The 56,483-nt window shown below is 68.7% G+C and carries 56 protein-coding genes (1 of these 56 running past the window's edge); 24 read left to right on the forward strand and 32 right to left on the reverse strand.

What is annotated here, in order from left to right:
* Positions 1–68: 68 nt before the first annotated feature.
* Entirely contained in the window at positions 69–611 is a 543-nt protein-coding gene (locus tag ACWDNU_RS22470; protein WP_449670339.1) for an N-acetyltransferase family protein, read from the reverse strand.
* A 41-nt stretch (positions 612–652) separates the two neighbouring features.
* On the reverse strand, positions 653–2,215 hold the full coding sequence (locus tag ACWDNU_RS22475) for a deoxyguanosinetriphosphate triphosphohydrolase family protein (protein WP_449670340.1): 1,563 nt from the start codon (positions 2,213–2,215) through the stop codon (positions 653–655).
* 38 nt (positions 2,216–2,253) lie between these two features.
* On the opposite strand from ACWDNU_RS22475, the gene ACWDNU_RS22480 reads away from it, so the two are divergent.
* Together ACWDNU_RS22480 and ACWDNU_RS22485 are read left to right on the forward strand one after the other, a co-directional pair.
* The gene (locus ACWDNU_RS22480; protein ID WP_449670341.1) at positions 2,254–3,360 is read left to right on the forward strand and encodes a lycopene cyclase family protein; all 1,107 of its coding nucleotides are present in this window, start codon (positions 2,254–2,256) and stop codon (positions 3,358–3,360) included.
* 144 nt (positions 3,361–3,504) lie between these two features.
* Positions 3,505–5,184 carry an EAL domain-containing protein gene (locus ACWDNU_RS22485; RefSeq protein ID WP_449670342.1) on the forward strand — a complete coding sequence of 560 codons (1,680 nt, stop codon included), beginning with the start codon at positions 3,505–3,507 and terminating at the stop codon, positions 5,182–5,184.
* Here the strand turns inward: ACWDNU_RS22485 and ACWDNU_RS22490 are convergent.
* Positions 5,168–5,815 (reverse strand): response regulator, encoded by a 648-nt coding sequence (locus tag ACWDNU_RS22490; RefSeq protein ID WP_370938707.1) that lies wholly within the window; start codon positions 5,813–5,815, stop codon positions 5,168–5,170. The two genes, ACWDNU_RS22485 and ACWDNU_RS22490, sit on opposite strands and share 17 nt — an antisense overlap.
* On the reverse strand, positions 5,812–7,011 hold the full coding sequence (locus ACWDNU_RS22495; RefSeq protein WP_449670343.1) for a sensor histidine kinase: 1,200 nt from the start codon (positions 7,009–7,011) through the stop codon (positions 5,812–5,814). Before ACWDNU_RS22495 ends, ACWDNU_RS22490 begins: the two co-directional genes overlap by 4 nt.
* 83 nt (positions 7,012–7,094) lie before the next feature.
* On the opposite strand from ACWDNU_RS22495, the gene ACWDNU_RS22500 reads away from it, so the two are divergent.
* Positions 7,095–7,820 carry a class I SAM-dependent methyltransferase gene (locus tag ACWDNU_RS22500; protein WP_449670344.1) on the forward strand — a complete coding sequence of 242 codons (726 nt, stop codon included), beginning with the start codon at positions 7,095–7,097 and terminating at the stop codon, positions 7,818–7,820.
* A 141-nt stretch (positions 7,821–7,961) separates the two neighbouring features.
* On the opposite strand, the gene ACWDNU_RS22505 is transcribed toward ACWDNU_RS22500, so the two are convergent.
* Positions 7,962–8,504, reverse strand: coding sequence for a snapalysin family zinc-dependent metalloprotease (locus ACWDNU_RS22505; protein ID WP_370938710.1), 543 nt, complete (start codon positions 8,502–8,504; stop codon positions 7,962–7,964).
* Between the two features lie 171 nt (positions 8,505–8,675).
* On the opposite strand from ACWDNU_RS22505, the gene ACWDNU_RS22510 reads away from it, so the two are divergent.
* Entirely contained in the window at positions 8,676–10,607 is a 1,932-nt protein-coding gene (locus tag ACWDNU_RS22510; RefSeq protein WP_449670345.1) for an AarF/UbiB family protein, read from the forward strand.
* Here the strand turns inward: ACWDNU_RS22510 and lepB (ACWDNU_RS22515) are convergent.
* The 14 genes from lepB (ACWDNU_RS22515) to ACWDNU_RS22580 form a co-directional block, all read right to left on the reverse strand.
* The gene (gene lepB, locus ACWDNU_RS22515) at positions 10,522–11,292 is read right to left on the reverse strand and encodes a signal peptidase I (RefSeq protein ID WP_449670346.1); all 771 of its coding nucleotides are present in this window, start codon (positions 11,290–11,292) and stop codon (positions 10,522–10,524) included. The two genes, ACWDNU_RS22510 and lepB (ACWDNU_RS22515), sit on opposite strands and share 86 nt — an antisense overlap.
* A gap of 31 nt (positions 11,293–11,323) precedes the next feature.
* Positions 11,324–12,199, reverse strand: coding sequence for a signal peptidase I (gene lepB / locus ACWDNU_RS22520; protein WP_449670347.1), 876 nt, complete (start codon positions 12,197–12,199; stop codon positions 11,324–11,326).
* A 29-nt stretch (positions 12,200–12,228) separates the two neighbouring features.
* Complete coding sequence (locus tag ACWDNU_RS22525; protein ID WP_449670348.1) at positions 12,229–12,654, reverse strand: hypothetical protein; 426 nt, start codon at positions 12,652–12,654, stop codon at positions 12,229–12,231.
* A 127-nt stretch (positions 12,655–12,781) separates the two neighbouring features.
* Entirely contained in the window at positions 12,782–13,180 is a 399-nt protein-coding gene (locus tag ACWDNU_RS22530) for a metal-sulfur cluster assembly factor (protein WP_037814682.1), read from the reverse strand.
* Positions 13,177–13,626, reverse strand: coding sequence for a Fe-S cluster assembly sulfur transfer protein SufU (gene sufU / locus ACWDNU_RS22535; RefSeq protein ID WP_037814681.1), 450 nt, complete (start codon positions 13,624–13,626; stop codon positions 13,177–13,179). The genes ACWDNU_RS22530 and sufU overlap by 4 nt, the downstream gene beginning before the upstream one ends.
* Positions 13,623–14,924, reverse strand: coding sequence for a cysteine desulfurase (locus ACWDNU_RS22540; protein WP_449670349.1), 1,302 nt, complete (start codon positions 14,922–14,924; stop codon positions 13,623–13,625). The genes sufU and ACWDNU_RS22540 overlap by 4 nt, the downstream gene beginning before the upstream one ends.
* Before the next feature lie 50 nt (positions 14,925–14,974).
* A complete protein-coding gene (sufC, locus tag ACWDNU_RS22545) occupies positions 14,975–15,745 on the reverse strand; it encodes a Fe-S cluster assembly ATPase SufC (RefSeq protein WP_370938716.1) in 771 nt (256 codons plus the stop codon).
* Between the two features lie 38 nt (positions 15,746–15,783).
* Positions 15,784–16,956 (reverse strand): Fe-S cluster assembly protein SufD, encoded by a 1,173-nt coding sequence (gene sufD, locus ACWDNU_RS22550; RefSeq protein ID WP_449670350.1) that lies wholly within the window; start codon positions 16,954–16,956, stop codon positions 15,784–15,786.
* Positions 16,957–18,405 (reverse strand): Fe-S cluster assembly protein SufB, encoded by a 1,449-nt coding sequence (gene sufB, locus ACWDNU_RS22555; protein WP_370938718.1) that lies wholly within the window; start codon positions 18,403–18,405, stop codon positions 16,957–16,959. It abuts the gene before it with no gap.
* Positions 18,402–19,253 (reverse strand): helix-turn-helix transcriptional regulator, encoded by an 852-nt coding sequence (locus ACWDNU_RS22560; RefSeq protein WP_449670351.1) that lies wholly within the window; start codon positions 19,251–19,253, stop codon positions 18,402–18,404. The genes sufB and ACWDNU_RS22560 overlap by 4 nt, the downstream gene beginning before the upstream one ends.
* A 226-nt stretch (positions 19,254–19,479) precedes the next feature.
* Positions 19,480–20,394: a haloalkane dehalogenase gene (locus tag ACWDNU_RS22565; protein ID WP_449670352.1), complete on the reverse strand. Its 915-nt coding sequence runs from the start codon at positions 20,392–20,394 to the stop codon at positions 19,480–19,482.
* A 37-nt stretch (positions 20,395–20,431) separates the two neighbouring features.
* Entirely contained in the window at positions 20,432–20,884 is a 453-nt protein-coding gene (locus ACWDNU_RS22570) for a DUF350 domain-containing protein (protein ID WP_182893653.1), read from the reverse strand.
* Between the two features lie 54 nt (positions 20,885–20,938).
* Positions 20,939–22,105, reverse strand: coding sequence for a glutathionylspermidine synthase family protein (locus ACWDNU_RS22575; RefSeq protein WP_344281853.1), 1,167 nt, complete (start codon positions 22,103–22,105; stop codon positions 20,939–20,941).
* Positions 22,106–22,726, reverse strand: a complete 621-nt coding sequence (locus tag ACWDNU_RS22580; RefSeq protein WP_449670353.1) for a hypothetical protein — start codon at positions 22,724–22,726, stop codon at positions 22,106–22,108.
* Between the two features lie 97 nt (positions 22,727–22,823).
* Here ACWDNU_RS22580 and ACWDNU_RS22585 point away from each other — a divergent pair, with 97 nt between their 5' ends.
* The 4 genes from ACWDNU_RS22585 to ACWDNU_RS22600 all read left to right on the forward strand — a co-directional run bounded on the left by ACWDNU_RS22585 (position 22,824) and on the right by ACWDNU_RS22600 (position 26,069).
* The gene (locus ACWDNU_RS22585; RefSeq protein ID WP_370932606.1) at positions 22,824–23,804 is read left to right on the forward strand and encodes a septum formation family protein; all 981 of its coding nucleotides are present in this window, start codon (positions 22,824–22,826) and stop codon (positions 23,802–23,804) included.
* Positions 23,805–23,807: 3 nt separating this feature from the next.
* On the forward strand, positions 23,808–24,158 hold the full coding sequence (locus ACWDNU_RS22590; protein WP_344281862.1) for a metallopeptidase family protein: 351 nt from the start codon (positions 23,808–23,810) through the stop codon (positions 24,156–24,158).
* A gap of 153 nt (positions 24,159–24,311) precedes the next feature.
* Positions 24,312–25,553, forward strand: a complete 1,242-nt coding sequence (locus ACWDNU_RS22595) for an MFS transporter (RefSeq protein WP_449670354.1) — start codon at positions 24,312–24,314, stop codon at positions 25,551–25,553.
* A 57-nt stretch (positions 25,554–25,610) separates the two neighbouring features.
* The gene (locus ACWDNU_RS22600) at positions 25,611–26,069 is read left to right on the forward strand and encodes a hypothetical protein (RefSeq protein ID WP_370932608.1); all 459 of its coding nucleotides are present in this window, start codon (positions 25,611–25,613) and stop codon (positions 26,067–26,069) included.
* A 21-nt stretch (positions 26,070–26,090) separates the two neighbouring features.
* Here ACWDNU_RS22600 and ACWDNU_RS22605 read toward each other — a convergent pair whose 3' ends face one another.
* The 3 genes from ACWDNU_RS22605 to pheA form a co-directional block, all read right to left on the reverse strand.
* Entirely contained in the window at positions 26,091–26,756 is a 666-nt protein-coding gene (locus tag ACWDNU_RS22605) for a DUF4232 domain-containing protein (protein ID WP_370932609.1), read from the reverse strand.
* Positions 26,757–26,907: 151 nt separating this feature from the next.
* The gene (locus ACWDNU_RS22610; protein ID WP_370932610.1) at positions 26,908–27,525 is read right to left on the reverse strand and encodes a histidine phosphatase family protein; all 618 of its coding nucleotides are present in this window, start codon (positions 27,523–27,525) and stop codon (positions 26,908–26,910) included.
* Positions 27,522–28,427: a prephenate dehydratase gene (gene pheA / locus ACWDNU_RS22615; protein WP_449670355.1), complete on the reverse strand. Its 906-nt coding sequence runs from the start codon at positions 28,425–28,427 to the stop codon at positions 27,522–27,524. Before pheA ends, ACWDNU_RS22610 begins: the two co-directional genes overlap by 4 nt.
* Positions 28,428–28,525: 98 nt before the next feature.
* On the opposite strand from pheA, the gene ACWDNU_RS22620 reads away from it, so the two are divergent.
* The 4 genes from ACWDNU_RS22620 to ACWDNU_RS22635 all read left to right on the forward strand — a co-directional run bounded on the left by ACWDNU_RS22620 (position 28,526) and on the right by ACWDNU_RS22635 (position 32,116).
* Positions 28,526–29,149 carry a macro domain-containing protein gene (locus ACWDNU_RS22620; RefSeq protein ID WP_370932612.1) on the forward strand — a complete coding sequence of 208 codons (624 nt, stop codon included), beginning with the start codon at positions 28,526–28,528 and terminating at the stop codon, positions 29,147–29,149.
* A gap of 133 nt (positions 29,150–29,282) precedes the next feature.
* Positions 29,283–30,218 (forward strand): type I pantothenate kinase, encoded by a 936-nt coding sequence (gene coaA, locus ACWDNU_RS22625; RefSeq protein ID WP_370932613.1) that lies wholly within the window; start codon positions 29,283–29,285, stop codon positions 30,216–30,218.
* A 163-nt stretch (positions 30,219–30,381) separates the two neighbouring features.
* The gene (locus ACWDNU_RS22630) at positions 30,382–30,531 is read left to right on the forward strand and encodes a hypothetical protein (RefSeq protein ID WP_182893641.1); all 150 of its coding nucleotides are present in this window, start codon (positions 30,382–30,384) and stop codon (positions 30,529–30,531) included.
* Between the two features lie 34 nt (positions 30,532–30,565).
* Positions 30,566–32,116, forward strand: coding sequence for a hypothetical protein (locus ACWDNU_RS22635; RefSeq protein WP_449670356.1), 1,551 nt, complete (start codon positions 30,566–30,568; stop codon positions 32,114–32,116).
* On the opposite strand, the gene ACWDNU_RS22640 is transcribed toward ACWDNU_RS22635, so the two are convergent.
* Positions 32,113–33,111 (reverse strand): hypothetical protein, encoded by a 999-nt coding sequence (locus ACWDNU_RS22640; RefSeq protein ID WP_449670357.1) that lies wholly within the window; start codon positions 33,109–33,111, stop codon positions 32,113–32,115. The genes ACWDNU_RS22635 and ACWDNU_RS22640 overlap by 4 nt on opposite strands.
* Before the next feature lie 108 nt (positions 33,112–33,219).
* Between ACWDNU_RS22640 and ACWDNU_RS22645 the strand changes: the two genes are divergently transcribed.
* From ACWDNU_RS22645 to ACWDNU_RS22670, 6 genes are all read left to right on the forward strand, one after another.
* Positions 33,220–33,540, forward strand: a complete 321-nt coding sequence (locus ACWDNU_RS22645) for a nucleotide pyrophosphohydrolase (protein WP_449670358.1) — start codon at positions 33,220–33,222, stop codon at positions 33,538–33,540.
* Between the two features lie 62 nt (positions 33,541–33,602).
* Positions 33,603–34,271 (forward strand): Crp/Fnr family transcriptional regulator, encoded by a 669-nt coding sequence (locus tag ACWDNU_RS22650; RefSeq protein WP_449670359.1) that lies wholly within the window; start codon positions 33,603–33,605, stop codon positions 34,269–34,271.
* A gap of 103 nt (positions 34,272–34,374) precedes the next feature.
* The gene (locus ACWDNU_RS22655) at positions 34,375–35,133 is read left to right on the forward strand and encodes a hypothetical protein (RefSeq protein ID WP_449670360.1); all 759 of its coding nucleotides are present in this window, start codon (positions 34,375–34,377) and stop codon (positions 35,131–35,133) included.
* Positions 35,130–37,148 (forward strand): hypothetical protein, encoded by a 2,019-nt coding sequence (locus tag ACWDNU_RS22660; protein ID WP_449670361.1) that lies wholly within the window; start codon positions 35,130–35,132, stop codon positions 37,146–37,148. The genes ACWDNU_RS22655 and ACWDNU_RS22660 overlap by 4 nt, the downstream gene beginning before the upstream one ends.
* A gap of 1 nt (position 37,149) precedes the next feature.
* Complete coding sequence (locus ACWDNU_RS22665; RefSeq protein ID WP_449670362.1) at positions 37,150–38,130, forward strand: hypothetical protein; 981 nt, start codon at positions 37,150–37,152, stop codon at positions 38,128–38,130.
* Between the two features lie 72 nt (positions 38,131–38,202).
* On the forward strand, positions 38,203–38,829 hold the full coding sequence (locus ACWDNU_RS22670) for a response regulator (protein WP_009085782.1): 627 nt from the start codon (positions 38,203–38,205) through the stop codon (positions 38,827–38,829).
* A 1-nt stretch (position 38,830) separates the two neighbouring features.
* Here ACWDNU_RS22670 and ACWDNU_RS22675 read toward each other — a convergent pair whose 3' ends face one another.
* Positions 38,831–39,787: a helix-turn-helix transcriptional regulator gene (locus ACWDNU_RS22675; protein WP_449670363.1), complete on the reverse strand. Its 957-nt coding sequence runs from the start codon at positions 39,785–39,787 to the stop codon at positions 38,831–38,833.
* Positions 39,788–39,846: 59 nt separating this feature from the next.
* On the opposite strand from ACWDNU_RS22675, the gene ACWDNU_RS22680 reads away from it, so the two are divergent.
* Complete coding sequence (locus tag ACWDNU_RS22680) at positions 39,847–40,986, forward strand: epoxide hydrolase family protein (RefSeq protein WP_370932620.1); 1,140 nt, start codon at positions 39,847–39,849, stop codon at positions 40,984–40,986.
* Between the two features lie 1,029 nt (positions 40,987–42,015).
* Here ACWDNU_RS22680 and ACWDNU_RS22685 read toward each other — a convergent pair.
* The 5 genes from ACWDNU_RS22685 to cutA form a co-directional block, all read right to left on the reverse strand.
* On the reverse strand, positions 42,016–43,197 hold the full coding sequence (locus tag ACWDNU_RS22685; protein ID WP_449670364.1) for a GAF domain-containing protein: 1,182 nt from the start codon (positions 43,195–43,197) through the stop codon (positions 42,016–42,018).
* Positions 43,198–43,267: 70 nt separating this feature from the next.
* Complete coding sequence (gene cydD / locus ACWDNU_RS22690; RefSeq protein WP_449670365.1) at positions 43,268–46,579, reverse strand: thiol reductant ABC exporter subunit CydD; 3,312 nt, start codon at positions 46,577–46,579, stop codon at positions 43,268–43,270.
* 50 nt (positions 46,580–46,629) lie between these two features.
* Entirely contained in the window at positions 46,630–47,631 is a 1,002-nt protein-coding gene (cydB, locus tag ACWDNU_RS22695; RefSeq protein WP_449670366.1) for a cytochrome d ubiquinol oxidase subunit II, read from the reverse strand.
* A gap of 258 nt (positions 47,632–47,889) precedes the next feature.
* Complete coding sequence (locus tag ACWDNU_RS22700; protein ID WP_370932624.1) at positions 47,890–49,395, reverse strand: cytochrome ubiquinol oxidase subunit I; 1,506 nt, start codon at positions 49,393–49,395, stop codon at positions 47,890–47,892.
* Between the two features lie 132 nt (positions 49,396–49,527).
* Positions 49,528–49,848: a divalent-cation tolerance protein CutA gene (gene cutA, locus ACWDNU_RS22705; RefSeq protein ID WP_370932625.1), complete on the reverse strand. Its 321-nt coding sequence runs from the start codon at positions 49,846–49,848 to the stop codon at positions 49,528–49,530.
* A 173-nt stretch (positions 49,849–50,021) separates the two neighbouring features.
* On the opposite strand from cutA, the gene ACWDNU_RS22710 reads away from it, so the two are divergent.
* Complete coding sequence (locus tag ACWDNU_RS22710; protein ID WP_370932626.1) at positions 50,022–50,621, forward strand: TMEM165/GDT1 family protein; 600 nt, start codon at positions 50,022–50,024, stop codon at positions 50,619–50,621.
* Positions 50,622–50,728: 107 nt separating this feature from the next.
* Complete coding sequence (locus ACWDNU_RS22715) at positions 50,729–51,397, forward strand: DUF998 domain-containing protein (RefSeq protein WP_370932627.1); 669 nt, start codon at positions 50,729–50,731, stop codon at positions 51,395–51,397.
* On the opposite strand, the gene ACWDNU_RS22720 is transcribed toward ACWDNU_RS22715, so the two are convergent.
* Together ACWDNU_RS22720 and ACWDNU_RS22725 are read right to left on the reverse strand one after the other, a co-directional pair.
* Positions 51,394–52,029 (reverse strand): IclR family transcriptional regulator domain-containing protein, encoded by a 636-nt coding sequence (locus tag ACWDNU_RS22720; protein WP_449670367.1) that lies wholly within the window; start codon positions 52,027–52,029, stop codon positions 51,394–51,396. The two genes, ACWDNU_RS22715 and ACWDNU_RS22720, sit on opposite strands and share 4 nt — an antisense overlap.
* A complete protein-coding gene (locus tag ACWDNU_RS22725; RefSeq protein ID WP_370940606.1) occupies positions 52,026–52,880 on the reverse strand; it encodes a hypothetical protein in 855 nt (284 codons plus the stop codon). Before ACWDNU_RS22725 ends, ACWDNU_RS22720 begins: the two co-directional genes overlap by 4 nt.
* 241 nt (positions 52,881–53,121) lie before the next feature.
* Here ACWDNU_RS22725 and ACWDNU_RS22730 point away from each other — a divergent pair, with 241 nt between their 5' ends.
* Complete coding sequence (locus ACWDNU_RS22730; protein WP_370932629.1) at positions 53,122–53,922, forward strand: DUF2470 domain-containing protein; 801 nt, start codon at positions 53,122–53,124, stop codon at positions 53,920–53,922.
* Between the two features lie 4 nt (positions 53,923–53,926).
* On the opposite strand, the gene ACWDNU_RS22735 is transcribed toward ACWDNU_RS22730, so the two are convergent.
* Complete coding sequence (locus ACWDNU_RS22735) at positions 53,927–54,394, reverse strand: PPOX class F420-dependent oxidoreductase (RefSeq protein WP_344281945.1); 468 nt, start codon at positions 54,392–54,394, stop codon at positions 53,927–53,929.
* A gap of 22 nt (positions 54,395–54,416) precedes the next feature.
* Here ACWDNU_RS22735 and ACWDNU_RS22740 point away from each other — a divergent pair, with 22 nt between their 5' ends.
* Together ACWDNU_RS22740 and ACWDNU_RS22745 are read left to right on the forward strand one after the other, a co-directional pair.
* Positions 54,417–55,250 carry a CPBP family intramembrane glutamic endopeptidase gene (locus tag ACWDNU_RS22740; protein ID WP_449670368.1) on the forward strand — a complete coding sequence of 278 codons (834 nt, stop codon included), beginning with the start codon at positions 54,417–54,419 and terminating at the stop codon, positions 55,248–55,250.
* A 60-nt stretch (positions 55,251–55,310) separates the two neighbouring features.
* Positions 55,311–56,483: the 5' portion of an arginine deiminase gene (locus ACWDNU_RS22745; RefSeq protein ID WP_370940607.1), read on the forward strand. 24 nt of this gene lie beyond the right edge of the window; only the first 1,173 of its 1,197 coding nucleotides appear in the window; its start codon is at positions 55,311–55,313; its stop codon lies off the right edge, out of view.

Here is a 56,483-nt window from a genome sequence, read left to right on the forward strand (position 1 = left end):
TACGTGAGGGGAACCCTGAGGGAATCAGATTCCCTCAGGGTTCCCCTCACGTACGGCGCTGAAGTCCTTTATGGACACTCAACCGCGGGAGCCGCGCCCGCCTTGCTCCTGCTGCCCGCGCACAACTCCAGCCACATGATGCGCAACCCGACCCGCCCCTCCACCGGATGCTGAAACGCTCCCGGCGCGACCCCCAACGTCACAAACCCCAAACTCTCGTACAACCGAATCGCGTGCACATTAGTCTCCACCACCGCATTGAACTGAACCGCCGCGAACCCGGCCCGCCGCGCCCACGTGATCAGGTCGACCACCAAAGCCCGCCCCACGCCGGAGCCGCGCGCATCCCGGGACACCATCAAGCTCCCCGAAGCGACATGGCTGCCCGGGCCTGGCCGGTTCGCGTACATGTTCGCCGTGCCCAGCACCCGATTCCCGTCCACAGCGACCACCACCCGTGCCGGGGCGGGCACCAGCCACCGTTGACGGGCGTCCGGTTCGCTCATCGCCGGGTCGTAGGGAAAGGTCTGCTGCTCGGTCACTACATCCCGGATGATCGGCCAAATCCCCGGCCAATCGTCGGCACCAGCGTCCCGGATCGCAAAAGGCATCTGCCTACCGTGCTCATCAGACACCCGTAACCGCAACCTATTTACAGCACAAAGGAATCCGACCAAGGCTGACTCGACCGCCCCGACAGCGCGTCCAGCAGCGTCACTGCCTGCTTGTCCGTCAGCGAAGCCACGAAGTCCACCACCGCCCGGCCGCGAGCCAGCCCGCGCACCGCGTCCGCGCCTTCGATTCGCTCGCCGGTCGCGCCGACGAGCAGTTCCGGTGCGGTTCGGGCCAAGTCCGAGTATTCGCCGTGGGCCAGTTCCAGCAGGTCGTGCAGCCGACGGGGCAACCGGGAGGCCTCGTCGCGGTCCAGGAGCCAGGCGTCCAGCGCGTCCACCAACGTCGTGACCAGGCTGGCCTGGCCGCGCTGGTGCAGGGCGAGATCTGGGCGCAGCAACACAAATCGCCGGTGGACGAACTTCAGGACCTGCACCTCGTGCCACTGCGCGGGCCGCAGCGAGACATGCCCGGACCGCGTCGGGGGCGACGACAGGACGAAAACTCCGTCCACCAGCCGCGCCATCCAGTTCGCCGAGAACGCGGCGGTCGCTTGTTCGGCTTCGGTCGAGCCGTCGAACCCGTCGGCGAGCAGGCCGTCGACCAGTTCGCGTTGGACTCGCGCGACGGCCGCGGCGAAGGCGTCGTCGTCTACGATCCAGCTGTCTTTCAGGTGCATTCGGCGGCGCATCCGCTCCAGGGAACGGCCTGGGCGGCGGATTTCCGCGGTCAGCCGGGCATCGTCCAAAGAGGCCAGCTCGACGGCGTGCGCCAGCCACTCCCCCAGTTCCGCAGCGACGGGCGCGTGCTGCAGGACGCCGATGCGGTGGAAATCCTGCAGGTCGTGGATCGCGTACGCGATGTCGTCGGCAGTGTCCATAACGGACGCTTCCACCGTCTGCTGCCACGGCTCGATCCGCCCGGCGAACGGGGCGCGCGCCTGCTCGAAGTCGTCCAATTCCGTGACATAGGCGGAAAACTTGCTCGCGCCGGTGCCGGGCGCATCGTCGGGTTCGGCAGCACCGCGAGGCTGCGACGGCATTTCGGTCGGATGCGGAAGCGGGTAATGCAGCCGGGCCCACGGGTACTTCAGGACCGCGGCGCGGACGGCGGTCGTCAGGTCCAAGCCGATGGCGGACGGGCCGCGCACGTCCGTCGTCGTGATGATGCGGAACGACTGCGCGTTGCCCTCGAAACCGTCGGCGAGGCCGAACCGGTGCCGCGCGATCCGGTCCAGGGTCTGCTCGCCGAGATGCCCGAACGGCGGGTGCCCGAGGTCGTGCGCGAGCGCGGCGGCCTCGCACGCGTCCGGGTCGCAGCCGCCGAGTTTCGCGGCCAGTTCGGCCGACTCGCTCGACCCGGTGATCCGCTCCGCGATCCCGCGCGCGACCTGCGCGACCTTCAGGCTGTGCGTCAGCCGGTTGTGCAGCAGCCCGGCCCCGCCGGCGCTGACCACCTGGGTGACCCCGCCGAGCCGCGCGAAGAACGGCGACGCGGTGATCCGGTCGCGGTCGACGCGGAACGGGCTGGTCGCCAGATCGGTGAACCCGCCTGCCCCGTTCGCCGGGTCGCGGCGCGCTGCCCTCGGATCGGTCTCGTCCATGTGTCCCACCGTATCCGCCCGTCCGGCAGGATTGCGGGATGACCGACGTGCTGGTGGCGGGCGGCGGCCCGGCCGGACGGGCGCTGGCGGCCGCGTGCGCCCGGCGCGGGCTGGAAACGGCCGTGCTCGACCCGGATCCGCACCGAAAGTGGCCGAACACTTACGGACTGTGGGCGGACGAAGTGCCTGAGCTGCCGGGCAAAGCCGTCGCGGCGGCTCCGGCGGCGACGCTCGCGTTCGGCACCCGCGAGCACCGCGTCGATCGCGCGTACTGGGTGCTCGACAACGCCGGTCTGCGCGAGTGGCTCACTGAGCCGAAGGTCCAGGTCATCCCTGGCAAGGTGACCAGTGCGGAACATGGTCCGCACGGTTCGACGGTCCTGCTCGCGGACGGTCGACGGATGGCGGCGGCGGTGTTCGTCGACGCGTCCGGCGCGCCCAAGCTGCGTGCCCCGCGCGCCGAGCAGACCGCGTACGGGCTCGTGCTGCCCGCAGACCAAGCCGAGCGACTGGTTCCGGCCGACACCGCGGTGTTCATGGACTGGCGCGACGGCACGGACAGCTTCCGTTACCTGCTGCCTCTCGGCGACGGCTCCGTACTGGTCGAGGAGACGTCCCTGGCCCGCAAGCCCGGGCTCCCGGTGCCCGAACTGGCCCAGCGGCTGCACACCCGGCTCAAAGCGGAGGGAATCCGTCCCGCAGGGCGGGTCGAGCGGGTGCGGATCGTGCTCGACGTCCCGCTGCCGAAGCGCGGCCAGGCGGTGCCGTTCGGGGTCGCGGGCGGGCTTGTGCACCCGGCGACCGGCTACAGCCTCGCGACCGCGTTGCAGCTCGCGCCTCGCGTCGCGGATGCTCTCGCGGACTCGTTCGACGCGGGTCCAGCGGCAGCGGCTCGCGCGGCCCGGAAGGCATTGTGGCCGGCCGATGCGCGCGCGGTGCATGCCTTGCGCCGCCACGGACTCCGTGCATTGTGCGGAATGTCACCTGCCCAGTCGGCGCAATTTTTCGACCTGTTCTTCGATCTTCCGGTCCCGGCGCAGCGCGCGTTCGCCTCGGGCCGCGCCGACCTTCCCGGCACCGCCGCGACCATGGCAAACCTGTTCCGCACGGCCCCGGCCGGGATCCGCCGGAGGTTGCTCGGCTGACGCGGCGCCGGGAATTTTCCCGCTCCCGATCGAGGGAACGCGAAAGCATTTTGTTAGTCCGATCCGGTGGCCAAAGTGCCGCGCTGGTGAACATCAGCTGACAACGGTTTCGCAGCCCCCTTCGGCGATGCCAGTATCGCCTCCGTGACGACGCTGCGAGCGGTCCGATTCGCCTTCCAGCCGATGTACAGCCTGCACACCGGCGGGGTCGTCGCGTACGAAGCGCTGGCCCGGCCGGGCCGGGGCACGGCGCACGAACTGCTCGCCGAGGCCCGCCGCGCGGGCAAGCTCACCGAGGTCGACCTCGGGCTGGCCGCCGCGGCGGTGCGCCAGGAAGCCGAGCGGCCCAGCGCGCTCCCGCTCCATCTCAACCTTTCCGCGCGCACGCTCGCGTCGCCGATGGAGGCGTTCGACGAGCTGATCGCCGAGCTCGGCGCGGCCGGACGGCGCACCCGCGACGTGGTGCTCGAGGTCGGGCCGCCGTTCACGCACCTGCCCACCGGCCGCCTGCTCGACGGCATGCGCGCGCTCACCGAACAGGGCTTCCGGCTCGCGCTCGACGGGCTCGGCCGCGGCGACCTGCCGCTGGCGCTGCTCGCGCAGTCCCCGGTGGACCTGGTGAAACTCGACCGCAGCGTGCTCCGCGGCCTGCCCGGCGATCCGGCGTCGACGGCGGTGGTCGAGGCGCTGCTGCACTTCACGACGCGCACGAACATCCGGCTGGTCGCGACCGGGATCGAGACCGAGTCGCAGCTCGACGCGGCGCAGCACCTCGGCGTCCGGATCGCGCAGGGCAACCTGCTGGCACCGCCCGCCGCGCACCGGTCCGCGCCCGCCACCGGTGCGGTCGTCCCGGAGGACCGGCGCTCGCCAGCGCCGCCGCAGGCCCCGCGCGTCGGCGATTTCCTGCGCCCGGCCACCACGCTGCCGGTCGACGCCACCTGCGACGACGTCCGCGAGGTGCTCGCCGCCGCGGACGCGCCGAGCGGCGTGGTCGGCGTCGATGCGGACAACCGTCCACAGTGGTCAGTCGACCGGACGCGCTTCCTCGTGACCATCACCGGTCCGTACGGACATGCGTTGCACGCGAAGCGTTCTGCGGCAAGGCTTGCGGACAAACCGCACCTGATCGAGGCGGGCGCGAGCGCGCTGGAGTTCCTGGAACTGGTCACCGACGCCGACTGGGGCCGCACCGGCGACGACGTCGTGGTGGTCGACGCGGCCGGGCATTGTCTCGGCGTGGTGCTGGTGACCGAGGTCGTGCGCGGCGTCGCGGAGGCGAAGGTCGAGGAGGCGGTGACGCTCAGCCCGCTCACCCGACTGCCAGGCAGCGAGGCGGCGGCACGCGACGTCGAACGCCGGATCGCGAGCGGCGAACAGTTCGTGGCAGCCTGGCTGGACGTCGACGCCTTCAAGTCCGTCAACGACAATGCCGGTTTCGCCGCAGGTGACGACCTGATCCGCGCCCTGGGTGAGACCCTCACCGACCTCGCCGGACGGCTGCCGCGGATGCGCGTGAGCCACGTCGGCGGGGACGATTTCCTGATCGTGTGCGATGTGGACGAGATCGGCACGGTCGCCGCGGCTTTGCTGGACACGCACTGGTCCGCCGAGGGCATGCCGGTCACGGTGTCGCTGGCCACGCTCGTGTGCGGGAGCGGCACCATTCCGTCCTATCGGGACGCTTCCCGGCTCCTCGCGCCCCTCAAGAAACGCGCCAAAGCCGTTCCCGGATCCAGCTGGGTCCTCAGCCGCCCCGGCAGCGACCGCGTCGAGGTGCTGCGCGGCATCGGCCGGGACGTCGCCATCAGCCGGTCGGCGTGACGAAGCCCGATTCGTAAGCCCGGATCACCGCCTGCGTCCGGTCGCGTGCGCCCAGCTTCGACAGCACGTTCCCGACGTGCGTTTTCACCGTCTGCAGCCCCAGGAACAGCTCCGCGGCAATCTCCCCATTGGACAGTCCGGCCGCCATCAGCCGCAACACGTCGCGCTCGCGTTCGGTCAGGAAATCCAAAGGCACCACCGAAAGCGCCGGAGCACGGCGTGCGGCCATCCCCCGGATCGCGGCCGGGAACAGCAGCGAATCCCCTGCCAGCACCGTCCGGATCCCGGCGACGATTTCCTCCGGACGAGCGCGTTTCAGCAGGAATCCGCTGGCCCCGGCGAGCAGCGCGTCGTACACGTAGTCGTCGTTTTCGAAGGTGGTCACCACGATCACCTTCGGCGGTTCGTCCATAGTGGACAGAAGGTGCTCGGTCGCGCGGATTCCGTCCACCGCGGGCATCCGCACGTCCATCAGAACGACGTCCGGCCGCAGCTGCGCGACCAGCCCGGGCACTTCGGCGCCGTCGGAGGCCTCGCCGACCACGGTCAGGTCCGGTTCGCTGTCCACGATCGCGCGCAGCCCGGCCCGGATCAGCCGTTCGTCGTCCACCAGCAGGACTCGCACACTCACCGGTTCCCCCACGGCACCGTCACCACGACCTCCCAGTTTTCGCCGACCGGTCCCGCCGACAGCTTGCCACCCACCAGTTCCGCCCGTTCCGCCATGCCCCGCAGACCGCGTCCGCCGCGGGCGCGCGACGGGCGGGCCGAGCCGAGCGGGTTCGCGACCGCGGCCCGCAACTGCCCGTCCGCGACCGCCAGCGCGACGGTGACCGGCACCTTTCCGGCGTACCGCACCGCGTTGGTGAGGCATTCCTGCAGGATCCGGTACACCTCGCGGGAAACCACCGCTGGCACTGCGCCAATATCGCCCCGCACCTCGTAGCGGCAATCCGTGCCGGACTGCTGCGTCACGGTGATCAGCGCGGGCAGGTTGGCGAGACCCGCGTGCGGCGTACGGTCGCGGGCTTCGTCGCGGAGCAGGCCGAGCACGTGGTCGAGGTCGTCGAGCGCGGTGCGGGCCGATTCCTCGATCGCAGTGAGCGCTTCCTCGGTGAAGCCGGGATCGGTATGCAACGTCCGCCGCGCGGCACCGGCTTGCAACGTGACCACGGAAAGCGCGTGGCCAACGGAATCGTGGAGTTCGCGCGCGAGCCGGGTGCGTTCCGCGAGCAGATCGGTGCGGCGTTCGAGCTGCGCGATGCGTTCGGCGGCGGACCAGCCGAGCAACCGGGCCGCCGCGCGGCGCAGCAGTCCGCCGACGCCCCACACGACGTAGACCAGCACGACGAACGCCGCCACGAACGCCGCGGGCAGCCACGCCGAAGCCCAGCCGCGCGGAACCGTCAGCCGGAAATCCGGCGTGTCGACAAGCCGACCGGTGAAGACCGCGTTGATCGCGAACCCGAACCCGGCCGGCACCGCGAGCGTCGCGAGTCCGATAACCAGCCCGGACCCGACGTGCAGCACGAACATCACCGCGCACCGCAGCCGTCCGCGTCCGGGCGCGGGCTGGGCGAGCAGTTCCCGCACCGCTGCCGCCTCCAGCACTCGCACCGCGGGCAGGAACGCGGTGGCGGCCAGCACGGCGACCGTCACGACGAATCCGGCCAGGCTCGCCCATCCCACCGTCGTGGCGAACGGCATCAGCGACGGCATCGCGATCATCGCGAGAAGCAGGTACGGCACGCTGAGCGCCGCGCCGAGGATCAAGTACACCCACCGGCGATAGGTGACCCCGCTGACCAGCGGACGGAAGAAACGCACCCGCCAATCCTGACAGGCGGCCGCGGCGGGCGCCTCCCTCCAAGGCGGGACCCCGCTGCCGATTTTCTGGCACTGTGGATCGCATGCCTCCGGAAGAAAGCACCGTGGTCAACGATTACGACCTGCTGGCCGAGAGCTACACCGCCATGTCGGACACCGAAATTCAGAACGCCTACTACGAGCGGCCCGCCGTGCTCGCGCTGGCCGGGGACGTAGCCGGGCGGCGGATTCTCGACGCCGGCTGCGGTGCCGGGCCGCTGACTGTCGCGCTGCGCGAACGCGGCGCGGAGGTGTCCGGATTCGACCTGAGCAGCGGCATGCTCGAGATCGCCCGCCAGCGACTCGGCCCCGATGTGGACCTGCGCGTCGCCGATGTCGCCGAGCCGCTCCCCTACGCGGACAACGCGTTCGACGACGTCGTCGCCTCGCTGGTGCTGCATTACCTGGAGGATTGGGGCCCGACGCTCGGCGAGTTCCACCGCATCCTCAAGCCCGGCGGACGGCTGATCGTGGTGGTCGACCACCCCTTCGCGATCCATATGCTGCAGCGGGAAGCCGGGCAGAAGACGGATTATTCGGCGACTTACGAGTGGACTGAAGACTGGGAGGTCGACGGCCGTACGACGCCGATGAGCTTCTGGAACCGTCCGCTGCACGCGATGACCGACGCGTTCACCGCGGCCGGGTTCCGGATCTCGGTGATCAGCGAGCCGAAACCGGTGCCGGAGGCGGAAAAACTGTTCCCGGAGGACTACCGGATGCTGTGCGTCAGCCCGAGTTTTCTGTTCTTCGTGCTGCACGCGGAGTAGGGGGTCGTGAGTGCTGCGGCCGGTTCTAACCGGCAGCAGCACTCACGAGGTCCGGCGAGGACTTCCCAGCGCGGGCCCGAGTTCGCGGGGGTGTCGTGAGTGTTTATGCCGGTTCTAACCGGCATAAACACTCACGAGTCCTCAGTAGACAGTCGTCGTGACCCGAGTCCCCGCCGCCCGGACCCCGTTGGCCCACAACTGCTGCACCTTCGCCGATTCCTGCGCGTCCGGCTTCGCGTTCGTGCAGGAAGTGCCCGGCCCGTGCCCCGACATCAGCTCCGTGCACGGCCCCTCGTAGTGGTCCGGCAGGCCGAGGTTGTGGCCGAGTTCGTGCGCGGCGATGCGGGTCGGGTCGTAGCCCTCGGCGACCTGGCTCGTGTCCAGGTAGACGTCGCCGTTGCCGTGCCCGTCGGTTTGCGTGTACGAACCTCCGCTGTTGACCTCGTGGATCTTCACCGTCGCCTTGCCCTCGTCCTTCACCAGCTGGACGTCGCTCACCGCGGCGTTCCAGTTCGCCGCGCCCTGGTCGATCTGGGCGACGTAGTCGGGCGCGCCCGCCGAGCTGTAGTAGACGGTGGTCGCCGCGGCGGCGGACGCGGCGGGTGCGGTCGCCAGGCCGAAACCCAGCGGAGCGGCGGTCGCCACGGCCAGTGCGGCGATCCGCCGGAACCCTCGTGCGTGCATCGTGTCCTCCGTACGTCATCGAGAAAGCAAGCAACCCTTGTCCGCTCGACGACGTTAGAAGTTCACCACCGGGGCGACTACGTCCGAAAGTAGGACGCTCCCCCGCGAGAGGGAGGTCCGTCCCGCCCCGGCTGGATCCGCCGACACCGTCGCGATGGTGTGCTTTTCGGCATGCAAACGCTGCTGCTCGGCCTCCTGGCCTACGTCGTCGTGCTGTGGCCGCTCGTCGCCGCGGCCCGCAAAGTGCTCGGCGTGCGCGTCGGTCTCGTCCGGGCGCTCGGCGCGGCGCTCGCGGGCTGGCTCGTCGCGGGCACCGTCATCCGGCTGTTCCCGCTCGCCGTGCTGACCAACGCCGGGGTCGCGATCGGACTGCTGATCCCGCTGGCAGGCAGCGCGCTCGCGGTGACCCTGTTAGTCCTTTTTGCCGCCGAACTCGCGGTCCCGTCCGGTGGGCCGGGCTTGTTCGCCCGGATGCGATCGCTGCGATCCCGCGCGGCCCGCGCCCGTCGCTACTCGCGGATCATGCGCATCGCGATCCGCCACGGTCTCGGTTCGTTCCTCACCGGCCGCCGCACCGCGGGCCCCGACGGCTCCGCGAAACTCGCGCGGTCGCTTCGGCTGGCGCTCGAAGAAGCGGGCGTGACGTTCGTGAAGCTCGGCCAGTTGCTCTCGACCCGCGCGGATCTCCTGCCGCCGGTGTACATCCGCGAACTCAGCCGGCTGCACGATCAGGTCCCGCCCGCGCCCGAAGACGAGGTGCGCGCGTTGCTGCGCGAGGAAATCGACCTCACCGCCTTCGCCCACATCGACGACGAACCCCTTGCCGCGGCGTCGATCGCGCAGGTTTACGGCGCTCGGCTGCGGTCCGGTACCGAGGTCGTCGTGAAGGTGCAGCGGCCCGGGATCCGCGAGCAGGTGGAACGCGACATCGACATCGTCCGCCGCCTCGCCGCCGTGCTGTACGAACGCGCCGGCTGGGCGCGCTCGCTCGGTGTGCTGGAACTGGCCGACGGATTCGCCGAATCCCTTGAGGACGAACTCGATTTCCGCACCGAAGCCTCGAACATCGACGCCATCGCCGCGCATCCGGCCCCCGGCGTCACGCTGCCAACTGTCCACAAAGCACTGTCCACAGAGCGCGTTCTGGTGATGCGACGGCTCGACGGCAAACCGCTCGCCACCGGTTCCGCACATTCCCGCGAGGAACTCGCCCGCACCTTCCTGCGCGGCCTGCTCGACCAGGTTCTGCTCGGCGGGGTGTTCCACGCGGATCCGCACCCCGGCAACGTTTTGCTGCTTGAAGACGGCACCCTCGGCCTGCTCGACTTCGGCTCCGTCGGCCGCCTCGACACCGGCCTGCGCGCCGACCTGCAAGCCCTGCTGCCCGCCATCGACCGAGGCGACCCGGCCGGGGTCCGCGACGGGCTGCTGGAGATCGTCGACCGTCCGGACGACCTCGACGAGCAACGCCTGGAACGCGCGCTGGGAGCCCTGCTCGCCCGGCACTTCGGGCCCGGCCGGAGCGCCGGCCTCGACCTGTTCACCGGACTGTTCCGCGTCATCGCCGAATTCCGGCTGGCCGTACCGCCGCCGATCGCCGCCGTGTTCCGCGCGTTGGCGACAATGGAAGGCACCCTCGCGACGCTGGCCCCGGATTTCGACCTGGTCGCCGAATCCCGCGCGTTCGCCACCGAACGCATCGGCCTGCGCCCGGAAACCCTGCACCGCACCGTCACCGACGAATTCACCGCCCTGCTGCCGGTGCTCCGCCGCCTGCCCCGCCGCGTCGACCGGATCGGCGCGGCACTGGAAGAAGGCAGGCTGTCGGTGAACATGCGGCTGTTCTCCGACGAACGCGACCGCGACCTGGTGACCGGCCTCGTGCACGAGGTGCTGCTGGCGCTGGTCGGCATCGCGACCGGGCTGATGGCCGTGCTGCTGCTGGCAAGTTCGAGCGGCCCGCAGCTGGTGCCCGGGCTGACGCTGAACCACGTGTTCGGCTACAACCTGCTGATGATCAGCGCACTGGCGGGGCTGCGGCTGCTTTTCGTCGTCTTCCGGCGCTCCGGACGACAGTCACGAGCAGCCCGACGAACCCGATGAGGAATACGCCCGCCCCGGCACCGGCGGTAATCCGGCTGGTGATGGGGCCGCGATCCGGCTCGGTCGTACCGGGCAGTCCGGCGTCGGTGAACGCGGTGGTCGCCGGGAATTCCTTGACCCAGAACAGGGTTCCGGTCGCCGCGACAACTCCGTGCACTTGGGACAGCGGCACCGCTCCGGCACCGGGATTGTTGGCGCGCCACCGGGAGTCGTCCGCGATGTCCCGCTGGTCCCCCGCCAGGAACACCGTGCCCTGCGGCACTTTCGCGTAAAAGGTCGTCTGCTCGCCGACCGCGTAAGGTTCGACGATCGACTTGCCGTTCACCTTGATCCGGCGATCGTAGTCGCAGCACTCGACCACATCGCCGCCGACCGCGATCACGCGTTGCAGGAACATCCCGCGCCGCCCGTCGCCGAACGCGCTCGCGTTGAACACGACGACGTCGCCGCGGTGGATCTCCTGGCCTTCGCGCAGCCCGAAGACGATCCGCTCGCCCGCGGCGACGGTGTGTGCCATCCCGCCGCCGGACGCGGTCAGCGAGCGGTAGCTGAACACCTTGAGGAGCCCGGTCGCCGCCAAGACCGCGCCCGCGACCGTGAGCACGACGAAGATCGCGAGCAACCAGGGAAACCGGCGCGGCGCACGCGCGGCCGGAGGCGGAACAGCAGGAAAGCCTTCTGTCACGAGACGATCATCGGAACAATCCCGACAGTCGTTACCCCGCCGGAAGCCACCCCGGCCCAGCAGCCTCCCGGCGCCGTTTCCGGCTCCGGCGCACGCCCGTCACCACCGCGCCCAGGAATCCGGTCAAGAACGCCCCCGCGCCCGATCCGACGAACACCCGCCCCAGGAACGGCCCTTGATCCGCCTCGGGTGCGCCAGACAATCCCGCGGCGGTGAACGCCGTCGTCGGCGGCAGCGTGCGCACCCACCACCGGTTGGCCCCAGTGGCGACGACTACCCCGTACACCTCGGACACCGGCACCGAGCCGCTCATTCCGGTGGCCTCCTCGTTCCGGGAGTCCCAGCTGACATCGCGCCGATCACCGGCCAGGAAGACCGCGTCCTTCGGGACGAGCGCGCGGAACACGGGTCCGTCGCCGTTCGCGTAGGGCTCGTCGACAGACTTGCCGTTCACCACGATCCGGCGCTTCTCGTCGCAGCAGCGCACGTCGTCGCCGCCCACGCCGATCACCCGGCCCAGCAACAGGTAAGCCCGGTTGCCCTGGTGCGCGGGCATGCGCGCCAGCACGACGTCGCCGCGGTGGTAGACCTGCCTGTCCCGCTTGCCGAGCACGAGCGCCGTCCCGGCGGGCACGGCGGGCGCCATCGCGTTCGTCGGCATTCTCGCCAAGCGATAGCTGAACACCGTCACCAGCCCGTACCCGCATCCCGCCACCCCGGCCAGCGCGAGCACTACGAACAGCGCCAGCACGGCCGAGAACCGGCGAGGGGCGCGGGAAACCGGCGGCGGGGCCGGAAAACCGTCGATCACCTCGCGAGGATCGGCGAGCGCCGCGGATCCGTTACGCGGCCCCGGATCCTCCGGGCGGATTGTGCCGCTCTGTCCATAATGGACGGCCAAACTCATCCGCCGCCGTATAGGTCGTTATACGGCGGTCACCCCCTGAGGATCGAATTGAGCGGCCGCCCGACGTCTCCGTACGCGGGCATCAGGCCGGGACTCACCGTGAACGCGACCGTCCCGGCCAGCGCCACCACCACCGTGAGCCCGCCCAGCAGCGCACCTGTGCGGGCCAGGTCGCCGCCCGGCCGTTTCGCTCCGCCGAGCCGCCCCAGCACCACCGCCAGCACCCCGGCCAGCAGCGCCGCGAACCACAGCGCGCCCAGCACCAGGACGAACACCTCGCCCACGAGCGGGTAGACACCGCTCACGAGGAGCCGGGGCCGGACCAGCAGCCAGGCCAGCCAGGTGAGCACCGCGAGCGTGAGGCTCACCGCGGCCACGGACACCGCTCCCACGGCCAGGCCGCGGCTGGGTCTTTCTTCTGCTTCGGACACGGATTCGGAGTCAGGTTCGGTCATTGATCAGTAATAGCACCCGGCCCCGACAGAATCCGGCGTTCCGCCCGGCAGCGCCCGAACGCACCAATCCGGGATACGCCGAAGGCCGCCCCCGGAGAACCGGGAGCGGCCTTCGAAAAAGCGAACCTCAGACCGTGAAACCGAGCGCCCGCAACTGCTCGCGGCCGTCGTCGGTGATCTTCTCCGGGCCCCACGGCGGCATCCAGACCCAGTTGATCCGGAAGTCGTTCACGAGACCGCCGGACGTCAGCGCCGCCGACGTCTGGTCCTCGATCACGTCGGTCAGCGGGCAGGCCGCCGACGTGAGCGTCATGTCGATCGTCGCGGTGTTGTCGGTCTCGACCCGGATGTCGTACACCAGGCCGAGGTCCACGACGTTGATCCCGAGTTCGGGGTCGACGACGTCGCGCATCGCTTCCTCGACGTCCTCGATCTTGGCGATGTCGGCGGGGACGGCGGCGGACTGCTCGGGCAGGTCCGCGGCGGTGCGCCCCTCGCGCGGGTCGGTGGCCGTCTCTTCGCTCATGCCTTCTCAGCTCCTGTGGTGGTGCTGGACACCGCGTCCTTGAACGCCATCCAGCCGAGCAGGGCGCACTTCACGCGCGCCGGGTACTTCGCGACGCCGGCGAACGCGACGCCGTCCTCCAGTACGTCCTCGTCCGGTTCGACCTTGCCCTTGCCCTGCATCAGTTCCACGAACGCGTCCATGGTCGTGAACGCCTCGTCGACCGTGTGCCCGACGACCAGGTCGGTCAGCACCGACGCGGAAGCCTGGCTGATCGAGCAGCCCTGCCCGTCGTAGGACACGTCCTCGACTTTGCCGTCGCTGACCTTCACCCGCAAGGTGATCTCGTCGCCGCAGGTCGGGTTGACCTGGAACGACTCCGCGTCGAACGGATCGCGCAGGCCGCGCCCGTGCGGGTTCTTGTAGTGGTCCAGGATGATCTCCTGGTACATGCTCTCCAGGTTCACTGGTCCACCCCGAAGAACTTCTGCGCCTCGCGGATCCCGGCGACCAGAGCGTCCACTTCGGACAGCGTGTTGTACAGGTAGAAGCTCGCCCGCACGGTCGCGGGCACCGAACAAGCCCGGTGCAGCGGCCACGCGCAGTGGTGTCCCACCCGCACGGCGATGCCGAGGCTGTCGAGCACCTGCCCGGCGTCGTGCGGGTGCACGCCGTCGATCACGAACGCGACAGTCGCGCCGCGGTCCTCCAGATCGGTCGGCCCGACGATGCGCACGCCCGGGATCGCGCTGATGCCCGCGATCGCGGCCGCGGCCAGCTCGTGCTCGTGCGCCGCGATCCGGTCCATCCCGATGGCGGACAGGTAGTCCACCGCCGCGCCGAGGCCGATCGCCTGCGACGTCATCGGCACCCCGGCCTCGAACCGCTGCGGCGGCGCGGCGAACGTGGTGCGCTCCATGGTGACCAGCTCGATCATCGAGCCGCCGGTGAGGAACGGCGGCATCGCTTCGAGCAGTTCGGTCCGGCCGTACAGCACGCCGATCCCCGACGGAGCCAGCATCTTGTGCCCGGAGAACACCGCGAAGTCGACGTCGAGAGAGTGGAAATCGACCGCGAAGTGCGGCACCGACTGGCAGGCGTCGAGGACGGTCAGCGCGCCGACCTCCTTCGCCTTGGCCACCAGCTTGGCCACCGGGTTGACCGTGCCGAGCACGTTGGACTGGTGCGCGAACGCGACCACCTTGGTGCGCGGCGTGATCACACTGTCCATATCGGACAGGTCGAGGCGGCCTTCGGCGGTGACCTTGAACCACTTCAGCGTCGCCCCGGTGCGCTGGCACAACTGCTGCCACGGCACCAGGTTCGCGTGGTGCTCCATCTCGGTGATGACGATTTCGTCGCCTTCGCCGATCCGGAACCGTTCGGACTCCGGACCGGCCGTGGCGGCGTTGCTCATCGCGTACGCCACGAGGTTGATGCCCTCGGTCGCGTTCTTGGTGAACACCAGCTCTTCCGGGTCCGCGCCGACGAATTCCGCGGTCTTGGCGCGCGCGGATTCGTAGGCGTCGGTGGCCTCTTCGGACAGCTGGTGGGCACCGCGGTGCACGGCCGAGTTCGACGTGAACACGTACCGCCGTTCCGCGTCGAGCACCTGCACCGGCCGTTGCGAGGTCGCTCCGGAGTCCAGGTACACCAAGGGTTTCCCGTCGCGCACGGTGCGCGTCAGGATCGGGAAGTCGGCACGCAGTGCCGCCACGTCAAGGGGAACAGAGTTGGTCGGGCTGTTCGAAGCCGTGGTGGTCATCGAGCCAACTCCTCTCTCTCGGTGTCGTCGGGAACGGGGCGCGGGGAACGTCAGGCCTTGGCCGGCTCGGGAGAGCCGACGTACTTGACGTAGCCGTTCTCCTCCAGCTCGTCGGCCAGTTCGCGGCCGCCGGACTCGACGATCTTGCCGTCGGCGAAGACGTGCACGAAGTCCGGAGTGATGTGCCGCAGGATGCGGGTGTAGTGCGTGATCAGCATGACGCCGACCTCGTTGCCCGCCTTGTACTCGTTGACGCCCTCGGACACGACGCGCAGCGCGTCGACGTCCAGGCCGGAGTCGGTCTCGTCGAGGATGGCGAACTTCGGCTTGAGCAGCGCCAGCTGCAGGATCTCGTGGCGCTTCTTCTCGCCGCCGGAGAAGCCCTCGTTCACCGAACGCTCGGCGAACTCCTGGGAGATGCCGAGCTTGCCCATCTCCTCCTTGACCTCCTTGACCCAGTGGCGAAGCTTGGGGGCCTCGCCGCGGACCGAGGTGGCCGCGGTGCGCAGGAAGTTCGACATCGAGACGCCGGGCACCTCGACCGGGTACTGCATGGCGAGGAAGAGGCCGGCGCGGGCGCGCTCGTCGACGCTCATCTCGAGCACGTTCTCGCCGTCCAGCAGCACCTCGCCGGAGGTCACCTCGTACTTCGGGTGGCCGGCGATCGCGTAGGACAGGGTGGACTTGCCGGAGCCGTTCGGGCCCATGATCGCGTGCGTCTCGCCGGACCGGATGGTCAGGTTGACGCCCTTGAGGATCTCCTTGGCGCCCTCGTCGGTGGTCACCGACGCGTGCAGGTCCTTGATTTCCAGGGTAGCCATCTGCTGTTTCCTAAAGAGTCTGAAGTGGACGGACGGGCTCAGGCGCCAACGGCTTCGAGTTCGGCCTCGATCGCGGCTTCGAGGCGCTCGCGCACCTCGGGCACGCCGATGCGGACCAGGATCTCGTGGAAGAACCCGCGCACGACCAGCCGCCGCGCGGCCTCCTCGCCGATCCCGCGCGACTGGAGGTAGAACAACTGCTCGTCGTCGAACCTTCCCGTGGCGCTCGCGTGGCCCGCGCCCTCGATCTCGCCGGTCTCGATCTCGAGGTTCGGCACCGAGTCGGCGCGCGCGCCGGGGGTGAGCACGAGGTTGCGGTTCAGCTCGTAGGTGTCGGTGGCCTCGGCGGCCGCCCGGATCAGCACGTCGCCGATCCACACCGCGTGCGCGCCTTCGCCCTGCAGCGCGCCCTTGTACATCACGCGCGACTTGCAGTTGGGCACCGCGTGGTCCACGAACAGCCGGTGCTCCTGGTGCTGGCCGGCGTCGGAGAAGTAGACGCCCAGCATGTCCACGTCGCCGCCGCGGTCGGCGAAGGTCGCCGTCGGCGAGATGCGGACCAGGTCGCCGCCAAGGGTGACGACGGTGTGGTTCAGCGTCGCGTCGCGGCCCAGGCGCAGGTGCTGCTCGGACACGTGCACCGCGTCGTCGGCCCAGTCCTGGACGCTGACCACGGTGATCTTGGCCGAGTCGCCGATGACGAACTCGACGTTGTCCGCGTAGGTGCCGGAGCCGACGTGGTCGAGCACGATCACCGCGTTGGCGAACGCCTCGGCGCGCACCTGCAGGTGGCCGTAGGCGACCTTGCCCTCGCCGGGACCGTGGACGCGCAGCACCGACGGCTTCGACGCCTCGGTCTCCTTCGGCACGGTGACGATCGTGGCCTTGGCGAAGGACGAGTACGCCTGCGCCGCGATGCGGTCGCTCGGCACGCCCGCTTCGCCGAGGCGCGCGTCGTCGCGGCCGACGGTCTCGATCTTCAGCTCGGGCGCGGCCTCGGTCTCCAGCGTGATCTCGCCGGAGGCGACGGCGGAACCGTCGTGCAGGCCGCGCAGGCGCTTCATCGGAGTGAAGCGCCAGTTCTCCTCACGACCGCCGGGGACCTCGAAGGCCTCGACGTCGTAAGAAGTGAAGCGCTCCGCGCGGGAGGCCGCCGGAACGACGGCCCCCTCGCGGATGGCTTCGGAAACGTTGTTCTCTGCCACGGACATTTAGCCGACGGACCCTTCCATCTGCAGCTCGATCAGGCGGTTCAGCTCGAGCGCGTACTCCATCGGCAGCTCGCGCGCGATGGGCTCGACGAACCCGCGCACGATCATCGCCATCGCCTCGGCCTCGTCGAGGCCGCGCGACATCAGGTAGAACAGCTGCTCTTCGCTGACCTTGGACACGGTGGCCTCGTGGCCCATGGACACCTCGTCGTTGCGGATGTCCACGTACGGGTACGTGTCCGACCGGGAGATGGTGTCCACCAGCAGGGCGTCGCAGACCACGCTGGAGCGCGAGTGGTGCGCCCGCTTCGCGACCTTGACCAGGCCGCGGTAGGAGGTCCGGCCGCCGCCGCGCGCGACCGACTTCGACACGATGGTCGAGGACGTGTGCGGCGCGAGGTGCTCCATCTTGGCCCCGGCGTCCTGGTGCTGGCCCTCGCCCGCGAACGCGACCGAGAGGACCTCGCCCTTGGCGTGCTCGCCCATGAGGAAGACCGACGGGTACTTCATGGTCACCTTGGAGCCGATGTTGCCGTCGACCCACTCCATGGTCGCGCCCTCTTCGCACTTGGCGCGCTTGGTGACCAGGTTGTAGACGTTGTTCGACCAGTTCTGGATCGTCGTGTAGCGGCAGCGGGCGCCCTTCTTCACGATGATCTCGACGACCGCGGAGTGCAGCGAGTCCGACTGGTAGATCGGCGCGGTGCAGCCCTCGACGTAGTGGACGTAGGCGTCCTCGTCGACGATGATCAGCGTCCGCTCGAACTGGCCCATGTTCTCGGTGTTGATCCGGAAGTAGGCCTGCAGCGGGATGTCGACGTGCACGCCCTTCGGCACGTAGATGAACGAGCCGCCGGACCACACCGCGGTGTTCAGCGCGGAGAACTTGTTGTCGCCCGCGGGGATCACGGAGCCGAAGTACTCCTGGAAGATCTCCGGGTGCTCCTTGAGCGCGGTGTCGGTGTCCAGGAAGAGGACGCCCTGCTCCTCCAGGTCCTCGCGGATCTGGTGGTAGACGACCTCGGACTCGTACTGCGCGGCGACGCCGGCCACGAGGCGCTGCTTCTCCGCCTCGGGGATGCCCAGCTTGTCGTAGGTGTTCTTGATGTCCTCGGGCAGGTCTTCCCAGCTGGCCGCCTGCTTCTCGGTGGACCGCACGAAGTACTTGATGTTGTCGAAGTCGATCCCCGAGAGGTCGGCGCCCCAGTTCGGCATCGGCTTGAGGTCGAACAGCTTGAGCGCCTTCAATCGGGCGTCGCGCATCCACTCGGGCTCGGACTTCTTCGCGGAGATGTCGAGAACGACATCCTCGTTCAGGCCGCGGCGGGCGCTGGCGCCAGCCTCGTCGGAGTCCGCCCAGCCGAAGGCGTAGTTGCCAAGGGACGCGATGGTCTCTTCCTGGCTCAACGGCTCGGTGGTGGGAGTGCGCTGCTCGGCAGCGGCAGTCATGCGGGTTTCCCTCCATTCGGGATCCGTGGTGCGTGCCCTTCGGGCGGCGCGGCCGCGTCTCCGGGCGTCGTGCGGTCCGGCTCGGGATGGGCCGGGATACCCGCCGGTCCGGCGGGTACGTGTGTGGTGCACGCGTTGTCTCCGCGCGCGATGGTCGCCAGCCGCTGGACGTGGGTGCCCAGCAGCTTCGCGAACGCTTCCGTTTCGGCCTCGCACAGCTGCGGGAATTCCGCGGCCACGTGCGCGACCGGGCAGTGGTGCTGGCACAGCTGGGCGCCGACGTTCGCGGCTTGGGCTCCCGCGCCCACCTGGCGGGTCGAGGCAGCGTAGCCTTCCCTGCTCAGCGCGGCGGCGAGGGCCTCGGCGCGCTCGACCGGATCAGCCGATCCAGTGATCGCCTGCCGGTGCGGCCCGACGAGCCCTTCGACCCGGCGCTCGGCGAACGCGCGCACCGCGTCCGGTCCGGCGTGCTCGGCGAGGAAGCGGATGGCCGAGACCGCGAGGTCGTCGTAGGCGTGCCCGAACCGGGCCCGGCCCGGTTCGGTGAGCAGGAACAGCTTGGCCGGGCGGCCGCGTCCGCGCGGGCCCTTGCGCGGGGCGTCGCGAGTCTCGGCCTCGCCGTCGGCCTGCAGCGCGTCGAGGTGGCGGCGGATCGCCGTCGGGCTGATGCCGAGCTGCTCCGCGACCACCACGGCGGTCATCGGGCCCTGCTCCAGCAGCAGCCGGGCGACCTCGTGCCGGGTGCGACCCTCGGCAACGTTCACCGCGCTGACCTGCACGGGAACGCCGACGGCCGCGGCGCGCGGCTGGTCGCCGCGCCCCTCGCCAGTGCTCCCGGTCTTTTTCACAACACAAGTGTGTCTTATTTCCGGCCAGCGGGCAAAGGCGGGGTGTCGGGCAGTGACCCGACTCACCTCCGGGCGCGCCTCGCCGCAGCAGCGCCCGGCCCCAGGTCCGTGAGGGGAACCCTGAGGGAATCAGATTCCCTCAGGGTTCCCCTCACGAACCTTGGCATCGCACCCCGAGAACCCCCGGCGCGCTACTGCGAAACCTCAGCAGGCGAGCGAGGCGAGGTCAGCGGCGGACGAAGCGGGCCACGTGCTCGGCGAGCGCCTCCCCCGCGTCCTCCTGCAAAAAGTGCCCAGCGCCCGCGATCGTCGGGTGGTCCAAACCAGCCGCCCCGCGCATCGACCGCTGCAAAATCGGCCCCATCGCCCCAGTAATCGGATCCCCGTCCGAAAACGCGCACAAGAACGGCACATCCAGCTCAGTCAACGTCGTCCAAGCCGCTCGATTGGCCTCGGACGCAGGATCATCCGGCCGAGTAGGCACCAACCCAGGCATCGCCCGAGGCCCGGCCTTGTACATCTCATTGGGGAACGGCGCGTCGTAAGCCGCCCGAATCTCTTCCGACAGCGGCGTCTTGCAGCCAGCCTGCACACACCGTCCGACGTCGAGAATCTGCGCGCCCTCCACTGCCTCCCGGAACTTGTGCCACACCGGCGGCATGTCCACATCCCCAGTCGGCAGCCCGGTATTGGCCGCCACCACCCCGGCGAACCGCCCGGGGTTCTCGGCCACCAGCCGCAGCCCGATCAACCCGCCCCAGTCCTGCCCCACGACCGTGACGCCGTTCAGGCCCAGGACGTCGAACGAGAACCGGCGCATCCACTCCACGTGCCGCGCATAGGTGTGGTCGACGATCTCCGCGGGCTTGTCCGACCGCCCGAACCCGACGAGGTCCGGCGCGATCGCCCGCAGCCCGGCGTCGGCGAGCACCGGGAGCATCTTCCGGTAGAGGAACGACCAGCTCGGCTCGCCGTGGAGCAGCAGAACCGGCGGCCCGTCGGCGGGTCCCGCCTCGACGTAGCCGACTCTGATCAGGCCGCCGTCCGGGTCGGACAGGTCGGTGTACTGAGGTTCGAACGCGAAGTCGGGCAGATCCGCAAACCGGTCTTCCGGCGTCCTGAGCAATCGCACGGTTCCCACGTTAGTGGGAACGGGACCGCGCGGCAGTGCGCGAACGCTACGAAATCGCTACCGCGACGACCAGCCCGAGCCCGAGGTGCGCCGCCGCGACGACCACGCTCGCCGGCGCGAACTTCTCGCTCTGGATCGTGGATCCGACATCGATCCGGGTCGCCCACTCCAGCAGCCGCACCGCCAGCACCTGCACGATGACCCCGATCAGGCCGTAGACCAGCGACGTGATCAGCCCGGCGGTCAGATCGCTCGCGGAGCTGTAGATCGCCACGACCACGATGAACGCCATCGACAGCAGTCCGGACGCGGTCACGATCACCGCGTTCGGCAGCCCTCGGGTGACCAGCTTCGACAGCTTGCCCGGCGTGGTGAAGTCGATCGCGTAGAAGCCGGCGAACATCAGCAGCAGGCCGACGATGCCGTACAGCAGGATCGCGCCGATGCCACGCACGAGGTCGGAGCCGAACGTTGCGGGCAGCGCGAGCGTCGAGGTCACGGGATCTCCCTGGATGGCCGAGTCAGCCGATCAAATCGGACATCCAGGGTTTTATCACGACTCCGGAATCCGGTGCGGGACAAACGCCGCACCGTCGTCGGTGACGAGTCCGCTGGTCTCGCGGATCCCGAGCCCCGCCGACTGGTCGCCGACGATCCACGCGCCGAGCGCGGGCCGGTACCCGTCGAACTCCGGCAGCGGGTCGAACGCCTGGTAGACGTAACCCTCCGCGCCGTAGACGCCGTCCGTCTGCGTCTCGTACCCGGTGGCCACGATCTGCACGTTCGCGCCCTCGCGGCCGAGCTTCGGCTTGCGCACGTACTCGGTGAGCAGGCCGGGGTCGTCAGCGAACGCGGGCAGCAGGTTCGGGTGCCCGGGGTAGTTCTCCCACAGCACCGCGAGCAGCGTCTTGTTCGACAGCAGCATCTTCCACAGCGGTTCGACCCACAGCGTGCGCGGCATGGTCTCCACCGCGAACTTGCCGAACTCCTCGTCGACCACCCACTCCCACGGGTACAGCTTCACCACCGTGGACATCTGCGCCTCGGCGAGGTCGACGAACCGCTTGAGCACCGGGTCCCAGCCGATCTCCTCGATCGCGAGCCCGACCGTGTCGAGCCCGGCCTCGGCGGCGGTCTCCTGCAGGTACGCCGTGGTCACGTGGTCCTCGCCGCTCGGATCGGCCGCGGACCAGGTGAAGTGCAGTTCGTTCGACGGCAGCTTGCCGCCGAGTTCCTCCCAGCGCTCCACCAGCTTCTCGTGGATGGAGTTCCACTGGTCGTCTTCCGGGAAGACGTCGGTCTTCCAGTGCCACTGCAGCAGCGACGCCTCCAGCAGCGTGGTCGGCGTGTCCGCGTTGTACTCCAGCAGCTTGGCCGGCGATTTGCCGTCGTAGCGCAGGTCGAAGCGGCCGTAGACGTGCGGGTCCTGGCGCTTCCACGACTCCGCGATGTGCGGCCACACCCACTCCGGGATGCCGAAGCGCTGGTACTGCTCGGTGGTCACGACGTTGTCGACGGCCTCGAGGCACATCGAGTGCAGCAATTCGACGTCCGCCTCGAGCGAGAGCACCTCGTCCATGTCGAAGACGTAGTGCACCGACTCGTCCCAGTACGGACGCGGCTTGCCGGTGCCGTCGCGCGCCGGGGTGCCGTAGACCAGGCCCTGCTCTTCGACGATCCGCTGCCAGTCGCGGCGCGGTTCCCGCCGGTCCCGATACACCTACGAGCCTCCGCTCTTGCCGGTCCCGCCGGTGCCTCCGGAGGTGCCGCTCTTGCCGCTGATGCCGAACCCGCCGCGCTGGACGCTGGTGCCCGACTTGGTCGTGACGTTGGTGTTGCCCGACGGCGCGGTGTAGCTGCCGCCGGAGACGTGCTGGCCGATGCTCCCGGTGCCGCCGTAGTTGTAGCGGTACTGGGTGAACCCGCCGCCGGGAAGCGGGATGAACCAGAACCCGCCGCTGTAGTGCCCGTGGTTGGCGACCGCGTAATCCTCAGAGCAGTACTTGTCGTCCTGGATGACCCCGTCGGACGAGACGCAGGACGCGGTGACCTCGGCGGGCTTCGCGATCGTGTAGAACGTCGCGACCAGCCCGACGAGACCGACAGTGACCCCGCTGCCGATCAGGATCTTGCGTTTGGTGGCCGCTTTCGCGTCCGCCGCTTCCCGCGCCGCGAGGGCTTCCTGCCGTTCGCGTTCCTGGTCGGCGATGGCCTGTTTGCGGGCCCGTTGTTCGGCCACCGAGGGCTGCCGCGGCTGCGTGCTCGCGTCCTGAAAACGCATCGAGCCCGGCTTCTTCTGCTCCTCGGTCGGCTGCGCGCCGCTGTTGTCGTCTTGCGTCATGTGCGCTCCGTAATCCCCCAGCACTGCAAACCCCGCTTACCACCCTAATCGACCCAGCACACGCGCGGTTCATGCGGCGCGGGCATCATAGGTATCGATGTCTCAACGCTCGGAGCGGTTCCCTTCGCGTATGCAGACCCTGACCACCCGCGTGGTGATGGCCGGGGTGTTCTTCGGCGCGGTCATCGCGCTGGCCTTGAGCGTCGCCTTCTCCTGGACCGACACGCTCGCGGGCGGCGCGGGCGGCGGGGAAGGCAAGCTCAGCGAGGCCGCCCAGCAGGCGTTTCACTCGCCACCGGGCACCTGCCTGACCTGGAACGCGAAAGACGCCTCGGACGCGCACGCGGTGCCGTGCACCCAGTCGCACCTGTTCGAGGTCACCACCGTGGTCGACATCGGCGCGAAGTTCCCGCAGCAGGCTCCGTTCCCGAGTCTCGACCAGTGGCAGGACATCGCCCAGCAGCAGTGCAACAGCGACGTGCGGCCGTACCTCGGCCACCCGCTCGACCCGTACGGCAAGCTCACCACCAACCTGCTGCGGCCCACGTCGGCGCAGTGGTCCGGCGGCGACCGCCAGTTGCGCTGCGGCCTGCAGTTCGCCGGTCCGGGCGGCGGCCTGCAGCCCACCACGGGCGCGGCGAAGACCCAGGACCAGTCGATGGTGTGGGCCCCGGGCACCTGCCTCGCGCTGGTCGGCAAGGGCGTCGGCGATCCGGTCGACTGCAGCAAGCCGCACTCCTACGAAATGATCGCGACCCTCGACCTGGCCTCGCACTTCAAGGACGGCTACCCGAAGCTGGACGACCAGAAGTCCTGGCTCGACACCGAGTGCAACAAGGCGGCCAAGGACTACACCGGCAGCTCCGACCTCTCCTCGAAGAAGCTCACGCTGGGCTGGGACTCGCGCGAGCAGGAGAGCTGGGACGCCGGGTCCACCAAGGTCAACTGCAAGGTCGCGGCCACGCTGCAGGACGGCAGCGGATTCCAGGCGGTCACCGGCAGCGTGAAGAGCGGGGCCTCCGGGTCGTCCAGCCAGCAGCAGAGCCCGCCGCCGAGTTCCGGTTCCGGCGGGAACTGAGCAGTGCCCGTCGAGATGAGCCAGGCCCGGTTCGAGGAACTCGTGGCCGACGCGCTCGACCAGGTGCCCGCGGAGTTCGCCGCGGCGATGGACAACGTCGTGGTGCTGGTCGAGGAGTTCAACGAGGAAGCGCCGGACATCCTCGGGCTCTACCACGGCATCGCGCTCACCGAGCGCACCAGCCACTACAGCGGCGCGCTGCCGGACCGGATCTCGATCTACCGGGAGCCGATCCTCGACATCTGCGACACCGAGGACGACGTCGTCGAGGAAGTGCTGATCACCGTCATGCACGAACTCGGCCACCACTTCGGCATCGACGACGAGCGGCTGCACGAACTCGGCTGGGGCTGATTCCGGCGGAACCCCGTCAGCCCGTTGCTCTTCCCTGATCAACAACGCAGCGCCACCACGGAAAACACCGAAGGTCACCAAAGCGTCACGGAACGCGGCTGATCTCTTTAGACTGTCCTGATCAGGCAGTTTCCAGTTTTCGTGAGGTGGTTTGTGTCGCATCGGACGACGGACGGCCGGCTGCGCTGGCTGCTCGCTTCGAGCGGCACGTCGAACCTCGCCGACGGCATCGCCAAGGTCGCTTTCCCGCTCCTGGCCACCACGCTGACCCGCGACCCGGTCGAGATCGCCGCGCTGTCGGCGGTGCAGTTCCTGCCGTGGCTGCTGTTCGCCATTCCGGCGGGAACCCTCGTCGACCGGATCGACCGCAAGAAGGCGATGATCGCCGCGAACGCGATGCGCGCGGTCGTGGTCGCCGCGGTCACCGCGCTGCTCGCGTTCGCCGCGATGGAGATCTGGACGATTTACGTCGCGTCGCTGCTCGTGGGCATCGCCGAAACGGTCGCGGAGAGCGCGGCGAACGTGCTGCCGCCCTCGCTGGTCGAGGCGGACCGGCTGGAGAGCGCCAACAGCAAGCTGCAGGCCTGCGAGATCGTCGGCCAGACGTTCCTCGGCGGCCCGGTCGGCAGCGCCACTTTCGCGATGTTCGCGGTCTTCCCGTTCCTGCTCTCGTCCGTCGGGTTCGCGGTCGGTGCCGCGGTGCTGCTGGGCATGGCGGGCAGCTACCGGCCGAGGCAGGAGACCAAGTCGCACATCCGGGCGGATTTCGCGGACGGTTTCCGCTGGCTAAGGCGGCATTCGCTGTTGCTGCGGCTGCTCGCGATCGCCGGTCTGCTCAGCCTGATCAGCGAACTGGCCCAGGCGCAGCTGGTGCTGTACGCGCTGGAAGACCTGCATTTGTCCGACGCCACCTTCGGTGCTTTCGCCTTCGTCGGAGGTGCCGGTGGCCTGCTCGGAGCCGGGCTGACGCCGCGACTGGTCCGGCGCATTGGACGGCGAACGGTCCTGGTCGGCGGGGTGTTGTTCTGCGCACTCGGCTTCGGCGGCATGGGCCTGGTGCGTCAGCCGGTGGTGTCCGCGGTGCTGTTCGGCGTCTTCGCGGCGGCGGTGGTGGCGGTGAACGTGGTGCTCGCGACCGCGCGCCACACGCTCGTGCCGGGCGAACTCCTCGGCCGTGTGCTCGGCGTCTGGCGGACGGTCGTCTGGGGCGCGATTCCGCTCGGCGCGCTGCTCGGCGGATGGCTCACCAAGCTGCTCGGTTCGGCTGGCGACACCTTCACCGCTTCCGGCGTCCTGCTGCTGTTCGTGACCGCTTATGCACTGTTCGCGCTGCGCGGCCGCCCGCTCGATGACAAAACGGCCTCGACCGGGGACGGAGCCCGTTCGCAGCAGTGATCCGGCGCGGTTTTGGTGCTGAAATAGCACCTCACCCCGGCCGCCCGGAGGTACGTGATGACTGCGCTCGACACTCCGCCGCTGCCGGACGACGACCGCGACACCGACGTTGAGCCACCGCCTCCTGCCGCCCGCCGCCCGCTCGTCCTCGCCGCCGTCGCCGGGTTCGTGCTCGGCACCTGCGTGGTCGGGCTGCTGTGGGGACTGTCCGGCCAGCGCGCCGGAGCGAATGTCGACGCGGCGGCCGCGTGTGCCGCGTTCGCGCGCGCCGGGCACATCCCGGACACCACCGGGGGCGCCGACGCGGTGCAGTTCACCCGGATGTCCGACGATTCGGTGCACCGCGTGACCGGCGCGATGGAGCTGGCCAAGGCGGCGGCGACCTTCGACGGCAATTACCAGCCGCTGGCCAAAAGCCTCGAAGCGGTGAACAAGATGGTGCTCAGCAGCCGATTCGACAACCGCGACGGGCAAGCCGCCGTCGTCCAGGCGGAACAACTCTGCGCGCGGGGCTGACCCCCACGCGCAGAGCTTTGGTCAGGCCTTGTGCACGGTTTTCACGCCGAGCTGCTTGCCCGGGATGTTCGTGCCCGCGCAGCCGAGGCCGTCGAGCGGCACGAACTTCGACGCCGTCTCCTGCGGCAGGTACACGCGAAGGCCCTTGACCTGGGTCGGCTTGCAGACCGCCGGGTCGAAGTTGCGCACCTGCGCGAACTGCACGTCGGCCGCGGCGGACTGGCCGGGAGCCAGCTTCACCGGCGCGCCCTTGGCGCCGTCGCGATCGGCGGCCGGGCCGATCTGCGCCCCGTTTTCGCCGCCGACGTAGGAAACGCCGGGGAAGCCCTGGATAGTGCACGGTTTGCCGCTGGTGTTCTTGATCAGCAGCGACCGATACTCCGAACCCGCGCCGGCGTCGCCGCCGCCGAGCGACAGGGAAACGTCGCCCGCCTTGCACAGGCCGTTGTCGGCGGGCGGCTTTTCGACCGGTCCCGAGCCGCCGCTGGGCGCGGACGACGCGGAAGAAGGAGCGGACGACGCGGCGGACGAAGCCGACGACATCGGACTGCTCGACGGGGTGTCCGAACTCGCCGGGCCGCTCGCGGCGGGAGCGCCCTGGCCGCACGCGGAAAGCAGCAGCGCCCCCGACGCGCCCACTGCGGACAGGAAGACCAGGGAAAACCACGGTTTCTTCGTGTTTGCCATCTCACTCGCCTCGCTGTGCTGGTGAACGCCGAACTGGGTGGAACCTTCATCCGGAGGACGTGCCAGGTCCGGACGGGGTTGCTCCGCATCCGGTGAGTTCCCCACCGGCCCCGGCTTCACTCAGCGTTTCCCCGCACGAGTGATCAACCGCTCACGAAAGGCGGGTGTCGACCCAGCGGACGCACTCCCATCCGTGGTCGCGGGCTTCCAGCTCGACGAACTTCGTGTTCGGGATCAGCGCCTCGTTCGCCAGTTCGGCGGGCACGTTGGCGGCCAGCCATTCCCCGGCGAGCCGGATCGCGCCGCCGTGGCTGACCAGCACGACTACTCCGTCCGGCGAAGTTTCCTCGTGCTTGGCCCGCAGCTCGTTGGCCGCGCCGAGCATCCGGTCCCGCACCTGCGTGCCGGTCTCGCCGCCGGGGATCGAGACGTCCAGGTCGCCTTCCGTCCAGGCCTTAACCACGCGCAGGTAGACGCCGATCGAGTCCAGGTCGGTGTTGCCTTCGAGATCACCGGCGTCGACCTCCTTGACGCCCTCGATCACCTGCACGTCGAACCCGAACGCCTCGGCCAGCGGCGCTGCGGTCTGCTGCGCCCGAACCGCTTCCGACGCGTACACCGCGACGATCGGCTCGGATTTCAGCTGCTCAGCGAGCGCCGCGGCCTGCTCCCGGCCGAGTTCGGTGAGCGGCGGACCGGGCAACGCGGTGTCCAGCGCGCGGCGGACGTTGCCCTCGGTCTGTCCGTGCCGGACCAGCAGCAACCTCATGCGCCTTCTCCCTTCAAAACCGCGTCGACCCACGCCTGCGCGTCGAGGAAATCCTGGTTCCCCGCGCCGTCCTCAATCGTGGCCGCGACCTCGTCCGCACGCGGGTACGAACCGAGAAAGCGCAGGTGAGAGCGGCGGCGCAGGGCGGCCATCGCGTCGATGATCCGCGGTTCGGCGACGTGGCCCTCGAAGTCGATGAAGAACCGGTACTCGCCGAAGTTGTTGCGGGTCGGCCGGGCGTCGATCCGGGTCAGGTTGATCCCGCGGCCGGCCAGTTCGACCAGCAGATCGGACAGCGTCCCGGTGCGGTTGACCGCGGCCGCGACGATCGACGTGCGGTCGGCTCCGGTCGGCGCGGGCAGTTCGCCGGGACGACGCACCATCAGGAACCGGGTCTGCGCGTCGCGGACGTCGGCGACGCCGGTCGCCAGCTCCTCCAGCGGGTAGTGCTCGATCGCGACCGGCGCGGACACCGCCGCGTCGAAATCGCCCTCGACCACGCCGACGGCCGCCGCCGCGGTGGACGACGAGGCGACCGGGGTGACGTCCGGCAGGTTCTCCTCCAGCCACTCGCGCACCTGCGCGAGCGCGTGCGGATGGCTCGCGACGGTGCGGATTTCGCCGCCGCCTGGCCGTTTGAGCACGCTGAAGTGGATGGGCAGGATCGTCTCGGCCGTGGCGACGAGCGGATCCCCGTCGCTGAGCCCGTCGAGCGTCGCGGGGACCACGCCCTCGACGGAGTTCTCGATCGGCACGCACGCGGCGTCCGCGGCGCCGTCGCGGACAGCCTGCAGCGCCAGCCGGACGGTCTCGTAGGGGGTCAGGTCCTCGCCCGGCGCGAGCGCGCGGGCGGCCTGCTCGGTGAACGTGCCCTGAGGGCCGAAATACGCGATCCGCAACACGGGAGTCAGGCTAGCGACCGCGCGCGTGGCGCTTTTCACTCGGACAGCCGGTGGTTAAACCGGTTACGCCGGGTGGCGTTTTTTGCCATGCTTGCACGGTGACCGCCGACTCAGGCACACACGCCGGGCACGGGGAAGCCGTTTCGCCGGGTTCTCCCCGAACGCCGGAATTGGTGCTGTGCGCCGTCGATGAACCGCTGGCCGCGGCGTGGACCTCCGCCGCGGCGGACGTCGTCGGCTCCGTCCGGGTGCACCGCGGTTCGGTGCTCGATATAGCCGCGCAGGCGGTGGTCAGCCCGGCCAATTCCTACGGCTGGATGCGCGGCGGGATCGACGCGGTCTACGCACGGGCGTTCCCCGGCATCGAGCAGAGCGTGCGCAGCGCGGTTTTGGCTTCTTACGGCGGTGAGCTGCCGATCGGCGAGTCCGTGATCGTCCCGACCGGCGAGTCCGAACCGGCTTGGCTGATCAGTGCGCCGACCATGCGCGAGCCCGGCGAACGACTGCCCGCGGACACCGTCCACCCGTATCTCGCGGCGCGCGCGGTGTTCCTGCAGTGGCAGCGCGGACAGCTGGATTCCGGCTCGGTCGCCTCCGCGGTCCGAACGATCGCGATGCCCGGTCTCGGCACTGGCGTCGGCGGCGTGGCGCCGGCCACGTGCGCCCGTCAGGTCGCCGCGGCGTGGCAAGAAGTTTTCGGGACCAACGGTCACCTTCGGTAAGCGAATATCTCTCGGTTCAGGGGTGCGTGCATCACATCACAGCGCGTTCACGCGCGGTAAGCCCTACCGTTGATACGGCGTTACGGAAGTAGCGCAGACGGAGCCAGCGCAGGCGACGGCCGAGGAGTGTGCGATGCCCACACGGGTCCGTGAACTCAGCCCTTATGTAGAGCTGCATCGGGAACAGTGGCGGGAGCTGCGCAGCTCCACTCCGCTGCCGCTGACCGCGGACGAGCTGGTCCGGCTCCGCGGGCTCGGGGAACAAATCGATCTCGCCGAGGTCGCCGACGTGTACCTGCCGCTTTCGCGGCTGATCAACCTCCAGGTGAAGGCCCGGCAACAGCTGTACGAGGCCACCACGACGTTCCTCGGCGAGGACTGTCGCAACACCAAAGCCCCGTTCGTGATCGGCGTCGCGGGCAGTGTCGCGGTCGGCAAGTCGACCACCGCCCGGATCCTGCGCACCCTGCTCGCCCGCTGGCCCGACCACCCGCGCGTCGACCTCGTGACGACCGACGGGTTCCTCTACTCGCGCGACGAGCTGACCCGGCGCGGAATCATGCACCGCAAGGGTTTCCCGGAAAGCTACGACCGGCGCGCGCTGCTGCGGTTCGTCACCGAGGTGAAGTCCGGAGCCGAGCGGGTGTCCGCGCCGGTGTACTCGCACCTCGCCTACGACATCCTCCCAGACCAGGAGCAGGTCGTGGAGCGGCCGGACATCCTGATCATCGAGGGATTGAACGTCCTGCAGCCCGGCCCGAGCCTCACCGTTTCGGATCTGTTCGACTTTTCGATTTACGTCGACGCGCACATCGACGACATCGAGCACTGGTATGTCGAGCGATTCCTGAAGCTGCGGCACACCGCGTTCGCCGACCCGGCGTCGCACTTCCACCACTTCGCCGGCTTGGACGACGACGAGGCCCGCGAAGAAGCGCGGCACCTCTGGCGCACCATCAACGAGCCGAACCTGATGGAGAACATCAAGCCGACCCGGCCGCGCGCGACGCTCGTGCTCCGCAAGGACGCCGACCACGCCATCAACCGTGTTCGACTGCGGAAACTCTGACCGTCACCCACACGCCTCTCAGTGGTCTCTTTCTTCCCGACAGCCGGGTAATTGACCGATCGGCCAGCGTCTTCGTAACCACTTGGCCGATACCAGCTGCCCGGTCGGCAAGCGACCCTGAAAGCAGCAGGACGAGAGCACTTGACCTGCGAAGGAGGCCACGATGTTGACTATCGTCCTGACCTGGGTTGGCGCGGTATTGGGATTGACGCTGCTGGTCGCGATGGCCGCGGGGGCGTTCGTCGTCGACTTCGACGACGCGCTGCGCGAACGGCGCGTCAAGGCACGCAGCACGGCGGAGCCGACCAGCTGAGGCCTGAGCTTTCGGTCCAGGCAAGATGTGCGGCATGAGTCCGGTGAGCCGCGCGCGCAAGAAGAGTTCCCTACCCACCGCCCCCAGCGTCAACGGTCTGTTCAAGGACGTGCTGCGGGACTTCTCCGCGGTCGCGGCCGAGCCCGGTCCGTTCGACATCGACCTGCTCGGTTCCGAGGTCGTCGGGCAGTGGCGGGACGTCGTCGTGGAGGACGAACCGGAAAGCCAGCTCGGACTCGAGCTGATCGCGTTCGCACAGCGCAAGATCACGCCTGGCGCGGCAGCGCTGCTGGCCGCGCTGAAGGTGCTGGCCGAGTCCGAAGAGGAGCGTGCGGCGGCGGCCGAGGCGCTCGGTGTCGTGCTCGGCCGCGGCATCCCGGAGCCGGAGTGGGCCGCCGAGGTCGGGCAGGTCAGCGTCGGCGAATGCTGGCGCACCGGGGACGTTTACGGCGACGAGTCGTCGCTGCTGTGCGTCTTCTCCCGAGGCGACCATTCGCTCGGCCTGCTCGCGCTGCTGGACTTCACCGAGGGCGGCCGGGTGCGCGACCTGGTGGTCATCGAGGAGCCGCACGAGGTGCTCGCCGAAATGCGCTCGCAGGTCGAGGAAGACGGCGAACTGGTCGTACTGGAAAAGATCGAACCCGCCGACGCGCACCGGCTGCTGGTGTCCGGAATCGCCGCCACGGACGCCCTGGACGAGCCGGACGTCGGCGAGGACTACACCCGGTTCCACGCCATCGCGCTGACCTGGGCGCGTTCGCTGCCGGAGCCTTCGGAGGTTCCGCCGGTGGCCGAGTGGAGCGCCGAACAGCGCGAGGGCGCCGTCACTCAGTTCCTCGCCGACACGAACCTGCCGGACGCCGACGCCGCCCGCGAAATCGCCGACCTGCTGGTAGACCACGGCTGCCGCACCGAACCGGCGAACCCGCTGCGCGTCGGCCCGGAAAAGCTGGCGCGCTTTCTGGAATCCTTGCTGGACGGCGAATACGAGCTGGAAGACGAGGACGCCGTCGCGCCGGTCGTGCTTTCTTGGGCAGGCTGGGCCGCCGCTCGCGCCGGGCTGTCCGAGGTCGCCACCGCGGCGTTGCTGGAAGAAGTCACCGAATACCTCGGCGAGTACCTCTCGGACGATGACGAAGACGACTTCAGCGATTACCTCGACGGCACCGAGTCCGCCGAGGAAGCCCTCGAAGTGGTGGCACGCCGCCGTTTCGCGGTGCCCGAACTGTCCACAGTGATCGGTGACGAAGAACTGACCGATTTGGACCCAGGCGACCCGGAACAGCGCCGCCTGCTGGTGATCGGTGCCCACCCGGAGTATCACGAGTCCCTGGCCGCGGAAGAATTCGACGGCGCCGACGGTCTGCGTCTCGCCCTTGAGACGTCCATTGTGGACCAGCTGTGGGACGACGAACCCGCCGAAGTCTGGACCGCGGCGCAGAATCTGCTGCAGCAGGACCTTTCCCGGGGCGAGGTCCTCGACCGCTTGGTGACTGTCCTAGAAGGACAGTTGACCGAAACCGAGGAAGAAGACCAGCTGGACTACGACCTCGACGCCTACCGCGCCGCCCTGGCCGAGATCTAGCCCTTCGGAAGCGCGATCCGGGCCGCCCGGATCTCCGCGAGCAACCGGGTCTTGCGGCGGTGGACGTTCACCAGCTCGGCGACGTAGCCGGTGAACTCCTCCGCCGTGCCCGCTTGTTTGTGCAGGGTGCGCAGTTTTTTGAGGCACTGCGCTGCTTCCTGGTACGCGGCTGCTTCTTTTTGCGCGATCAGGTGCTCGATTCGCTCGCGGTACTCGGGGATGGAGTCTTCTTTTTGCTGCGGTGCGTCTTTCCGCTGCTTCTCCGCCGGTGGCTTCTCTGCCTGTAGCCGCGCCTCCGCCCGCTGCGGCTTCTCGACCTGCTGAGGCTTCTCGGTCCGCTGCGGTTTTTCCGCCGGTAGCTTCTCCGCCCGCAGTCGCGCCTCCGCCCGCTGCGGTTTCTCCGCCAGTCGCCGCGTCCCTGCCCGCTGCGGAGTCAGCACCCGCGCCGCGTAAGCGATCGCCTCGCTGTGCCGCCCAGCCGCCCGCAACACCCGGACAATCTTGAGACTGACGTCCACCCGAGGCGGCTTGGCCGCGAGAATGGCGACCAGCCCGTCCACGTCCCCACTGGCCTCCGCGATCTCCTCCTGCAGCCGCTGCGCGATCTCGACCTTTTCGGGCTGCCTGACGCGCAATACTTCGTCCACAATGGACTTCATCCGCGCGAGCCCGGCGCCCCCGAGTGCGGCCGCGAAATCAGCCACCGCGACCGCCCGCCCGCTGAACGCCGCTTCGAGCACCCAGTCCGCGAGCTGCCCCGGCTCCGGCGGCCGAGCCGCACAAGCCCGCGCGTACAAGGCGACCGCCTGGTCAAGCCGCTCCTCAAGGTCCGCCGCGAGGTCGCCGTGCTGCTCGAGCATGCCCACGATGTCGTCCACCGCCCGCCGAGCGAGCGGCGCGAGATCAGCGCGGCTGCCGGAGTCGAGCAGCCGCCGCACAGTATCGAGAACCGCACCGATTTTGGCGGTGTACTCGACCGGGTCGGGGACGCTCACGCGAACAGTCTGCCGTATGGCCCGTAACCGGCGTGTGGGCCAACGGCGTACTCTTTTCGGCCCAACCCGTACACCCCAGGTGAGCACTGCGCGTGATAGTCAGGTCCAGTGACCCTAGAAGACCTGACCCAGCGCCTCCGCGACTTCGCCGCCGCCCGGGACTGGGAACCGTTCCACACCCCGAAAAACCTGACGATGGCCCTGTCCGGCGAAGCAGGCGAGCTGATCGCCCTGTTCCAGTGGCTGACCCCGGAGGAAGCCGCGAACTGGCGCGCGGACCCGACCCGGGAGTTCAACGTCCAAGACGAAATCGCCGACGTAATGCTGTACCTGGTCCGGCTCGCGGATGTGCTGGGAATCGACCTGCTGGAAGCGGCGAACGCGAAGGTGGACCGGAATGAGAAGAGGTTCCCTCCGCTAGCCCGGTGAAACCGGATCAATCGCCGACTCGGCCGCTTCCCTGGCCGTATCGGGTGAGAGACACTGAGCCCGTGGATAGTGCGCCGCCGGCGTTCTCGACCTGGATGGAGCAGGCCGCGCTCGACGAGCTGAGGAGCCAGGGAGTACGCCGTCCTTTCCGGACCGGTGCCCGGCTCTTCCGGCAAGACGATCCGCACGGAAGCGTGTTTCTCATCGAATCCGGCCTGGTCACGGTCTCCGTGGCGGACGTCGACGGGACCGAGCTGATCGTCGGCATCTACGGCCGCGGCGAACTCATGTGCGAAGTCAGCGCGGTGGAGAAAAGCCCGCGGTCGGCTTCTGGCGTCGGCAGACGGCCAGGCTTCGTCACCGAGATCCCCGGAGCCGCATTTCGTGCGTTTACTGTCCGCCACCCGCAGGCGATGCGGTACTTGCTGACTGCGGTCCGGTTGCGGCTCCAGCGGGCCGAACAGGCCCGGCTGACCCAGCTCTCGGTTGACGTGGTGGGCAGAGTCGCGCAAACCCTGCTCTCGTGGGCGGACTCGTTCGGCCGCACCGGCCCGAGCCACATCACCATCACCGGGTTCTCCCGGCGCGAACTTGCCCAGACTGTCGGCGCGTCACCCAAGTCCGTCGACGCGGCGCTCGCCCGGTTGACCTCCGACGGCGTCGTCCGCACTGGACGGCTGCTGTTCGTCCTGCGTGATCTGCCTCGCTTACGGGCGCTTGGCGAGCGGTGACGAATAGCACGATTCCGATCCATTGTCTACCCACGAGACGGTAGTCGACGGGCAAGGTCGTATCGAAGACTCTCCGCACCGGATCACGGGAAGGGGAGAAAACATGCCGATGCCCAGCTCGAAAGCGCTGTTCGGTTACGACATCGTCGACTCGTCCAAGGTCGACGACGATCAGCTCGACGACCTCCGACGCGAAGCGAAAGAATTCGTCGAGGCGGCATTGACGGAGTCCGGCGCCGACCTGACCGCACGCGCCAACTACTCCTACACCGGAGACGGCTCCCTGTCGGCTTTTCCAGAGCAGGACCTGCCCGCGCTGGTCGACGCCGCGTACTTGCTCCAGCCGAAGCTGTACCAGCACAACCGCCGGCACCGCCCGGCGATTCGGCTGCGGCTGGCGGTGCATACCGCCCCAGTCGTCGTGACGGAGGGCGAGCGCTACCAACGGCCGACGATCAACCTCTCCCGGCTCCTGGCCGCGAAAGCGTTCGACGAACTGGTGGAGGACCTTGAAACCCGCCGCGAGGTGCCGGTGGCGCTAGTGGTTTCGGACCAGGCTTATCGGGCCGCGGTGAAAGGCAGGCACACCGAACGCCTGCGCCCGGACCAGTTCGCACCCTTGCGCCTCGGCCACAAGGAGTTCGGAGAACAGGGCTGGGTCTGGGCGCCCGGCCTCGATCCGGACGCGTTGCCCGACCCCGCGAAATCCAGCCGGCCCTCCACGCCAAGCGCCACGCGGAACCCTGGTGGCAACGGGCCGGCACCGCAGTTCCACACCGAAAACGTGTACGGGGTCAGCCTGCAAGGGTCGAACTACGGGCCGATCGAGTCGACCATCCACGTTCCTGGCGGGCCGCGGTGACTACGGCAACCGAAGCGCCCGCAGTCGAAGGCCCGGCAGACAAATCGCCGGAGACCGAAGTTCCGGCCGCCGAGGACCAGGAGCTCCCCCAAGAGCGAGGTGGACCACAGACCGTCACCGGGGCGAACTTCAAGGGCGACCACAACGGGAATTTGGTCCAGATCTTCAATCCGGAGGAGCCGCGACGCACCAAGTCCAACCTCGTCGAAGGGCCGGTGCCGGAGGAGCGAATCACCCAAGCTGCCAAAGCTTTCTGCTTCCCAGCCCGCTTCGCCGAAGCAGCAGCCGTCCTCCGGAAGCGGCATCTCGTCGTATTGTCCGGGCATTCCTGCGGGCGAACTCACGCAGGGATCCGTCTGCTCATCGATCTCAACCTCGAGTCGCTGCACCACCTCGACCCGACGCGTCCCGCGAAAGATCTCCTGGCGCATCAAGCGAACACGACCGGCTACTTGTGGGCGAATCACGACGCCAACGACTGGTCACCGGAAGACTGCGAGCGCACGCTGGACCAACTGTCGGAGCGTCTTCGATCGCAAGACTCGTATCTGGTGCTGACCTTCCTGGGAAATCCGGATCTAGGCAACGTCACCAAATACGTCGCCGAGTTGGCCGCACCCCCTGCGGTCGCCGTCGTCCAGGCACATCTGACCGCGCGCGGTATCTCGAACGACCGCCGGACCGAACTGCTCAGCGAGATCGACCTCGAAACCGTCTCCCCCGTGCATCGCGGACCACGCCATGCGGCGGAAGTGGCTCGACTGTTGGCCGCGGTCGAAGCGGGAGAGCATTCGCTGGCCGATGTGAAAGCCACGTTGACCAGACGTGCCGACGAGGACATCCAGGCATGGTTCGGAGAGCACCCCGACGTAAGCAGCAGAGCTCTCGCCATCACCGTTTCCTTGCTCGAAGGATGCCCTTATTACAAGATCGCCTCGGCTGCGGAGAAACTCGAAAAAGTACTGGCCAATCCGGAGAACGGGGAAATCTGGCCCTACCAGCCGCCCGATCTCCTCGAACGGAGCAGAAGCGACCGGCTGAACTCTGTCCACGCACACATCGCGTGCCCGGCCTCCAGTTCGTCTTCGAACCTCGCACTAGGGCCGGTCCGGTTCAGCCGGCCCGGTTGGGGGCCACTGCTGCTGAGCTACGTGTGGACCGAGTTCGAACGGGTCCGGCCCGTCATTCAAGAATGGCTGTGCACGCTCACCGATGAACTGGCCAGCGCTTCGCCGGCGCAACAAAGCGCACTGACCCGGTTCGGCACCACACTGGCCTCCGCTGCGGAACCCAACCCGATGCGATGGGTTTTTCCTTGGCTGGGCCCGAGCAAGCCCGCTCACAGTCAGACCATGGCCGCGACGGTACTGGGCTCGCTTTGCGCCAACCCAGGCTACGTCCAGCAGATCAAGGACGTCTTGCGGCATTGGAGCCAGCCGAACGCGCCAGCCTGCTATCGCCATGCGGTTGCCATCGCCTGCGGAGTCGAATTCGGAAAGGCTCATCCCGAATTCGCTATGACACAACTGGGACGGCTCACCAAGAACTGCGACGACAGCCTCCGGCGCTTGATCCCGAGGGCAGTGCAGGCGCTGCTGGCCGAGCCCAATAATCGAAGCCTGGTCCTGAGCACCGCGGCGATGTGGCTGCTTACCGGAGGAGCACAAGCCCAGACCATGGCTTATCGGTGCGCGATCAAGGCCCTTTTCGTCGCCGGATCGGAGAAACCGCTCACTGAGCGCGACAAGCCTGCGGTCCGACTGGTCGGTTCCGCGCTACTGACGAGCCTGAAGTATCGACCGCTGATGATGCGGTGGCTGGCTAACCAGGCCGCTTGGGCGACCATCTCCGCCAGCGAAGCCGCGAAGAGCAGATACCTGCTGCACACTCTCCTCACCGGCGACTCCGATTTTGTCCGGAGATTTGGATACGACCTCCGAAAATATCTTGCCGCCCGCGGCGAAAACTCTCAAGTACTCGCCCGTCAACTCGATCTGATTGTGAAGGAAATATGAGATGGAGAACGAATCGCCCTACCAGTCCTGGCACGGGGTACGCCGGCTTCCTCGTCCCTTCACCGCCATCCTGCGCCACCAATCGCGCAAGCAGCACGACCGCGTCCTGGTCGCCCGCTGCGACGACGGGATGTGGGCCAGCACAAATCTGCATCTTGGCGCCACGACCGGTGTGCACAAGCTCGGGCTGAGCATGGCGAAGCACGTGAAGGACCTCTACGAGGTCGACATCTCGCCGACCAGCATGACCTTCACGAGCGTGTTCGAAACAGCGAACGAAGGCGGCATCGTCGAGGCGACTATTTCGGTGATCTGGCAGGTCACCGATCCAGTCGCACTGATCTACCGCCCGAAGTTCGATCACCTCGACGCCATCCGCAGCAGTGTTGAGGACCGGCTGCGCCCAGTCGTGCACCGCACCGCGCTGGACGAGGTCGAAAACCTCACGGACGTCGCCGACCGGTTGCTCGCTCCGATGATCCCGGTCAGCGAAGGCCCCATCTCGTGGGGCAAGGCCGACACGCTCTTCCGCCTCAACGGTGCCGGTTCGCTGCACCGGCACGCGCTCGAGACGATCCGGCGGGCTCGCATAGTCGACCGTGAGCAACGCGAAATGGACCGTGAGCGCATCAGCTTTTTCAGCGAAGTGATCGACTCCGGCAAAGTGAGCCTGCTCGCCATGATGCTGAGCCAGGACAAAGTGGAGGTGAAAGCGGTCCTCGATTACATCCACACCTACGACATCCCGATCGGCCGGAATTTGCTCGACAGCGACGACCCTTTCCGCAACGCGGTGGGACGGCTGATGAGCGAGGCCGACGACTTCGACCGCCAGGAGATGCGACTGGCGCTCCTCGAGTCGGTGAGCTCACGGGGTCGGGACAGCGAACTGGCCAAGCTGCGCGCAACGCTGGACGAGACGCTGGCGGGAGAACGTCGGAACGGCTCACGCCCGCGCTCCAACGGCTCAAGTCCTGGGTGAGGCGTCGTTGCGCGCTGGTGTCGTGCGGCACCACCGGCAGACGAACCGCCCCACGGCCCGTAACCTGGACATATGCCGATTCAGGTGCTGCTGGTAGACGACCACGAACTCGTCCGGCGGGGCCTGCGCGACCTGCTCAGCGACGAGGCCGACCTGGAGGTGGTCGCCGAGGCCGGGAGCGTCGAGGAGGCGCTCGCGGTGGCCATGCACGTCGAGCCGGATGTCGCGGTCGTGGATGTGCGTCTTGGTGACGGCGACGGCATCACGCTCTGCCGCGAGCTGCGGTCCAAGCCGAATCCGCCGGCCTGTCTCATGCTCACCGCGTTCGACGACGAGGAGGCCATGGTCGGCGCGATCATGGCGGGCGCTTCGGGGTATCTGCTCAAGCAGGTTCGCGGCCAGGACGTGGTGAACGCGGTCCGCGAGGTCGCCGCCGGGCGGTCGTTGCTCGACCCGGTCAGCACCGCCCGCGTGCTCGACAAGCTGCGCCATCCGCCGACCGACGAGCTGGCCGCTCTCACTGATCGCGAGCGCGACGTGCTGGAGCTGATCGGGCAGGGGCTGTCGAACCGCGAGATCGCCGAACGTCTTTTCCTCGCCGAGAAAACGGTGAAGAACTACGTGACGTCCGTGCTTGCGAAGCTCGGCATGCAGCGCCGCACCCAAGCAGCGGCGTGGATTGCCCGGCGCGGCAAGTGAATCAGCTTCCCGCGACGGCGCGGCCGTAGCGTTCGGACAGCAACTGCAGCAACGGGACCAGCTCCGGCGGCGACTCGACGGTGAAGTCCATCATCAGCATTCCGATGTAGACAGCTACGGTGTCCAAACTGTCCGCACCGGTGACGAGCACGCAACGGTTCTCGTCAATGGGTTCGACGACGCCGACCGTCGGGTTGATCCGCGACAGCACCTTCTCCGCAGGAGCGTCGATGCGCAGGCGCGCGTGCACGAGCCAGCCGCTCGCCGCGATCGTGCGCATCGCGAAAGCGGTGTAATCCCCGCCAGGCAAGGGATTCGGCTCGAACCGGCGGCGGGTCGGCATCCGCGGCTCCATCAGGTCGATGCGGTAGGTCGCCCAGCTGCCGTCCTGCGGATCGCGGGCGACCAAGTACCAGCGCCGTTGCCAGCTGAGCAACCGGTACGGCTCGACCAGCCGCAGCTCGTCCGCGTAGTCGAAGCGGAGCCATTCGACGTGCCGGATCGCCCGCGCGACCTCCTGCAGCACGGCACCGTCGACCTCCGGATCGGGCGCGTCGGTGCCCGTGTTCTCCGGACCGCGGTCGATCGTCGACCGCAGCGCGTCGACCGTCGGGCGCAGCCGCATTGGCAGAACCTGCTCAAGCTTCGCGAGCGCCCGCGTGCCAGCCTCGTCGATCCCGGAGATGCCCGCCGCGGCTCTCAGCCCGACCGTGACCGCCACCGCCTCCTCGTCGTCGAGCAGGAGCGGAGGCAGCTTTCCGCCAGAGCCGAGCCGGTAGCCGCCGACGTTCCCGCGCGTCGCCTCGACGGGATAGCCCAGGTCACGCAGCCGTTCGACGTCGTGCCGGATCGTCCGGGCCGAGACGCCCAGGCGTTCCGACAACTCCCTGCCGCTCCGCCCGGCCGCGTTCTGAAGCAGTGCGAGAAGCGCCAGCAACCGCGCCGTCGGATCGGCCATCGAAACTCCTTATTCTATTAGGAACTAATCCTACCTAATAGCCTCCTAGTGTTCTTCTCATGACGAACGCAACCGCCTCCCTCGCCCTCCGCCCCTTCACCGTTGAGGTCACCGACGCCGAACTCGCGGACCTGCACGACCGCCTCGCCCGCACCCGCCTGCCGCAGCCGTCGCCGACCGACGACTGGGACGCCGGCACCCCGAACGCCTACCTGCGAACGGCGATCGAGGCGTGGCGGAGCTTCGACTGGCGCGCCGCCGAAGCCCGGATCAACTCCTTCCCGCACTTCACCACCGAGATCGACGGCCAGACGTTCCACTTCATCCACGTCCGCTCCGCCCACCCCGGCGCGACGCCGCTGCTGCTCGCGCACACCTATCCCGGCTCGTCGGTCGACTACCTCGACCTGATCGACCGCCTCGTCGACCCGGTCGCTTACGGCGGCCGCGCCGAGGACGCCTTCGACGTCGTCGTCCCCGACGCGCCCGGCTACGGCTTCTCGCAGCCCGTCGCCGAATCCGGCTGGACAGTCGCCCGCGTCGCCGCCGCGTACGACCGGCTGATGCGCGGCCTCGGGTACGAGAGCTACGGAATCCACGGCTCGGACAACGGCGCGATGGTCGCCCGGGAGCTCGGCTTGGTGAACCCGGACGGTTTCCTCGGCCTGCATGTCCTGCAGTTGTTCTCGTTCCCGTCCGGCGACCCGGCGGAGTTCGAGCGCCTCGACCCGGCCGACCACGCCGGTCTCGCGCACATGCAATGGTTTCAATCAGTTGGTGGCTACAACACGATGAACGCCTCGCGTCCCCAAACGGTTTCCGTCGGCCTCAGTGACTCCCCGATCGGATTACTCGCCTACAGCGAGCTGTTCAACTCCTTCGGCAACGGGACTTCGCTGGTGCCGCTGGAAAAGATCCTGCTCGAGGTGAGCGTGAACTGGTTCGCCAACGCCGCTTCCGGGATGAGCCGCAGCTATCTGGAGAACGCCCGCGCGGAGGCCGAACCGCGGGTGAGCGACGCGCGGACCGGCGTGGCGGTGTTCAAGGACGACTTCCAGACGATCAAGACCTTCGCCGAACGCGACAACACGAACATCGTGCACTGGAGCCGCTTCGAGGAAGGCGGTCACTTCGCGGCCCTGGAACGCCCCGACCTCCTCGCCGGCGACATTCGCGCTTTCTTCGCTGCCCGCGACTGACCTCTGCTGATTCCGCGCCCAAACCCCGTACGCGTTGCTGCGTACGGGGTTCTCGGCGTCCCAGACGAAGCTGAGGGTAGCCGACTTCCGTTGATTGATTCACCCAATTGAGTGCCGAATAGATGTTCGATTTCTCGCTACCATGGGAAACGGCTCGGTGGCAGACGGAGATGTGAGGAAGGAGCGTGCTCGATGACTCGTGAAGGCTGAATCTCTTGGTGCGCGGTGTGTTCACAGCGGTGGGTTCACAGCGGCGCGAGGTTGGGACAGCGTGTTTGCTGCGAGCGATTCAGGACAAACGCGGGACGCAGTGCGTTCGCTGCGATCCGAGTGGCAGGTCCGATGAGGACGGTTGTGAGGCAGCTGGTTTCGGCAGTGGGTTTGAGGTGGCTACCCGAACAGTGCTGAGTCAGTGCCGGGTCGCTGCAATGCTGGGTCGACATAGCATTGCGGCGCGGCACTTGGTCGTCGCGACATCGGGCCGCCGTTGCGTTTCGACGTGGCGTTTCGGTGCAAGACTAGGTCGCCGCGACACCGGACTGCCGTGACGTTTCTGCATGGCTTCTCGACACGACGCATGGTCGCCGCAAATCGGGCCGCCGCAGCGTTTCGACATGGCATTTCGGCGCGGCACTTAGGTCGCCGCAACGCGGGGTCGACGACACAGTGCCGGGCTGCACAACACAATGCGGCTGGCAAGGTTCGAGGCGAGTCCAACGCAAGGCAAGCTCGGTCCGATGTGGTTACCGCGACGCGCTCGACTCAGCGCGGTAACTGCCACGCGCGCTCAACGCGGGGCGGGCTATTGCGTTGCGCATCACTGCGGTCGATGCAGCGAACCGTCCTGGCGTGACGGCCTTGCCACGGTGTAGCGACCACGTATTTCGACATGGCAGCTTCGTCGTGGCGTGGCCCCGTCGCGGCGAGGTGGACTCATCGTGGCACGGCAGCTTCGCTGCGGACGTCGCGCCGGAACTGCGGCGAGCACCTTCGCGACACGATCACCGAAACCCCTGCGCCACAACGTGATCACCCAAGCGGCAGATCAAACGCGACAAGCGTCCCCAAACTAGGCGAAGAATTGAGGAAAAACCGCCCACCAGCAGCATCAGCACGCTCGGCCAGATGCCGCAACCCCCTAGTAGCGACCCCTTGCGGCACCCCGGATCCGTTATCCCGCACCCGAAGCTTCACGCCCTCAGCATCACGAGTCAACGTCACGCGGGTCTCGCTAGCACCGGAGTGTCGGACCACATTGGACAGTGCCTCGCGCAGCGCCGCGCGGATGTGGTCGGCTCGTTCGGCCGGGATGTCGGCGAACTCGCCCGACAACTCCAGGGTCGGCGGATATCCGAGCAGTTCGCCGGCGATGCGGACCTCGCCGCGCGCGGATTCGGCGAGGTCGGTCGGGGTGCCGGGGTCGTGGCGCGGCTCCGGCGAGCGCAAGGCTCGCACGGTGCCGCGGATTTCCTCGATGGTCTGGTCCAGCTGGTCGATCGCGTCGGACAGCCGGGCCCCGTCGGCCTGTGCGAAGCGTTTGCGCATGTTGCGGCGCACCCGGTCCAGCTGCATCCCGGTGCCGTAAAGCCGTTGCACGATCACGTCGTGCAGCTCGCGGGCGATGCGCTCGCGCTCCTGGTACAGAGTCACGCGGTGTCGCGCGTTCGCGCCTTCCGCCAGCGCGAGTACGACTCCAGCTTGCGCCGCGAACGCCGCGAGCATTTCGACCGTGCCTGCGGAAAACGGCTCGCGCCCCTTCCGCCGATACACCGTGAGCGCGCCAAGCACCCGTCCGCCGGATCCGAATGGCGCGGCTGCGAACGGCCCATACCCACGCAGTTCATCCGGCACATACGGTGCCGTGCGCGGATCGACGATGAAGTCCTCCGCCGCGATCGGCTCGCTGCCGCGCGCGACCTGGCCCGCCGCGGAGTCCGTTTCCAGCGTCAGCCCGCGCAGCTCCCCGACCGCTCCGCGTTCGGCGTCGCCTGTCGGCACCTCCGCGAGCAAGCCGTCGATGCCGTACGCCGCTTCGACCACGACGCGGCCGTCGTCGGCGCTGACCATCGCCAGTCCGAGGTCGGCATCCGCGAGCTCAACAGCCCTGGCCACGACTGTTTCCAGCACCGCTTCCGGGTCGTCCCCGGACAGCGCGGTGCTGGTGATCTCCGTGGCCGCGGAAAGTGCGCGCGCGGCAAGTGTCGGGTCCATGAGCAACTCCGACCTTAGCGCGGCCCCCTGCCCCAGACCCGAAATCGTGACCGTCACCAACAACCCTCCGTCACGCCGGCACCCGCGGCAACGCCCGCCGCACGACGCGTCCGTCCCGAACCTCGAAAACAATGTCCGCTTGCAGCTCTTCATCCGCATTGTGCGTTACGTGCACGACCGTCCGTCCAGCAAGCTCCGTACGCAGCGTCGCCCGTAACGCCCGCGCGGTCGGCTCGTCGAGGTGCGACGTCGGCTCGTCAAGCAACACCAACCCGGCCGACGGAGCCGCCAGCAACGCCCGCGCCAACGCGACCCGCTGCGCCTGCCCGCCCGACAACCCGGCCCCAGCGCTGTCGAGCACCGTCGCCAAATCCAGGTCCGGCAACTCCGCCTGATCCAGCGCCCGGCGCAAATCCGACGTCTCAGCCAGCGGATCCGCGAGCCGCAAATTCTCCGCGACAGTCGTCGAAACCAACATCGGCTCCTGCGGCGCCCAAGCCACCTTGCCGGGCGCGACAACCTCGCCCGCCCGAGGCTCAAGGAACCCCAGCAAGGCCGCCACCAGCGTCGACTTCCCGGCCCCGCTCGGCCCGACGACCGCCACGTAAGCCCCGGTCGGCACGCTCAGATCAACGCCCTTCAACACCGCCTCGCCGCCAGGCCAGCCCAGCTCGGCGCCCCGCAACCGGACTGCGGCCGGGCCGTCCAGGTCCGGTCCTGCAACGACGGACGCTGGCTCGTCCGCCGGTTCAGCACCCGTCTGAGCTGCTTCGCGGCCACCAGCTCCAGCGGTTTCACCAGCGACCGCGCCGTCCAGCGCAGCACCAATCTCCGACTCGCCAACCACCGCACCAAGCCGAACCCGAGCCGCCCGCAGCGTGTCCCAATGCGCCGCCTGCGGGAGCAACGCCAGCACCTCCGCCAACGCCAACGGCACCAACGCCAGCAACGGCGCCAGCACGCCCGCCAACTCCCCGCGACCGACCGCCCCCGCGGCCAGCATCGTGCTGACCACGGCAGCCGCCCCGGTCGCCAGCGTGATCAGCGCATCCGCCGCACCAGCGCCGAACGCCTGTCGCCGGGTATCCACAGCCAGTTGGGTATCGGTCGAAGCCAGCTCGCGACGCCGCGACGCCGCTCGGCCATAAGCGAGCAACTCTGCCGCCGACGAGAACAACACCAATACCCGCGCCGCGACGTCACGCCGTCCAGCAGCGAGGGCCGAGGTCGCTCGACGTTCCAAGCGCAGCGCGACTGCCGGTGCTGCCAGGCCGATCAGCACCGTCAGGGCCAGCACCAAACCGGCCGACGGCAAGACCATCGTCTGCACCGCGACAGCCCCGGCCGCGGCCAACCCGACCACGATCGGCGGCGATACAACTCGCGGCAGCAAATCCCGCACCGTGTCGACGTCCGTCACCAGCCGACGCTGGCTCTCCCCAGCTTCGAGGCTGCGCGCCGGGCCCAAGCGCACCAACGCATTCCACAGCCGAACCCGCAACCGGCCAGCGATGCGGAAGGCGGCGTCGTGCGTCACGAGCCGTTCGACGTACCGGAGTCCGGCCCGTCCCAGGCCGAACGCGCGAACCCCGACGACCGCCACGGTCAAGGTCAGAATCGGCGGCTGCAGGGATGCTTTGGCGATCAGCCAACCGGAGGTCGCGGTCAGGGCGATCCCGGCCAAGAGCGCCAAGGCACCCAAGAAAGCGCCGGAGAAGAGCCGACGGTCAAGCAGCATGCGCCAGGGAATCGGGCGCGCATCAGGAATGTCCGAAGTGGACTCAACGACCACGGCAGGAGCTGAGTCCGCAACGGCTACTGCGGCAGAACGTTCGTGCGCAGCGATTACCGCCGCCGCACCGTTTTCGACGGCTCGCTCGACAGCGTCCAACACTCGCCGCGCGTTGACGTCGTCCAGGTGCGCGGTCGGCTCGTCCAGCAGCAGCAACCACGCGCCAGACTGAACGCGCAGCAACGCCCGAGCGACGGCGACGCGCTGGCGTTGTCCCAAGGAGAGCCGGTCGACCGGACGGTCGGCGAGACCGTGCAAGCCCAGTTCGCTGAGCACTGCGTCGACGTCGGGACCAGCAAGTTCTTCCCGTACTGTGCCGCCGCTGAACACCGGCGACTGCGGAACCCACGCGATGCCAGCGCGCCACCGTTCGAGATCGGCTTCAGCGAGCGGGACGTCACCGGCCATCACCGATCCGTCATACGACGGCACGAAGCCCAGCAACGTCGCCAGAGTTGTCGATTTGCCGCCACCGCTCGGTGCTCGCAGCCAGACGATCTGGCCGCGCTGAACGGAGAAACTCTCGCCGTCCGGGGCGAATCCGCCGCGCCGGGCGACTTTTAGGTCGGACACAACCAACGATCCACAGGGCGCGGGGCGCGTCCCTTCGGCCGGCACCGGCTCCGCGAGTACCGCAGTCACCCGGCGGACTGCTTCCACCCCGTCCTCGCTCGCGTGGAACGCCGCGCCGACCGCGCGAATCGGCTGGTAGCACTCGGGAGCGAGGATGAGCACGCCGAGCCCGATCGCCAGCGGGAGCGATCCCGAGACGAGCCGGACGCCGATGACGACAGCCACCAGCGCGACCGACAGCGTCGCCGCGAGCTCCAGCACGAACGCCGAGGAGAACGCGACCTTCAACGTTTTGAGCGTTGCGCGACGATGCCGTTCCGACAGTTTCCGCACGGTTTCGGCCTGTGCGTCGGCCCGCCGGAACGCGGTGAGCACCGGCAATGCCCGCACCAGTTCGAGCAGCAGACCGGACATCCGGTGCACCGCGTCCGTCGCGCCGGAAACGCGATCGGCGGTGAACTTTCCGACCAGGACGGCGAACATCGGCAGCAGCGGGACCGTCGCGGCGATGATCACCGCCGAGGGCCAATCTGTCCACAGGATCGCCGCGCCCGCCGCGAGCGGGACGACCGCGGCGGTGACGAGCGCCGGGAGGTACTCGCGGAAGTACGAGTCGAGTGCGTCGAGGCCGCGCGTGACGAGCGTCGTGAGTTCGCCGTGGCCGCGCCGGGCCAGCCATTCCGGGCCGAGGCGCAACGCGTGGTCGACGACGCGGGCGCGCAGATCGCGTTGCGCGGTCGCGGCGGCGCGTGCGGAGACAACCCGCACCGCCCAGCTGGTGCCTGCCCGGCCCACGACGAGCGCGAACAGAACAGCCAACTGGACGGTGCGGCCCCCTTCCCCCAGCCCCCGGGAGACCACGTCCGCGAGGATGTCCGCCAGCAGAAAAGCTTGTCCGACAAGGAAAACCGCGTTCCCGAACGACAGCACCGCGACCAGGGCCAGCGCTCGGCGCGCGGCCGGCCCCAGGGCCGAGAGCGCGCCGAGCGGACCCTTGCCCAGCCGCACTGGGTCCATGGGGGACCCGGTGGCGGAAAGGGGTGCGCGGCTGGGAAGTTCAGTCATGGTCAGTGCGCCGCCGGGATGTGCTGGACGCCGATGCGTTTGCGGAAAACCCAGTAGGTCCAGCCTTGGTAGATCAGCACCGCCGGCGCTCCGAACGCGCCGACCCAGGTCATCACTGTGAGCGTGTAGTGGCTGACCGCGGTGTTCATGATGGTCAGCGAGTGCACGGGGTCCAATGTGGACGGAAGGACGTTCGGGTAGAGCGCGCCAAAGAAGGTCACCGCGGCGCCCGTGATGACGACCGCGAGCGCGGCGAAGGCCTGTCCGTCGCGGTCGGCGTGGAGCCGCAGCCACGCCACCGCCGCGGCGAGGACGACGATCACCAGCGAGATGAGCGTCCACAGTTTGCCTTCGCGGACCTGGACGACCACCAGGAACGCAACCAGCGGCGCCAGCCCGACCGGGAGGATGCGCAGCGCCAGGGTGCGCGCACGTTCGCGCAGGTCACCGGTGGTTTTCAGGGCGAGGAACGCCGCGCCGTGCACGAGCGAGAACCCGACGATGGCGACCGCGCCAAGCAGCGTGTCCCACCGGACCGACTCGAACGGCGACCCGACGCGGTTGCCCTGCGCGTCGAGCGGCAGGCCGAGGACGGTGGTCGCGAGCAGCAGCCCGACGCCGAGCGGCGGGACCCAGGAACCGATGATGATCACGCGGTCCCAGACGCGCCGCCAGCGTTCGGAGTCGACCTTGCCGCGGTACTCGAACGCGACGCCGCGCCCGATGAGCGCGATGAGGACGATCAGCAGCGGGAGGTACGCGCCGGAGAAAAGCGACGCGTACCAGCCGGGGAACGCCGCGAAGGTCGCCCCGGCCGCGACGATCAGCCAGACCTCGTTGCCGTCCCAGACCGGCCCGATCGTGTTGACGAGGACGCGCCGCTCGGTGTTCGTTTTCCCGAGGACCGGCAGCAGCATCCCGACGCCGAAGTCGAATCCTTCGAGGAAGAGATACCCCAGCCAGAACAGCGCGACGATCACGAACCACAGCGTTTCGAGTGTCATCCCCACTCACCTCGTCCGGCGACCGCCGGCGTCATCCGATCGGCCACCGGGTTGTCCCCACGATGGCCCTGAGTTATCCACAACCCAGCGAGTTGTCCACAGATTCGCTGTGGGTAACCCGCGAGAGCCACGACCCGATTACGCTGGGTACGGGGCGTCCCAGGAGCGCCCGGACACTCAGTCCAGGCCAGTGGAGCGAGCCGCGCCCAGACCCGGCCCTCCGGGTCTTCTGGCGGCACCCCGGCCCGCTCCACCGGGTCAGTAGGCGAACGAAAGCGCCTGGTCATCGGAATCATCCGAACCGTCCGAGTCTTTGGAGTCAGAAGAGGCAGCGGGCGGCATCACCGCGTCCACCCCGCCCCGGATGTACTTGCGCATCAGGTACAGCTCCACCACACCCAGCACCGCGTACAGCACCGTCAGCGAGATCAGCGACGTCAGAATCTCACCGACGGTCAGCTTCGAAACCGCCTGCGCGGTGAACATCCACATGCCCTCGACGCCGGTCGGATTGGGCGCGACCACGAACGGCTGCCGCCCCATCTCCGTGAAGATCCAGCCCGCGCTGTTGCCGATGAACGGCGTCGCGATGCCGCCCAGCACCATCAGTGGGAACCAGCGTCCGCCAGGAATTCGGCCGCGCCGGGTGAGCCACAGGGCCAGCAGGCCGATGCCCGCCGAGATCGCGCCGAAGCCGATCATGATCCGGAAGCCCCAGTACGTCACCGGCAGACTGGGCACGTAGTCGATCGGCTTGCCGGCCAGCGAGCCGAGCGCCGGGTCGTTCGGGTAGTTCGTGCCGTATTTCGCCTGGTATTCCGAAACCAGGTTCTCCACGCCCTTGACCTCGGTCGAGAAGTCGTTGTGCGCCAGGAAAGACAGCAGCGCGGGCACGTTGAACGTCTTCACGTCCTCGCAGTTGGCGTTAGCCACGTCGCCGATCGCGATGATCGAGAAGCTCGCCGGCTTTTCCGTGTGGCACAACGCTTCCGCCGACGCCATCTTCATCGGCTGCTGCTCGAACATCAGCTTGCCCTGCGCGTCGCCGGTGATCGCCAGCACCGCGAACGCCACGATGCCGACCCAGCTGCCGAGGCGCAGCGACGAGCGCCAGACGTCCCGGTGCTCGTCCGAAGACGAACGCTTCCGCCACAGATGCCATCCGGCCACGCCGACCAGGAACGCCGCCGCCACCGAGAACGCGCCGGCCAGCGTGTGCGGGATCGCGGCGAGCGCGGTGTTGTTCGTGAGCACCGCGCCGATCGAGTTCATCGTCGGCTTACCGTTCACGAACTCGACGCCCACCGGATGCTGCATCCACGAGTTCGCGGCGAGGATGAAATACGCCGAAGCCATCGTGGCCAGCGAGAACGCCCAGGCACAGGCCAGGTGCACACGCTTGGGCAGCCGGTCCCAGCCGAAGATCCACAGCCCGAGGAAGACCGATTCGACGAAGAACGCGAGGAGGCCTTCCATGGCGAGCGGCGCGCCGAACACGTCGCCGACGAACCGGGAGTAGGCGCTCCAGCTCATCCCGAACTGGAACTCCTGCACGATCCCGGTCACGACGCCCATGGCGAAGTTGACGAGCAGCAGCTTGCCCCAGAACTTCGTCATCTTGAGGTGCCGCAGCTTGCCGGTGCGCACCCATGCCGTCTGCATGGCCGCGACCAGCACCGAAAGTCCGATGGTCAGCGGGACCATCAGGAAGTGGTAGACGGTGGTGATGCCGAACTGCCACCGCGCGAGCTCAAGGACATCCACGAGTTCGATCCTCCGCGCGGACACCCTCGCCAGCCAGTTCAACACGTCCTGAACAAGCCGGGACCAACGTCCCGCCGACCTGCCTAAACCCAGCGAAGGGAACGAGCCGAGCTACCCCCGATCAGGTGGCGGCTAGCGCGTCTCCTCCACGAGCCACGACAGGTACCGCGGGCTGCCGCCGACGATCGGCGTGACGACGACCTCGGGCAAGTCGTACGGATGCCGCACGTTCAGGAACTCCTCCAGCGCGCCGGACCGGTCCGCGGCCGTCTTGCACTCGACCCGCCATTCGGCCGCCGTCTGCACCTCGTCCTCCCACCGGAAAACGCTGGTGATCGGCCCCACGATCTGGGCGCACGCGGCGAGCCGGGCCTCGATGGCGCTCGCGGCGATGGTGCGCGCGGCGGCCTCGGAGTCGACGGTGGTGATGACGACGACGTGGTCAGCAGACATGACCCGCACCGTACCGCAGCCGGAAAACAGAATTCGGCGCACCGAAAAAAATTATCCGGCTAACCGGCGGGCAGCATTCTGCCGACCTTATCAGGCAATTCGCGAAACCCATCAGCTTGCGGTTTTCTGAACCTCCCCTTTATCGTTGCAGTGAAAGGGGTGAGCACGAACCCATGTCTCCCGCATTGATCGCTCTGTTCAGCGCGTTCGGCCTGGTACTGGCCGTCGAGCTGCCGGACAAGACGCTCGTCGCGACCCTCGTGCTCACCACCCGTTTCCGCGCCTGGCCGGTATTCGCCGGAGTATGCGTGGCATTCGCCGTGCAATGCGTGATCGCGGTCGCTTTCGGCAGTCTGCTCACGCTCTTGCCGGAAACCCTTGTTTCGGTGCTGGTCGCCGCGATGTTCGGCGTCGGCGCGTTCCTGCTGCTGCGCGAGGGCTTCAGCGAAGGCAGCGAAGCGGGCGAGGACGCCTCCCGCTCCGGCCCCGGGCCGGTTTCGTTCCTGCGCTCCGCGCTCACGTCGTTCGGCGTGCTCTTCGCCGCCGAGTGGGGCGACGCCTCGCAGCTGGCGACCGCCGGTCTCGTCGCCCGCCTCGGCAACCCGTTCGCGGTCGGGGTCGGCGCGTTCGCCGCGCTGGTGTCGGTCGCCGGGCTGGCGGTGTTCATCGGCTCCAAGATCCGCGACCGGATCCGGCCCAAGCTGATCCAGCGGGTCGCCGGGTTCGTGTTCGCCGGTTTCGCCGCGTTCGCGCTGGCCCAGCTGCTCTGGTAACCGCGGTTTCACAGGAACGCCAGGTAACCTCTTCGGAACCCCCGAACGAGGACCAGGTGAACCCCCGGTGACGCCATGGCCTCCGCCATGACCGCCGAGGAGTGCCCGTGCCGACCCCTTCCCGCGCCGCCGTATCGCCGGTTTCGCCGGTGCACGGCAGGCTCGCGCTGGTCGGCATCGGGGCGGCCGTGCTCATCGCGACGGATCTGCACCTGCGGCTCTCCGCGCAAATCAGCCCGATCTGGCAGACGCTGTCGGAGTACGTCTACGGCAGGCTCGGCGACCACTCGGCCGCGCGGCTGTTCGCCTTCATGTGCCTGGCCCTCGCGCTGGGTTCGCTGGCGTTGCTGGCCGGGCTCGTCAAGGCTCGCCGCTCGCCCGCGGTCGTCCTCCTGCTCGGCGTCTGGTGCGCCGGCCTCACGATCTGCGCGACAGTCCCCGTCGACCCGAACGGCGAAGCCCGTTCCTTCGACGGCCAGCTGCACAACGCCGCCGCCCTCACCGCGTTCCTCGCGCTCCCCACGGCCGCCTGGCTGCTGACCCGGCGCGGCGGTCGCGCGTGTCCGTGGGAGCCGCGCCGCACCACGATCCGCTGGCTGGCCGCCGCGAGTTTCGCCAGCGTGGCGGTGGTGCTGGGCGGTTTCGTGTTCACCCTGATCACCGGGCCCGCGCAGCAGGAAGTGACGCTCGGGCTGTTCGAGCGGCTGCTGTTCACGGTGGACCTGGCGCTGCTGCTGACCATGGTCCGGCCGCTGGTCGCCGCGTCCCGCCGCTAGGTCCGCAGCACCTCGGCCAGCTTCACCGCCGCCGCCACCGCCAGCGGCCCGACCTCGTCCGAAGCCAACGGCTCCAGCGAGATCACCCCGACGCTCGCCCGCAGCCCAGGCACCCCGCGCACCGGCGCGGCCACCCCCGAAGCACCAGCCTCGATCTCGCCCGTCGAAACGGTCCACTTGTCAGTGCCGCCGGGCCGCAATGCCATCGCCCGCCCCGCCGCACCGGCAGCGAGCGCGTGCCTGCTGCCGACCCGGTAAGCCACGTGATAACTCGTCCACGACGGCTCGACCACCGCGACCGCCTGCGCGTGATCGCCCTGCGCGACCGTCAGATGCGCCGTAGCGCCGACCTTCTCGGCCAGCTCGCGCAACACCGGCCGCGCGGCCTCGCGCAGCTGTGGCAGCACCTGACCGGCCAGCCGCAGCACTCCGACGCCGAGCCGCACCTTGGTGCCGTCTCGCCAGATCAGGCCGCGTTCGGCCAACGGCACCAGCAGCCGGTACACCGCCGCGCGGCTCGCGCCGATGGTCACCGCGAGTTCGGAGATGGTCGCCGCCTGCTCGCCCGAATCGGCCACCGCCTGCAGCAGCGCCAGACCGCGGTCGAGGGTCAGCGACCCCTCCGTGCTCACAACAGTCCGAGTTCACCCAGGTCGGCCACCGGCTCGGCGAACGAAGCCGCCGCGTACGACCCGAAAAGCTCCCGCACCGCCTTGGCGGCCGGCTCCGGCAACGCGCGCGCCTCGTCGGCGAGGGCCTTGCCGTCGGTCGACTCCAGCGCTTCGCGGACGTCGCCGCCGGAGAGGCAGCGCGCCGACGCGACCAGCAGGTTCAGGAAGCCGTGATGCGTGAAGCCGGTCTCCGCGTCGACGTGCCGGACCGCGCGGTGCAGGCTGTTCGTCGCCTTGAACGACGCCCCCGGCGAGCCGCTGACCACGGACAGGAAGTCGGCGACCTCGTCGACGCTGGGGAAGTTCTCCCCCGCCTTGCCGCCGCAGCGGATCTTCGGCCAGCTGCCGTGCTCGATCACGTTGCGCACGCCGTCCAGCCAGCCGACGCCGCGGCGCGGTTCGACGACCCGGATGACGTCCTCGGGCACGAACTCCGAGACGCGCTCGAGCCACACCTCGTCGACGTCGGACGGGGCGGGCATCTCCACCATCCGCAGCGACAGCAGCTCGCTGCGCGATTCGACGATCGAGATCGCCTTCGGAACGCCGCCGAGCCCGGTGTCGATGATCAGCGACAGCGGCAGCGGCTCCTTGGGTTTGATCTTGATCAGCTCGGTGATCAGCTCCGGCAGCCGCGAGGCCTGGCAGAGGAAAACTCCGAGCACCCCGGCGTGTTCTCCGCCGCGCGATGCGAAGTGCGCGCGAAGCGCCTCCGGCATCGCGACGTCCGCGGGCGGGAAGAGCGCCGAGTCGTCGACGAGCCGCGCGAACAGGGGAGGAATTCCACGGGGGCCGGGGGGCGTGAGTTCCACAGCGCTTGACACGACTGACACGCTAGTAGCGTACGGCAAGAGGACAAAATCGTTCGCTCAGCGGACGCGTTCTGAGGCCGTCTCAACAGAGGATCAAGCGACCCTCTCGGTCGAATCCGCCCGTTCCCGCCGTTCTGCCGATCCTCTGACCAGCAGTTTCCCGCCTCGTGGGTGATCTTCGCCCGCGCCCTTCCCTTGGCGTGGCAATTCAGGTTAGGCTCACCTAAGTAGGAGGTGAGCCGTGACCGAGGCACCCGTATCCGTGCGCCGCCCGCCCGCGCCGAACCCCGCCGAACGCGCCAAGACGATCGCGACCCGAGGCGGCCCGGCGACGATCATGCCGACCGTCGAAAGCGCCGGCTGCGAAGCCGAACGCGTCGAGCCCGTCCTGCATCACGTGCACCACAGCGGAAGCGTCAGCATTCTTCTGCCGGACGAGCACCCGATGGTGTGCGCGTCCCGGCAGGCTCAGCGCGGCGAGCTCGCCGTCATGGTCGAGCTCGCCGACCACGCCCCGGTAGCGCTGCGGGAACCGGTCCGCGGCCTGCTGTGGATCACCGGATGGCTCCGGCCGCTGACGGCGGTGTCGGCCCGCGCGCGTGCGGTGTCGATCGCCGAACAGCGGCCGGACCACCGGCTCCTCGACGTCGGTCACGGCCTCACGCTGCTCCGGCTGACCCCGGCGTCGCTGGTGCTGGCCGACGCGGAGGGCACGCATTCGCTGCGGCCGCACATGTTCAGCGCGGCCCCGCCGGACCCGTTCCACGACTACGAGGCCGACTGGCTGCGGCACCTGGAAAGCGACCATCCGGACGTGGTGGAACAACTGGCCCGGCACCTGCCCGCGGACCTGCGCGGCGGCCGGATCCGCCCGCTCGGCCTCGACCGGTACGGCCTGCGCCTGCGCGTCGAATCGGCGGCGGGCGACCACGACGTCCGCCTCGCGTTCTCCCGGACAGTCGACAGCCCGCCGCAGCTGGCGGCGGAACTGCGGCGGCTGCTCGGCTGCCCGTTCCTGCGCCACCAGCACGGCGAGGACTGAGGCGTCAGTCGTCCGCCAGCTCCGGAGGGAAGCCGCCGGTCGCGATCGGGCCCCAGCGGTCGATCGTGATCCGGATCAGGCTCTTGCCCTGCTTGCGCATGGCCTCGCGGTACTCGTCCCAGTTGGGGTGCTCGCCGGAGATGCTGCGGAAGTAGTCGACCAGCGGCTCGACCGAATCCGGCAGGTCGATCACCTCCGCGGTCCCGTCGACCTGCACCCACGGGCCGTTCCACTCGTCCGACAGCACGCACACCGACACCTGGGAGTTGCGCCGGAGGTTCACCGCCTTCGCGCGCTTCGGATACGTCGCGATGACGATCCGGCCCTCGTCGTCGACGCCGCACGTGTTCGGGGACAGCTGCGGCCGTCCGTCGGCGCGGGTGGTCACCAGGATCGCGTGGTGCCGCTGCTTGAGGAACGCGACCAGCTCGGCGCGCTCGACCTTCGTGTTGGTGGCGATAGTCCTCGGCATACCCCGACGGTAGCGTGCGTTCATGCGCACCACAGAGCGTTCCGGAGGGCCATCGGGCCTGCGTTCCTGGCTCAATCCGACACTTCCGGCGTTCCCGGCTCCGATCACCGACGCCCGCGAGCGGCGCGCGGTCAAGATCGAGCTGGTCCTCGTCTTCGGCATCACCCTCGGGCTGTCCGGTGCGCGCAGTCTGCTGTCCCTTGTGGACTCTCTGCTGCGCCCGACCCCGTTGGCGCAGCAGCAAGTCCAGCTCAACGTTCCGCGCGCCGCCGCGAGCCTGCTGGACCTGCTTCAGCAACTGCTGAGCGCCGCGCAGCTGATCGGCTGGGGCGGGCTCGGGCTGTACCTGCTGTGGCGGGCCGGGCTGAAGCTGCGGGAAATCGGCCTGAGCCGCCGCATCCGCTCCGACGCGCTCATCACCGTCGGAATCGCCGCGCTGATCGGCATTCCCGGGCTCGCGCTGTACTTCATCTCCTATCACCTCGGCTTCAGCCTCGCGGTGCAACCGTCCACTTTGGGCGATACCTGGTGGCGGCCGATCGCGCTGACGCTTTCCGCGTTCGGCAACGCTTTCGCCGAGGAAGTGCTCGTGATCGGCTATCTGCTCACGCGGCTGCGGCAACTCGGCGTGCGCGAGAACGCGTCGCTGTTCGGCGCGGCGGTACTTCGCGGTTCCTACCACCTGTACCAAGGGTTCGGCGGGTTCGTCGGCAACCTCGTGATGGGCCTGGTGTTCGGCCGCGTGTGGCAGCGGACCAACCGGCTGTGGCCGCTCATCGCCGCGCATACTTTGTTCGATGTGGTGTCCTTCGTCGGCTATTCGTTGCTGAAAGGCCGTCTTTCCTGGCTCCCGTGATGCCCGCTCATTAGGCTCCGTTTTGTGAGCGAGACGAGCGAGATGACCGCACCTCCCAGGGTGGACAGCGAAGTCGGGCCGCTGCGGGCAGTCCTGTTGCACCGGCCGGGAAACGAGCTGAAACGGCTCACTCCCCGCAACAACGACAAGCTTCTTTTCGACTCCATCCCGTGGGTGAGCCGCGCGCAGCAGGAGCACGACGCGTTCGCCGACGTCCTGCGCGGCCGCGGCGTCGAAGTGCTGCTGCTGGCCGACGTTCTCCGCACCGCGCTCGAAGATCAGCGCGCGCACGCCGCCGGCGTCCACGCCGCGGTGGACGACCGTCGTCTCGGAAACGACCTCGCGGACTCGCTGAGGTCGCATCTGACGAGCGTCGACGCGCCCACGCTCGCCGAGGTCCTGATGGCGGGCATGACGTTCGAGGAGCTGCCGTCCGCCGAGGGCGCGTCGCTGGTGCGGATGATGCACAATCCGCGCGACTTCGCCGTCGATCCGTTGCCCAATCTGCTTTTCACCCGCGATTCGTCGGCATGGATCGGCGACCGCGTCGCGATCTCGTCGCTGACCATGCCCGCACGGCGGCGGGAGACGGCGCTGCTCGACCTGATTTACGCCTACCACCCGCGATTCCGCCACGCCGCCCGCGCTTACGGCGCACATTCCGCGCCGATCGAAGGCGGCGACGTGATGCTGCTGGCCCCCGGTGTCGTCGCGATCGGCGTCGGCGAACGCACCACTCCGGCCGGCGCCGAATCGCTCGCCCGTTCCGTATTCGCCGACGGACTCGCGCATACCGTCGTCGCGGTGCCGATCGAACAATCGCGCGCGACGATGCATCTCGACACCGTATGCACGATGGTCGATGTCGATGCCGTCGTAATGTATCCGCTCGCCCGCGATTCCCTGACCGCGTTCACCATCAAACCGACTGGCGACGGCGGCGTGAAAGTCGCCGGCCCGACGCCATTCCTCGAAGCCGCCGCGGAGGCGATGGAGATCGACCGGCTGCGGGTGATCGACACCGGCCTCGACCCGGTCACCGCGGAGCGCGAACAGTGGGACGACGGCAACAACACGCTGGCACTGGCCCCGGGCGTGGTCGTGGGGTACGAACGCAACGCGGAGACCAACGAACGGCTCACCGAGGCGGGAATCGAGGTGCTGCCGATCACCGGGTCCGAGCTGGGATCCGGACGCGGCGGCCCGCGCTGCATGTCGTGCCCGGTGCGCCGC

Source organism: Amycolatopsis sp. NPDC003676 (assembly GCF_053587275.1).

Bases quoted from the DNA above. Each gene is read 5' to 3' on its own strand.
- ACWDNU_RS22470 (WP_449670339.1), bottom strand. From the start codon at position 611: ATGCCTTTTGCGATCCGGGACGCTGGTGCCGACGATTGGCCGGGGATT.
- ACWDNU_RS22475 (WP_449670340.1), bottom strand. From the start codon at position 2,215: ATGGACGAGACCGATCCGAGGGCAGCGCGCCGCGACCCGGCGAACGGG.
- ACWDNU_RS22480 (WP_449670341.1), top strand. From the start codon at position 2,254: ATGACCGACGTGCTGGTGGCGGGCGGCGGCCCGGCCGGACGGGCGCTG.
- ACWDNU_RS22500 (WP_449670344.1), top strand. From the start codon at position 7,095: ATGCCTCCGGAAGAAAGCACCGTGGTCAACGATTACGACCTGCTGGCC.
- ACWDNU_RS22505 (WP_370938710.1), bottom strand. From the start codon at position 8,504: ATGCACGCACGAGGGTTCCGGCGGATCGCCGCACTGGCCGTGGCGACC.
- ACWDNU_RS22510 (WP_449670345.1), top strand. From the start codon at position 8,676: ATGCAAACGCTGCTGCTCGGCCTCCTGGCCTACGTCGTCGTGCTGTGG.
- lepB (WP_449670347.1), bottom strand. From the start codon at position 12,199: ATGAGTTTGGCCGTCCATTATGGACAGAGCGGCACAATCCGCCCGGAG.
- ACWDNU_RS22525 (WP_449670348.1), bottom strand. From the start codon at position 12,654: ATGACCGAACCTGACTCCGAATCCGTGTCCGAAGCAGAAGAAAGACCC.
- ACWDNU_RS22530 (WP_037814682.1), bottom strand. From the start codon at position 13,180: ATGAGCGAAGAGACGGCCACCGACCCGCGCGAGGGGCGCACCGCCGCG.
- ACWDNU_RS22540 (WP_449670349.1), bottom strand. From the start codon at position 14,924: ATGACCACCACGGCTTCGAACAGCCCGACCAACTCTGTTCCCCTTGAC.
- sufC (WP_370938716.1), bottom strand. From the start codon at position 15,745: ATGGCTACCCTGGAAATCAAGGACCTGCACGCGTCGGTGACCACCGAC.
- sufD (WP_449670350.1), bottom strand. From the start codon at position 16,956: ATGTCCGTGGCAGAGAACAACGTTTCCGAAGCCATCCGCGAGGGGGCC.
- sufB (WP_370938718.1), bottom strand. From the start codon at position 18,405: ATGACTGCCGCTGCCGAGCAGCGCACTCCCACCACCGAGCCGTTGAGC.
- ACWDNU_RS22580 (WP_449670353.1), bottom strand. From the start codon at position 22,726: ATGACGCAAGACGACAACAGCGGCGCGCAGCCGACCGAGGAGCAGAAG.
- ACWDNU_RS22585 (WP_370932606.1), top strand. From the start codon at position 22,824: ATGTCTCAACGCTCGGAGCGGTTCCCTTCGCGTATGCAGACCCTGACC.
- ACWDNU_RS22600 (WP_370932608.1), top strand. From the start codon at position 25,611: ATGACTGCGCTCGACACTCCGCCGCTGCCGGACGACGACCGCGACACC.
- ACWDNU_RS22605 (WP_370932609.1), bottom strand. From the start codon at position 26,756: ATGGCAAACACGAAGAAACCGTGGTTTTCCCTGGTCTTCCTGTCCGCA.
- ACWDNU_RS22610 (WP_370932610.1), bottom strand. From the start codon at position 27,525: ATGAGGTTGCTGCTGGTCCGGCACGGACAGACCGAGGGCAACGTCCGC.
- coaA (WP_370932613.1), top strand. From the start codon at position 29,283: ATGCCCACACGGGTCCGTGAACTCAGCCCTTATGTAGAGCTGCATCGG.
- ACWDNU_RS22630 (WP_182893641.1), top strand. From the start codon at position 30,382: ATGTTGACTATCGTCCTGACCTGGGTTGGCGCGGTATTGGGATTGACG.
- ACWDNU_RS22635 (WP_449670356.1), top strand. From the start codon at position 30,566: ATGAGTCCGGTGAGCCGCGCGCGCAAGAAGAGTTCCCTACCCACCGCC.
- ACWDNU_RS22655 (WP_449670360.1), top strand. From the start codon at position 34,375: ATGCCGATGCCCAGCTCGAAAGCGCTGTTCGGTTACGACATCGTCGAC.
- ACWDNU_RS22665 (WP_449670362.1), top strand. From the start codon at position 37,150: ATGGAGAACGAATCGCCCTACCAGTCCTGGCACGGGGTACGCCGGCTT.
- ACWDNU_RS22670 (WP_009085782.1), top strand. From the start codon at position 38,203: ATGCCGATTCAGGTGCTGCTGGTAGACGACCACGAACTCGTCCGGCGG.
- ACWDNU_RS22675 (WP_449670363.1), bottom strand. From the start codon at position 39,787: ATGGCCGATCCGACGGCGCGGTTGCTGGCGCTTCTCGCACTGCTTCAG.
- ACWDNU_RS22680 (WP_370932620.1), top strand. From the start codon at position 39,847: ATGACGAACGCAACCGCCTCCCTCGCCCTCCGCCCCTTCACCGTTGAG.
- ACWDNU_RS22685 (WP_449670364.1), bottom strand. From the start codon at position 43,197: ATGGACCCGACACTTGCCGCGCGCGCACTTTCCGCGGCCACGGAGATC.
- cydD (WP_449670365.1), bottom strand. From the start codon at position 46,579: ATGGACCCAGTGCGGCTGGGCAAGGGTCCGCTCGGCGCGCTCTCGGCC.
- cydB (WP_449670366.1), bottom strand. From the start codon at position 47,631: ATGACACTCGAAACGCTGTGGTTCGTGATCGTCGCGCTGTTCTGGCTG.
- cutA (WP_370932625.1), bottom strand. From the start codon at position 49,848: ATGTCTGCTGACCACGTCGTCGTCATCACCACCGTCGACTCCGAGGCC.
- ACWDNU_RS22710 (WP_370932626.1), top strand. From the start codon at position 50,022: ATGTCTCCCGCATTGATCGCTCTGTTCAGCGCGTTCGGCCTGGTACTG.
- ACWDNU_RS22735 (WP_344281945.1), bottom strand. From the start codon at position 54,394: ATGCCGAGGACTATCGCCACCAACACGAAGGTCGAGCGCGCCGAGCTG.
- ACWDNU_RS22740 (WP_449670368.1), top strand. From the start codon at position 54,417: ATGCGCACCACAGAGCGTTCCGGAGGGCCATCGGGCCTGCGTTCCTGG.